This is a genomic window from Xylanibacter ruminicola Ga6B6 (genome assembly GCF_000687715.1).
GTDB classification, from domain to species: domain Bacteria; phylum Bacteroidota; class Bacteroidia; order Bacteroidales; family Bacteroidaceae; genus Prevotella; species Prevotella ruminicola_B.
This window is the reverse complement of sequence record NZ_JHXD01000020.1, coordinates 1-57,671: the sequence shown is the minus strand read 5'-3', so window position 1 is coordinate 57,671 and position 57,671 is coordinate 1. Positions and strand designations below refer to the sequence as shown.

The 57,671-nt window shown below is 49.4% G+C and carries 51 protein-coding genes, 1 tRNA gene and 1 other RNA gene (1 of these 53 running past the window's edge); 28 read left to right on the top strand and 25 right to left on the bottom strand.

The window, feature by feature from the left end:
- Nucleotides 1–974: the 3' portion of a phospho-sugar mutase gene (locus T500_RS0111695; protein ID WP_028908263.1), read on the top strand. The gene continues 772 nt to the left of window position 1, outside the view; 974 of the gene's 1,746 nt are visible here — the last part of the coding sequence; the start codon falls outside the window, past its left edge; the stop codon is at nucleotides 972–974.
- A gap of 58 nt (nucleotides 975–1,032) precedes the next feature.
- Here T500_RS0111695 and T500_RS0111690 read toward each other — a convergent pair whose 3' ends face one another.
- Nucleotides 1,033–2,481, bottom strand: coding sequence for an anaerobic C4-dicarboxylate transporter (locus tag T500_RS0111690; RefSeq protein ID WP_036909021.1), 1,449 nt, complete (start codon nucleotides 2,479–2,481; stop codon nucleotides 1,033–1,035).
- A gap of 204 nt (nucleotides 2,482–2,685) precedes the next feature.
- On the opposite strand from T500_RS0111690, the gene ileS reads away from it, so the two are divergent.
- The 8 genes from ileS to T500_RS15920 all read left to right on the top strand — a co-directional run bounded on the left by ileS (nucleotide 2,686) and on the right by T500_RS15920 (nucleotide 12,144).
- On the top strand, nucleotides 2,686–6,243 hold the full coding sequence (gene ileS / locus T500_RS0111685; RefSeq protein WP_028908261.1) for an isoleucine--tRNA ligase: 3,558 nt from the start codon (nucleotides 2,686–2,688) through the stop codon (nucleotides 6,241–6,243).
- 30 nt (nucleotides 6,244–6,273) lie between these two features.
- A complete protein-coding gene (locus T500_RS0111680) occupies nucleotides 6,274–6,654 on the top strand; it encodes a TraR/DksA family transcriptional regulator (protein WP_013065585.1) in 381 nt (126 codons plus the stop codon).
- A gap of 14 nt (nucleotides 6,655–6,668) precedes the next feature.
- Entirely contained in the window at nucleotides 6,669–7,298 is a 630-nt protein-coding gene (locus tag T500_RS0111675) for a lipoprotein signal peptidase (protein ID WP_036909019.1), read from the top strand.
- Between the two features lie 37 nt (nucleotides 7,299–7,335).
- Nucleotides 7,336–8,217 carry a DUF4296 domain-containing protein gene (locus tag T500_RS0111670; protein ID WP_028908259.1) on the top strand — a complete coding sequence of 294 codons (882 nt, stop codon included), beginning with the start codon at nucleotides 7,336–7,338 and terminating at the stop codon, nucleotides 8,215–8,217.
- A 23-nt stretch (nucleotides 8,218–8,240) separates the two neighbouring features.
- Nucleotides 8,241–9,551, top strand: coding sequence for an MFS transporter (locus T500_RS0111665; protein ID WP_028908258.1), 1,311 nt, complete (start codon nucleotides 8,241–8,243; stop codon nucleotides 9,549–9,551).
- A gap of 22 nt (nucleotides 9,552–9,573) precedes the next feature.
- The gene (locus tag T500_RS0111660; protein WP_028908257.1) at nucleotides 9,574–10,293 is read left to right on the top strand and encodes a 16S rRNA (uracil(1498)-N(3))-methyltransferase; all 720 of its coding nucleotides are present in this window, start codon (nucleotides 9,574–9,576) and stop codon (nucleotides 10,291–10,293) included.
- Nucleotides 10,294–10,357: 64 nt separating this feature from the next.
- Nucleotides 10,358–11,680: a phenylacetate--CoA ligase family protein gene (locus T500_RS0111655; protein WP_028908256.1), complete on the top strand. Its 1,323-nt coding sequence runs from the start codon at nucleotides 10,358–10,360 to the stop codon at nucleotides 11,678–11,680.
- On the top strand, nucleotides 11,677–12,144 hold the full coding sequence (locus T500_RS15920; RefSeq protein WP_051612048.1) for a DUF3256 family protein: 468 nt from the start codon (nucleotides 11,677–11,679) through the stop codon (nucleotides 12,142–12,144). The genes T500_RS0111655 and T500_RS15920 overlap by 4 nt, the downstream gene beginning before the upstream one ends.
- 255 nt (nucleotides 12,145–12,399) lie before the next feature.
- Here T500_RS15920 and proS read toward each other — a convergent pair whose 3' ends face one another.
- The 5 genes from proS to T500_RS0111630 form a co-directional block, all read right to left on the bottom strand.
- Nucleotides 12,400–13,881 carry a proline--tRNA ligase gene (proS, locus tag T500_RS0111645; protein ID WP_013064667.1) on the bottom strand — a complete coding sequence of 494 codons (1,482 nt, stop codon included), beginning with the start codon at nucleotides 13,879–13,881 and terminating at the stop codon, nucleotides 12,400–12,402.
- A 79-nt stretch (nucleotides 13,882–13,960) separates the two neighbouring features.
- Nucleotides 13,961–14,209, bottom strand: coding sequence for a hypothetical protein (locus T500_RS0111640; protein ID WP_155267528.1), 249 nt, complete (start codon nucleotides 14,207–14,209; stop codon nucleotides 13,961–13,963).
- Between the two features lie 32 nt (nucleotides 14,210–14,241).
- The gene (locus T500_RS16995; protein ID WP_155267527.1) at nucleotides 14,242–14,457 is read right to left on the bottom strand and encodes a hypothetical protein; all 216 of its coding nucleotides are present in this window, start codon (nucleotides 14,455–14,457) and stop codon (nucleotides 14,242–14,244) included.
- A gap of 315 nt (nucleotides 14,458–14,772) precedes the next feature.
- Nucleotides 14,773–15,618, bottom strand: a complete 846-nt coding sequence (locus T500_RS0111635; RefSeq protein WP_028908254.1) for a TIGR02172 family protein — start codon at nucleotides 15,616–15,618, stop codon at nucleotides 14,773–14,775.
- Between the two features lie 26 nt (nucleotides 15,619–15,644).
- The gene (locus T500_RS0111630) at nucleotides 15,645–15,914 is read right to left on the bottom strand and encodes a hypothetical protein (protein ID WP_051612047.1); all 270 of its coding nucleotides are present in this window, start codon (nucleotides 15,912–15,914) and stop codon (nucleotides 15,645–15,647) included.
- A 64-nt stretch (nucleotides 15,915–15,978) separates the two neighbouring features.
- On the opposite strand from T500_RS0111630, the gene T500_RS17165 reads away from it, so the two are divergent.
- Both T500_RS17165 and T500_RS0111625 read left to right on the top strand, forming a co-directional pair.
- Nucleotides 15,979–16,221, top strand: a complete 243-nt coding sequence (locus T500_RS17165) for a hypothetical protein (protein WP_051612046.1) — start codon at nucleotides 15,979–15,981, stop codon at nucleotides 16,219–16,221.
- 29 nt (nucleotides 16,222–16,250) lie between these two features.
- A complete protein-coding gene (locus T500_RS0111625) occupies nucleotides 16,251–17,318 on the top strand; it encodes a linear amide C-N hydrolase (RefSeq protein ID WP_028908252.1) in 1,068 nt (355 codons plus the stop codon).
- On the opposite strand, the gene T500_RS15915 is transcribed toward T500_RS0111625, so the two are convergent.
- Nucleotides 17,293–17,478, bottom strand: a complete 186-nt coding sequence (locus T500_RS15915; protein ID WP_036909017.1) for a hypothetical protein — start codon at nucleotides 17,476–17,478, stop codon at nucleotides 17,293–17,295. The genes T500_RS0111625 and T500_RS15915 overlap by 26 nt on opposite strands.
- The gene (locus tag T500_RS0111615) at nucleotides 17,475–18,896 is read right to left on the bottom strand and encodes a DNA methylase (RefSeq protein WP_028908251.1); all 1,422 of its coding nucleotides are present in this window, start codon (nucleotides 18,894–18,896) and stop codon (nucleotides 17,475–17,477) included. The genes T500_RS15915 and T500_RS0111615 overlap by 4 nt, the downstream gene beginning before the upstream one ends.
- A gap of 153 nt (nucleotides 18,897–19,049) precedes the next feature.
- Here T500_RS0111615 and T500_RS0111610 point away from each other — a divergent pair, with 153 nt between their 5' ends.
- Together T500_RS0111610 and mtgA are read left to right on the top strand one after the other, a co-directional pair.
- Complete coding sequence (locus tag T500_RS0111610) at nucleotides 19,050–19,730, top strand: OmpA family protein (RefSeq protein WP_013065620.1); 681 nt, start codon at nucleotides 19,050–19,052, stop codon at nucleotides 19,728–19,730.
- On the top strand, nucleotides 19,727–20,413 hold the full coding sequence (gene mtgA / locus T500_RS15910; RefSeq protein ID WP_051612045.1) for a monofunctional biosynthetic peptidoglycan transglycosylase: 687 nt from the start codon (nucleotides 19,727–19,729) through the stop codon (nucleotides 20,411–20,413). The genes T500_RS0111610 and mtgA overlap by 4 nt, the downstream gene beginning before the upstream one ends.
- 4 nt (nucleotides 20,414–20,417) lie before the next feature.
- On the opposite strand, the gene T500_RS0111600 is transcribed toward mtgA, so the two are convergent.
- The 3 genes from T500_RS0111600 to T500_RS15905 are packed head-to-tail and all read right to left on the bottom strand — an operon-like array spanning nucleotide 20,418 to nucleotide 22,821.
- The gene (locus T500_RS0111600; protein WP_028908250.1) at nucleotides 20,418–21,224 is read right to left on the bottom strand and encodes a TrmH family RNA methyltransferase; all 807 of its coding nucleotides are present in this window, start codon (nucleotides 21,222–21,224) and stop codon (nucleotides 20,418–20,420) included.
- Nucleotides 21,221–22,453 (bottom strand): M64 family metallopeptidase, encoded by a 1,233-nt coding sequence (locus T500_RS0111595; RefSeq protein ID WP_028908249.1) that lies wholly within the window; start codon nucleotides 22,451–22,453, stop codon nucleotides 21,221–21,223. The genes T500_RS0111600 and T500_RS0111595 overlap by 4 nt, the downstream gene beginning before the upstream one ends.
- Nucleotides 22,450–22,821 carry a 2-amino-4-hydroxy-6-hydroxymethyldihydropteridine diphosphokinase gene (locus T500_RS15905; RefSeq protein ID WP_051612044.1) on the bottom strand — a complete coding sequence of 124 codons (372 nt, stop codon included), beginning with the start codon at nucleotides 22,819–22,821 and terminating at the stop codon, nucleotides 22,450–22,452. The genes T500_RS0111595 and T500_RS15905 overlap by 4 nt, the downstream gene beginning before the upstream one ends.
- A gap of 297 nt (nucleotides 22,822–23,118) precedes the next feature.
- Between T500_RS15905 and serC the strand changes: the two genes are divergently transcribed.
- The 5 genes from serC to T500_RS0111560 all read left to right on the top strand — a co-directional run bounded on the left by serC (nucleotide 23,119) and on the right by T500_RS0111560 (nucleotide 27,173).
- Nucleotides 23,119–24,186, top strand: a complete 1,068-nt coding sequence (gene serC / locus T500_RS0111580) for a 3-phosphoserine/phosphohydroxythreonine transaminase (protein WP_028908247.1) — start codon at nucleotides 23,119–23,121, stop codon at nucleotides 24,184–24,186.
- A gap of 35 nt (nucleotides 24,187–24,221) precedes the next feature.
- Entirely contained in the window at nucleotides 24,222–25,139 is a 918-nt protein-coding gene (locus T500_RS0111575; RefSeq protein ID WP_013065456.1) for an NAD(P)-dependent oxidoreductase, read from the top strand.
- A 79-nt stretch (nucleotides 25,140–25,218) separates the two neighbouring features.
- Nucleotides 25,219–25,644, top strand: coding sequence for an HIT family protein (locus tag T500_RS0111570; protein ID WP_028908246.1), 426 nt, complete (start codon nucleotides 25,219–25,221; stop codon nucleotides 25,642–25,644).
- A 4-nt stretch (nucleotides 25,645–25,648) separates the two neighbouring features.
- The gene (locus T500_RS0111565; RefSeq protein ID WP_028908245.1) at nucleotides 25,649–26,896 is read left to right on the top strand and encodes a DUF1015 domain-containing protein; all 1,248 of its coding nucleotides are present in this window, start codon (nucleotides 25,649–25,651) and stop codon (nucleotides 26,894–26,896) included.
- A gap of 4 nt (nucleotides 26,897–26,900) precedes the next feature.
- Complete coding sequence (locus T500_RS0111560; protein ID WP_013064145.1) at nucleotides 26,901–27,173, top strand: TIGR03905 family TSCPD domain-containing protein; 273 nt, start codon at nucleotides 26,901–26,903, stop codon at nucleotides 27,171–27,173.
- Nucleotides 27,174–27,220: 47 nt separating this feature from the next.
- Here T500_RS0111560 and T500_RS0111555 read toward each other — a convergent pair.
- The 5 genes from T500_RS0111555 to prmA all read right to left on the bottom strand — a co-directional run bounded on the left by T500_RS0111555 (nucleotide 27,221) and on the right by prmA (nucleotide 33,107).
- Nucleotides 27,221–27,308: transfer RNA gene (locus T500_RS0111555), tRNA-Ser, on the bottom strand.
- 142 nt (nucleotides 27,309–27,450) lie between these two features.
- Nucleotides 27,451–28,035, bottom strand: coding sequence for an IMPACT family protein (locus T500_RS0111550; protein WP_028908244.1), 585 nt, complete (start codon nucleotides 28,033–28,035; stop codon nucleotides 27,451–27,453).
- 17 nt (nucleotides 28,036–28,052) lie between these two features.
- The gene (gene carB, locus T500_RS0111545; protein ID WP_028908243.1) at nucleotides 28,053–31,313 is read right to left on the bottom strand and encodes a carbamoyl-phosphate synthase (glutamine-hydrolyzing) large subunit; all 3,261 of its coding nucleotides are present in this window, start codon (nucleotides 31,311–31,313) and stop codon (nucleotides 28,053–28,055) included.
- A gap of 159 nt (nucleotides 31,314–31,472) precedes the next feature.
- Nucleotides 31,473–31,982 (bottom strand): hypothetical protein, encoded by a 510-nt coding sequence (locus T500_RS0111540; RefSeq protein WP_155267526.1) that lies wholly within the window; start codon nucleotides 31,980–31,982, stop codon nucleotides 31,473–31,475.
- Nucleotides 31,983–32,264: 282 nt separating this feature from the next.
- On the bottom strand, nucleotides 32,265–33,107 hold the full coding sequence (gene prmA, locus T500_RS0111535) for a 50S ribosomal protein L11 methyltransferase (protein WP_028908241.1): 843 nt from the start codon (nucleotides 33,105–33,107) through the stop codon (nucleotides 32,265–32,267).
- 129 nt (nucleotides 33,108–33,236) lie between these two features.
- On the opposite strand from prmA, the gene T500_RS16495 reads away from it, so the two are divergent.
- The 5 genes from T500_RS16495 to T500_RS0111510 all read left to right on the top strand — a co-directional run bounded on the left by T500_RS16495 (nucleotide 33,237) and on the right by T500_RS0111510 (nucleotide 39,578).
- Complete coding sequence (locus T500_RS16495; RefSeq protein WP_051612043.1) at nucleotides 33,237–34,238, top strand: hypothetical protein; 1,002 nt, start codon at nucleotides 33,237–33,239, stop codon at nucleotides 34,236–34,238.
- 36 nt (nucleotides 34,239–34,274) lie between these two features.
- A complete protein-coding gene (locus T500_RS0111525) occupies nucleotides 34,275–35,846 on the top strand; it encodes an OmpP1/FadL family transporter (protein WP_028908240.1) in 1,572 nt (523 codons plus the stop codon).
- 212 nt (nucleotides 35,847–36,058) lie between these two features.
- Complete coding sequence (locus T500_RS0111520) at nucleotides 36,059–37,666, top strand: thiamine pyrophosphate-dependent enzyme (protein WP_028908239.1); 1,608 nt, start codon at nucleotides 36,059–36,061, stop codon at nucleotides 37,664–37,666.
- Nucleotides 37,667–37,695: 29 nt separating this feature from the next.
- Complete coding sequence (locus T500_RS0111515) at nucleotides 37,696–38,268, top strand: indolepyruvate oxidoreductase subunit beta (protein ID WP_028908238.1); 573 nt, start codon at nucleotides 37,696–37,698, stop codon at nucleotides 38,266–38,268.
- On the top strand, nucleotides 38,268–39,578 hold the full coding sequence (locus T500_RS0111510) for a pyridoxal phosphate-dependent aminotransferase (RefSeq protein ID WP_028908237.1): 1,311 nt from the start codon (nucleotides 38,268–38,270) through the stop codon (nucleotides 39,576–39,578). Before T500_RS0111515 ends, T500_RS0111510 begins: the two co-directional genes overlap by 1 nt.
- A gap of 36 nt (nucleotides 39,579–39,614) precedes the next feature.
- Here the strand turns inward: T500_RS0111510 and T500_RS0111505 are convergent, their stop codons facing one another.
- The 3 genes from T500_RS0111505 to T500_RS0111495 form a co-directional block, all read right to left on the bottom strand.
- Nucleotides 39,615–40,037: a hypothetical protein gene (locus T500_RS0111505; RefSeq protein ID WP_028908236.1), complete on the bottom strand. Its 423-nt coding sequence runs from the start codon at nucleotides 40,035–40,037 to the stop codon at nucleotides 39,615–39,617.
- Nucleotides 40,037–40,897, bottom strand: coding sequence for an RNA polymerase sigma factor RpoD/SigA (locus T500_RS0111500; protein WP_028908235.1), 861 nt, complete (start codon nucleotides 40,895–40,897; stop codon nucleotides 40,037–40,039). Before T500_RS0111500 ends, T500_RS0111505 begins: the two co-directional genes overlap by 1 nt.
- 110 nt (nucleotides 40,898–41,007) lie before the next feature.
- Entirely contained in the window at nucleotides 41,008–42,519 is a 1,512-nt protein-coding gene (locus T500_RS0111495) for a trypsin-like peptidase domain-containing protein (RefSeq protein ID WP_028908234.1), read from the bottom strand.
- Between the two features lie 299 nt (nucleotides 42,520–42,818).
- Here T500_RS0111495 and rnpB point away from each other — a divergent pair.
- Nucleotides 42,819–43,189: RNase P RNA component class A (gene rnpB / locus T500_RS16505), an RNA gene on the top strand.
- A gap of 13 nt (nucleotides 43,190–43,202) precedes the next feature.
- Entirely contained in the window at nucleotides 43,203–44,126 is a 924-nt protein-coding gene (locus T500_RS15895) for a YihY/virulence factor BrkB family protein (RefSeq protein ID WP_051612042.1), read from the top strand.
- Nucleotides 44,127–44,139: 13 nt separating this feature from the next.
- Here the strand turns inward: T500_RS15895 and thrC are convergent, their stop codons facing one another.
- From thrC to T500_RS0111465, 5 genes are all read right to left on the bottom strand, one after another.
- Nucleotides 44,140–45,444, bottom strand: coding sequence for a threonine synthase (thrC, locus tag T500_RS0111485; RefSeq protein WP_028908233.1), 1,305 nt, complete (start codon nucleotides 45,442–45,444; stop codon nucleotides 44,140–44,142).
- Nucleotides 45,445–45,483: 39 nt separating this feature from the next.
- Nucleotides 45,484–46,722: a cofactor-independent phosphoglycerate mutase gene (locus T500_RS0111480; protein WP_028908232.1), complete on the bottom strand. Its 1,239-nt coding sequence runs from the start codon at nucleotides 46,720–46,722 to the stop codon at nucleotides 45,484–45,486.
- A 15-nt stretch (nucleotides 46,723–46,737) separates the two neighbouring features.
- The gene (gene thrA, locus T500_RS0111475) at nucleotides 46,738–49,170 is read right to left on the bottom strand and encodes a bifunctional aspartate kinase/homoserine dehydrogenase I (protein WP_028908231.1); all 2,433 of its coding nucleotides are present in this window, start codon (nucleotides 49,168–49,170) and stop codon (nucleotides 46,738–46,740) included.
- Nucleotides 49,171–49,299: 129 nt separating this feature from the next.
- Complete coding sequence (gene pgeF, locus T500_RS0111470) at nucleotides 49,300–50,046, bottom strand: peptidoglycan editing factor PgeF (protein WP_028908230.1); 747 nt, start codon at nucleotides 50,044–50,046, stop codon at nucleotides 49,300–49,302.
- A gap of 11 nt (nucleotides 50,047–50,057) precedes the next feature.
- Nucleotides 50,058–51,053, bottom strand: a complete 996-nt coding sequence (locus T500_RS0111465) for a TlpA disulfide reductase family protein (RefSeq protein ID WP_028908229.1) — start codon at nucleotides 51,051–51,053, stop codon at nucleotides 50,058–50,060.
- Nucleotides 51,054–51,383: 330 nt separating this feature from the next.
- On the opposite strand from T500_RS0111465, the gene T500_RS0111460 reads away from it, so the two are divergent.
- The 3 genes from T500_RS0111460 to T500_RS0111450 are packed head-to-tail and all read left to right on the top strand — an operon-like array spanning nucleotide 51,384 to nucleotide 57,437.
- Complete coding sequence (locus T500_RS0111460; RefSeq protein WP_080694877.1) at nucleotides 51,384–53,189, top strand: clostripain-related cysteine peptidase; 1,806 nt, start codon at nucleotides 51,384–51,386, stop codon at nucleotides 53,187–53,189.
- A gap of 11 nt (nucleotides 53,190–53,200) precedes the next feature.
- Nucleotides 53,201–55,870, top strand: coding sequence for a mechanosensitive ion channel family protein (locus T500_RS0111455; protein WP_028908227.1), 2,670 nt, complete (start codon nucleotides 53,201–53,203; stop codon nucleotides 55,868–55,870).
- Nucleotides 55,871–55,892: 22 nt separating this feature from the next.
- A complete protein-coding gene (locus T500_RS0111450) occupies nucleotides 55,893–57,437 on the top strand; it encodes a clostripain-related cysteine peptidase (protein ID WP_196243512.1) in 1,545 nt (514 codons plus the stop codon).
- 70 nt (nucleotides 57,438–57,507) lie between these two features.
- On the opposite strand, the gene T500_RS16990 is transcribed toward T500_RS0111450, so the two are convergent.
- Nucleotides 57,508–57,609 carry a smalltalk protein gene (locus T500_RS16990; protein ID WP_155267491.1) on the bottom strand — a complete coding sequence of 34 codons (102 nt, stop codon included), beginning with the start codon at nucleotides 57,607–57,609 and terminating at the stop codon, nucleotides 57,508–57,510.
- Between the last annotated feature and the right edge of the window lie 62 nt (nucleotides 57,610–57,671).

The following is a 57,671-nucleotide window of genomic DNA, read 5'->3' as shown; positions in this document are numbered from 1 at the left end:
AGAATATCCACGTGGTTCCCGAGCAGATGGTTATCGATGGTAACTTCCCCACTGTAGTTAGTCCTAACCCCGAGAATGCCGAGGCTATGACCCTGGGTATGAAGCTGGGTACACGCCTGAATGCCGACCTGGTGATTGCTTCTGACCCAGATGCCGACCGTTTGGCTATCGTTTGTCGCAACGCTAAGGGCGAGTGGGAAATCCTGAATGGTAACCAGACCTGTATGATGTTCTCATGGTACATCATCGCCAACAAGAAGAAGCTCGGCCAGCTCAAGGGCAACGAGTTCCTGGTAAAGACCATCGTTACTACCGAGGTGATTGCCGAGATTGCCAAGAAGAACGGCGTAGAGTATCGCGACTGCTATACAGGCTTCAAGTGGATTGCCAACGAGATTCGCATCTCTGAGGGCGTTAAGAAGTACATCGGTGGTGGTGAGGAGAGCTTCGGATTCCTGCCATTCGATAAGGTTCGCGATAAGGATTCTCCAGCATCTATCTGCTTGATTTGTGAGATTGCTGCATGGGCTCGCGATAACGGTATGACTCTGTACGACCTGCTGATGAACATCTACAAGGAGTACGGATTCTCTAAGGAGGTAACCATCAATGTGGTTCGTCCTGGTAAGACCGGTGCCGACGAGATTAAGCAGATGATGGCCGACTTCCGTGCTAATCCTCCAAAGGAGCTGGGCGGTAGCAAGGTTTGCTTGTGGAAGGACTATCAGACTCTGGAGGCTAAGAAGGCCGACGGTAGTGTTGAGAAGTTGAATATGCCTGACACCAGCAACGTTCTGCAGTGGTTCTGCGAGGATGGTACAAAGGTATCAGTTCGTCCTTCAGGTACCGAGCCAAAGATTAAGTTCTACACCGAGGTGAAGGATGCCAGCTTTAAGGATGCTGCCGATTACGAGCGCTGCACCAAGGCTGCCGAGGAGAAGATCGAGGCCCTGAAGAAGAGCTTGAATCTCTAAAGCATATACATAAAAAAAGAAGCCCTCGTCACATCGGCGAGGGCTATTTTTATACCTTTTAGTAGAATATCATTGAAAGCAGATAAGCTACTATCGTAGAGGTGAATACGCTAATCAAACCAGGCATCATAAACGAGTGGTTCAGCAGGTATTTACCAATCACCGTAGTTCCCGAACGGTCGAAGTTAACGGTAGCGATATCCGATGGGTAGTTAGGGATAAAGAAGTAACCGTAAACGGCTGGCAGCACACCCAGCAATACGGGACCAGGAATACCAAGCTTATAGGCCAACGGCAGCATGGCTACAACCACCGCACCCTGCGAGTTGATGAGCACCGAAACCAGGAAGAATACGATAGCAATACTCCATGGATATTCCTTGACAATGTCGGCCAGCATCGACTGCATCTCGCTCATGTAGTTCGAGAAGTATGTGTCGGCCAACCAGGCGATACCATAGATGGCAACTACTGCTACCATACCTGATTGCCAAACCGGACCAGCCACAGCCTTCTTGGGTTGAGCCTTACAGAAGATGATCATTAGCGCAGCAGCCGAAATCATGACAATCTGAATCACCAGGTTCATCTTCAGATCCACCATACCTTTCTCGGTAAATCCTTCGGCCACAACACCTGCTTTAGCCAACGACGAAGCCGAGATGGTAACGCCGCTTGCCAGCGTCAGGTCGCCAGCACCCTTAACCGCCTTAACGGTGGGGTAAGAAGGCAGCAGGTCGGGTAGGGCAGCAAACACTACGATAACAGCCAGCGCACCCAGGAAGATAAATACGGCATTCTTAGCCGACTGTGGAATCTGTCTGTCGAGCGTGGTAGCGTTCGAACCGTAGATATACTCGCGCTGAATAGGATCGGCAATCTTCTTCTGGAACTCAGGATCCTTGTCCAGGTCCAGTCCGCGATGGTATGAAGCGGCGGCAGCAGCCATCAGTCCGCAAAGACAAGCAGGAATGCTGATCATGAGTACACGAGGAATGGTGATGTCGAAGTGGTTGGCATTAGAAATGGTGACGAAGGCCACCACAGCCGCAGCAATAGGCGAACACGTGATACCAACCTGCGAGGCAATAGAGGCAACACCACACGGGCGCTCCGGACGGATACCTTTCTTAAGCGCGATGTCGCAGATGATAGGCATCAGCGTGTAAACCACGTGACCTGTTCCTACCAGCACCGTCAGGAAGAATGTGCATAGCGGTGCAAAAAACGTGATGTGGTCAGGATGCTTGCGCAGCAGCTTTTCGGCTATCTGTATCAGCCAGTCCATACCGCCCGAAGCCTGCATGATTCCTGCACACGTTACAGCAGCAATGATGATGTAAATAACATCTGTTGGTGGCGTTCCTGGTTTAAGTCCGAAGCCAAACACCAGAATAGCCAATCCAATTCCCGAAATAGCTCCCAAGGCCAGACTGCCATAACGGGAACCAACCCACAGTGCACCAAGAACGATACAGAGCTGCAGAACCATTGTAAATGTAATCATACGTTAAAATTCGATTGTTTTAAGTTGTTATTATTAGAATTATGACGGCAAATATAGGCAAATTATTTGGATATACGAAATTTTTGCGCATTTTTTCGCGGATAAATCTTAAAATTATTTATTTCTTTGGTCAGGTCAGATAATTTCACTACCTTTGCACGCTAAATAATAAAGGTTAAAAAATAGAAGCTAAAAAAGTAGGATATGGCAAAGAAGTTTGCAGAACATAACGGCTTGAATCTGACCCAGGTTAACAATGATATCCTGGAGATGTGGCGCGAGAAGAACGTATTCTGGCGTTCGGTTAACGAACGTGAGGGATGTCCACAGTTTGTATTCTTCGAGGGTCCTCCCTCGGCTAACGGTCATCCTGGTATTCACCACGTGCTGGCTCGTACCATTAAGGATACCTTCAACCGTTATAAGACCATGAAGGGTTATCAGGTAAAGCGTAAGGCTGGTTGGGATACTCACGGACTGCCTGTAGAGTTGGGCGTTGAGAAAGAGTTGGGCATTACCAAGGCTGATATCGACAACAAAGCATCAGAGAAGTACATCTCAACCGAGGATTATAACAAGAAGTGCCGCGAGAACGTGATGATGTTCACACAGGAGTGGCGCGACCTCACCGAGAAGATGGGTTATTTTGTTGATCTGGATAATCCTTACATTACCTACGACAACAAGTATATCGAGACACTGTGGTGGCTCCTGCAGCAGTTCTACAACAAGGGCCTGCTTTACAAGGGTTACACCATCCAGCCATATTCGCCAGGTGCCGGTACTGGTCTGAGCTCACACGAGCTGAACCAGCCTGGTTGCTATCGCGATGTAAAGGACACTACCGTAACAGCACTGTTCAAGGCCCTCGATCCTAAGGAAGAGTGGACCAAGTGGGGCGAGGCTTACTTCGTAGCCTGGACAACCACTCCTTGGACATTGCCTTCGAACACCGCACTCTGCGTAGGTCCGAAGATTGATTACGTAGCAGTACAGACCTACAACGCCTACAACGGCGAGAAGATGACCATCATTCTGGCCGAGAGCCGACTGAATGCTTATCTCTCACCCGAGGGTAACATCACCGATGGCGACGAGATGCCTGAGTACAACAAGGGCGAGAAGTTTGTACCTTACCGCATCGTAGGCCGTTATACCGGTCAGGAGCTGGTAGGTATGAAGTACCAGCAGTTGATGCCTTGGGTAAAACCATCGGCTAAGCTCGATCAGAATGCTGCAGACTATGTAAAGGAGTATGCCGCAGCACATCCTGAGAAGGTATTCGCCAGCGAGAATGGCAAGGATCAGTTTGTTGAGATGGAGAGCGAGGCCTTCCGCGTTATCCCTGGTGATTACGTAACCACCGAGGATGGTGCAGGTATCGTACATATTGCGCCTACCTTCGGTGCTGATGACGCCAAGGTAGCTAAGGATGCTCACATCCCAAGCCTGTTCCTTATTAATAAGAAAGGTGAAACACGTCCAATGGTCGACCTCCAGGGTAAATACTATGTAATGGACGAACTGGATAATAACTTTGTTGAGAAGTGTGTAGATGTAAAGGCTTACGGTCACCACGCTGGCGACTACGTAAAGAACGCCTATGCACCCGAGTTCAACAAGGATGGTAAGTACGACGAGCAGGCAGCCGCTAAGGCCGAGGACCTGAACATCGTTATCTGTATGGAGATGAAGCAGGAGGGCACCGCACTCAAGATCGAGAAGCACGTGCACAACTATCCTCACTGCTGGCGTACCGATAAGCCCGTACTCTATTATCCATTGGATTCTTGGTTCATCCGCTCAACTGCCAAGAAGGATCGTATGTTCGAACTGAACAAGACTATCAACTGGCAGCCCGAGAGCACAGGTACAGGCCGCTTTGGTAACTGGTTGGAGAACCTGAACGACTGGAACCTCTCTCGTTCACGTTTCTGGGGTACACCACTGCCTATCTGGCGCGACGAGGATGGCAAGGAAATCTGCATCGGTTCGGTTGAGGAGCTCTACAACGAGATCGAGAAGGCTGTTAAGGCCGGCTTCATGACTAGCAACCCATTGAAGGACAATGGCTTTGTTCCTGGCGACATGAGCAAGGAGAACTACGATAAGATCGACCTGCACCGTCCATACGTTGATAACATCATTCTGGTATCAGAGAGCGGTAAGCCCATGAAGCGCGAGACCGACCTGATCGACGTATGGTTCGATTCTGGCTCTATGCCATACGCACAGATCCACTATCCATTCGAGAATAAGGATTTGATTGATAAGGGTATCGCCTTCCCCTGCGACTTCATCAACGAGGGTGTCGACCAGACTCGTGGTTGGTTCTTCACCCTGCACGCTATTGCTACCATGATCTTCGACTCAGTAGCCTTCAAGAATGTAATTTCTTCAGGTCTGGTGCTCGATGCCAAGGGTAACAAGATGTCGAAGCACGTTGGTAATGTAGTAAACCCATTCGATATGATTGGCAAGTACGGTAGCGATGCTGTACGCCTGTATATGATGACCAACTCTGAGCCTTGGGACAACCTGAAGTTCGACCCAGAGGGCGTAGACGAGGTTCGTCGTAAGTTCTTCGGAACACTCTATAACACCTATAGTTTCTTCGCACTCTATGCTAATGTGGATGGTTTCGACCCCGCAACAGCACAGGTAGCATTCGATAAGCGTCCTGAGATCGACCGCTGGATCCTCTCTTGCCTGAACACCCTTATCAAGGGCGTAGAGGCCGAGTTGGAAGGCTACGATCCTACACGTGCCGGCCGTCTGATCGACGCGTTTGTTAACGACGACCTGAGTAACTGGTTCGTACGTTTGAACCGCAAACGTTTCTGGGGTAAGGAGATGAGCGAGGATAAGCTCTCGGCTTATCAGACTCTCTACACCTGCTTGATGACCGTTGCCAAGCTGCTGGCTCCATTCGCACCATTCTATGCCGACCAGCTGTATAAGGACCTGGGTGGTGAGCTCGACTCAGTACACCTGGATAAGTTCCCAGTTGCCGACGAGGCACAGATTGATAAGGATCTCGAGGCTCGCATGCAGATGGCACAGAAGATTACATCGATGGTTCTGGCCCTGCGCCGCAAGGTTAACATCAAGGTGCGCCAGCCACTGCAGGCCATCATGATTCCTGCTGTGGACGAGACTCAGAAGAAGCACATCGAAGCCGTTAAGGACCTGATTATGAACGAGGTTAACGTGAAGGAACTGCGTTTCGTTGAGGGTGCTGGCGTGCTGGTTAAGAAGGTAAAGTGTAACTTCCGTACCATGGGTAAGAAGTTCGGTAAGCTCATGAAGAGTGTAGCTGCCGCAATGGATGCCCTGAGTCAGGAGCAGATTGCCGAACTCGAGAAGAATGGTAAGCTAGTACTAGATACTCTAGATAATCTAGAGGTTCTAGTTGAGGACGTTGAGATTATCAGCGAGGATATTCCAGGCTGGTTGGTAGCTAACGAGGGTAATCTTACTGTAGCACTCGAGGTAGAACTCACCGAGGAGTTGAAGAACGAGGGTATGGCCCGCGAGCTCATCAACCGCATCCAGAACATCCGTAAGGAGAGCGGCTTTGAGATTACCGACCGTATCAGCGTGGTACTGACTCCAAATGCTGAGGTTGAGAAGGCTGTAAGCAGCTTTGCCGACTACATCAAGACTCAGGTTCTGGCCGATGATGTTACTCTACAACCTAATGACGGTCAGGAGGTTGAGTTCGATGACTTCAAGTTGAACATAACAGTTACAAAGAATTAAAAATAATCAATAACTAAACAATTAAGTATTATGGCAGAGAAGACTCGCTATACTGACGAAGAGCTCGAAGAGTTCCGTCAGATTATCAATGAGAAGATGGCTTTGGCCAAGCGTGATTACGAACAGATGATGCGCGTACTGACCAACGAGGACAGCAACGACGTCGACGATACATCACCCACCTACAAGGCATTGGAGGAGGGTAGTGCTACCCAGTCGAAAGAGGAGTTGATCTCGATGGCCGCCCGCCAGCAGAAGTTCATTCAGGGCCTGAAGGCTGCATTGGTTCGCATCGAGAACAAAACCTATGGTATCGACCGTATTACCGGTAAGCTGATACCAAAGGAGCGTCTGCGTGCCGTTCCTCATGCAACACTGAGTGTAGAGTCTAAGCTGAACCAGAAAAAGTGACGCACGGACCTCTAATGACAAAAGGAAGATTGGCGACATTAATCATAGTCGCCATTCTCCTTATTGACCAGGCTATCAAGATCTGGGTGAAAACGTCGATGACGCTGCACGAGAGTATCCGCGTTACCGATTGGTTTTACATCACGTTTATCGAGAACATGGGCATGGCCTTTGGCATGCAGTTAGGCAGCAAGATTGTGCTGTCGTTGTTCCGTGTGGTTGCCATCGGTGTGCTGGGTTATTACATCTGGCAGCAGGTAAAACGTAATGCCCGCACAGGCTATATCGTGTGCCTCTCGTTGGTGCTGGCCGGTGCTGCAGGCAATCTCATCGATTGCATGTTCTACGGCATGATGTTCAACGAGTCGTCGCCCTACTATCTGTCATACTTAGTTGATTTTGGTACGGGTTATGCACCTTTCCTCATGGGTAAGGTGGTAGATATGTTCTACTTCCCGTTGATTGAAACCGAATGGCCCACATGGATGCCTTTTGTGGGCGGCGAGCACTTTGTGTTCTTTAGTCCGGTATTTAATTTTGCCGATGCCAGCATCAGTGTCAGCGTTGTGCTGCTGTTGCTGTTCTATCGTGAAGAAATAAGTAAGATTACACTTAAGAAAGAAACGAATAACGTTGAAGAGTAAGGCTTTACATATTGTTTTGGTGGCCGCAGCTGCATGCATGATTAGCTGTAAGCCATCGGTGCCATCGGAGTATATCCAGCCCGACGATATGGAGGATTTGATTTACGATTATCACGTAGCGCAAGGCATAGCCGCGCAGCAGGAGGGTAATCAGGATTACAACCGCCGTTTGACTTTCGAGTTAGTGCTCAAGAAGCACGGACTCACACAAGCCGAATTCGATTCGTCGCTGGTGTATTATTATACCCGAGCCGACCGATTCCAAGAGATTTACAAGCATGTACAGGACCGCTTGAATAACGAGGCCGAGAAATACGGTGCCGCTGTTGGCGATGTGCAGATTACCACTGCCTCGCTCAGTGGCGATACGGCCGATGTTTGGAAAGGCGATCGTGCACTCTTGCTGTTCAACGACCGTCCGTATCATCTTTATCAGTTTACTCAGAAAGCCGACACCTCGTATCGTGCAGGCGACAGCTTTATGCTGAGTATGAATACCACATGGCTTATGCAGCAAGGCAATCGTCAGGCCTCGGTGTATATGGCCGTTACCTATGCCAACGATAGTACTGTCAAGCAGTATTCTACCGTTTCGTCGACGGGCATCACAAACCTGCGCATACCTTATTGCAAGGAGCGCGTAAAGGAGATCAAGGGCTTTGTGATGTGTGGCATGCGCCCGTCGACCGACCCCACCTACAATCTGTGTCTGCTGTTTGTGAACAACATACAGCTGTTCCGCTTCCATAACAAGCTTACCGATCAGCCCGTTGCGCCACAAAAGCCCGACAGCATCTCTGAACTGCAGCCCGATACGGCTCAGTACGATTCGCTGCGCCGTCCAGGCCGCCATGTAGCCGGACGCCCGTTAACCATTGGCGATATCCAGAAGATGCGCAAGAAAGAAACCAAAAAGTAAAACCAAATATCTAAGTAATAATTATGAATCTGAAATTCCGTTTGTCATTGATGAACTTCCTGGAGTTCGCAGTTTGGGGAGCTTATCTTACATGTATGGGTAATTACCTCGGAGTGGCCGGACTGGGCGACAAGATTTCCTGGTTCTATGCTATTCAGGGTATCGTCAGTATCTTTATGCCCACTTTGATGGGTATTGTAGCCGATAAGTATATTCAGCCACAGCGCTTGCTGGGCTTGTGCCACTTGGCAGCAGGCGGCTTTATGCTGGGTTGCTGGTGGTTAGGCCTCCAGGCAGGCTTCGGCAATGAGTTGGCCGATAAGTCGCTGTTCATCACCCTTTACACCCTGAGTGTGGCATTCTTCATGCCCACCATCGCGCTATCGAATACAGCCGCATTCACCATTCTGAAGAATAACGGACTCGATACCGTCAAGGATTTCCCACCTATCCGTGTGCTGGGCACCGTAGGTTTCATCGTCACCATGTGGTTTGTTAACTGCGCCGTATGGCAGGATGGCAGCTTCAGCATGACGCTGGCCGACAGCGCCTATAAGTTCCAGTACACCTACATGCAGTTCTTTGTATCAGGCATTCTCAGCATTGTGCTCTGCTTCTATTGCTTCACATTGCCCGAGTGTAAGGTGGTGGTGAAGGAGAAGGTTTCGCTCATCGAGAGCCTTGGCCTCAATGCCTTCAAGCTGTTCAAGAACCGCAACATGGCCCTGTTCTTCATTTTCTCAGCCCTGCTGGGTATGTGTCTGCAGGTAACCAATGGCTATGCCGGACCGTTCATTACCAGCTTTAAGGGTAGTGCCGATGCAGCAGTAGCCAGCTCGTTTGCCGCTAACAATGCCACCCTGCTTACCAGTATCTCACAGATTAGCGAGGCCTTGTGTATCCTCATGATCCCATTCTTCCTGAAGCGTTATGGCATCAAGGTTGTAATGCTCATGTCGATGTTCGCCTGGGTGTTCCGTTTCGGATTCTTCGGTGTTGGTAACCCCGCTATGCCAGGTGTTATCATGTTCATTCTCTCTTGCATCGTTTACGGTGTGGCCTTCGACTTCTTCAACGTGTCGGGTGGTATCTTCGTCGATCAGGAGTGCGAACCCAGCATCAAGGCTTCGGCTCAGGGCTTGTTCATGATGATGACCAATGGTGTTGGCGCTACCGTAGGTACGCTGGCAGCCGGCGAGATAGTAAACCATTACTGTTATTGGGAGAATGGATTCCTGCAGGGCGAGTGGGCCACATGCTGGTTTATCTTTGCCGCCTTTGCACTCGCAGTAGGTGTATCGTTCGCCCTTGTTTTCCATCCGGAAAAGAAATAACACAGATTACTCTAAATAGAATATGAAGGAAGCAAGATATTTTTTTGTGCCTGATGCCGAGAACCAGACCGAGCTGCCTACCGACGAGGCCATGCACGCCATGCGTGTGCTGCGCCTGAAGAGTGGCGACGAGCTGTTTCTGATGGATGGAGTAGGTAACTACTTCCGTGCGCAGGTAACCGTTGCAGCTACCCATCACTGCTATTACGAAATCTTGGAGAAGCTGCCTCAGGAGCCCCAGTGGAAGGGCCATCTGCACTTAGGTATTGCGCCCACCAAGATGATGGACCGCATGGAGTGGATGATGGAGAAGGCTACCGAGGTTGGTATCGACGAGGTAACGTTCCTTAACTGTAAGTTCTCTGAGCGCCGACTGGTAAAGCTGGTGCGACTCGATAAGATTGTAACTGCTGCCGTTAAGCAGAGTCACAAAGCCTGGAAGCCCCAGGTAAACGAGATGGTACACTTCAACCATTTCCTCGAGCAGCCCATTCAGGGGCGTAAGTACATCGCCCACTGCTACGAGGAGGTACCCCGTGTAGAGCTGTTCGACGAGCTGCGCAAGCCATCCGACAGCCAGGATGTAACCGTGCTGGTAGGTCCCGAGGGCGATTTCTCGATCGACGAGGTGAAAGCAGCTGTAGCTGCCGGTTGGGTATCAGTAAGCTTAGGTTCAGCACGCTTGCGCACCGAAACGGCCGGTTTAGCCGCCGTGATGATGATGCAGCTGGCACAGAAATAATAAAATAACAATTACATAAAACGATAAACCAAATAAACTATAAGATATGACTGACGAGAAGATTATGGCTACCATCAAGCCCGATGGCGAATACTGGCAGCCCGAACTCGAGACTATGCCAAGAGAGCAGCTCCAGCAGTTGCAAGTTAAGAAACTAAAGGACACGATCAACGTTTGTCTGAAATCGCCTTTCTACAAGAAACGATTAGGCGATGCTGGTATCACGGCCGACTCAATCAACAGTCTGGACGATTTGCGTAAGATTCCTTTCACCACCAAGCAGGACCTGCGCGATAACTACCCCTACGGACTCGTTGGCGGCAATCTCGACGATGCCGTACGTATCCACTCTACCAGTGGTACAACCGGTAATCCATGCGTGGTTGTTTACTCCGAGCACGACATCTGTTCGTGGGCTAATATGATTGCCCGCAACCTGTATATGGTTGGATGCCGCAAGAGCGACGTGTTCCAGAACTCATCGGGTTACGGTATGTTTACCGGCGGACTTGGTTTCCAGTACGGAGCCGAGTGGTTAGGCGCCATGACAGTGCCCGCTGGAGCCGGTAACTCTAAGCGTCAGATCAAGTTCGTAAAGGACTTTGGTACCACCTGTCTGCACGCCATCCCATCTTACGCCATCCGTTTGGCCGAGGTGTTCAAGGAAGAGGGTGTCGACCCCTCAACCACCAAGCTGCGCACCCTTTGCATTGGAGCCGAGCCCCACACCGAGGAGCAGCGCCGCCGCATCGAGCGTATGCTGGGCGTAAAGGCCTACAACTCGTTTGGTATGACCGAGATGAACGGTCCAGGTGTAGCCTTCGAGTGTAAGTATCAGGACGGTATGCACCTGTGGGAGGACAACTATATCGTTGAGATTGTTGATCCCGACACACTCGAACCAGTGCCCGACGGCGAGATGGGCGAGATGGTGCTCACCACACTCGACCGCACCATGATGCCAATCCTGCGTTACCGTACGCGCGACCTCACCCGCATCATCGCCGAACCCTGTAAGTGCGGACGTACCCACCGTCGTATCGACCGTATCAAGGGCCGTACCGACGATATGTTCATCATCAAGGGTGTGAACGTATTCCCCATGCAGGTCGAGAAGATTCTCGTGCAGTATCCTGGTTTGGGTAGCAACTACCTCATCACCCTCGAGACCATCGACGACAACGATGTGATGACCGTTGAGGTAGAGCTCGACAGCCTGGAGACCGAGATCTATCCCGAGATGCAGAAGATGATGAAGGACATCCAGCGTGCACTCAAGGATGAGATTCTGCTCACCCCAGTAGTAAAACTTGTAAAGAAGGGCTCGTTGCCACAAAGCGAGGGCAAGGCCGTTCGTGTAATAGATAAAAGACCCAGTCGCGGATGAAGAAATTCATGATGGCCCTTTTGTTGGCCACAACACTTAATCAGGCATCAGCTCAGAGCGTCACCATACGTGATGTGTTCAGGCAGATGCCTGACTCATTGATGCCTTATCTCTCCAAGAATAATCGTTTGGATTTTATCGACTTTTTGGATTCAGGGATGAAGGCCGAAGTAAAGAATCAGTTAGGCGGCACCAGCGAGATGATTGCGCTGGCCGACGATAGTCTCACTATCCGTATGAACCCGTCGTTAAAAACTGATATGTTGCTGATGGACAGCACTGTAGTGCTCATCGAGACCTTTACGGTTGATTCTATTTACGGGCAGAGTAGGGTACACTACTTTACCACCGCCTGGCAGCCCGTTGCAGCACCTCAGCTTACCGAGGCACAACGCCAAAGAATAAATCGTTTTGAAATGCAAAATATCCTGAAGCGGGATGACGAATTGCTAAACAAACGTTAAATTAAGGCAGTTTATAGCTTCTGAATCATCACTTTCAGAAGAAATGAATTACCTTTGCACATGTGTTTTTCATGGTATTAGATTATTAAGGTTAATTAGAAATGGATTTATCGTGAGGTAAGTGATATTTCGGCCTCCATAAAGTAATGCTTGAGTAATTTTTTAGAGCATTAGTTTATGGTTAAAAAAAGAGGAACCTGAGAAGGTTCCTCTTTTACTTTATATAATTGTCAATTTTCAATTATCAATTGCCAATTAGTACGAGCGAGCGATAATCACGCGAGCCTTAGCAGGCTTGCCGGTTACCATATCCACACCAGGAGTCTGCTCTACGCCGAAAGGCACGCAGCGGATAGTGGCCTGAGTCTCCTCCTTGATCTTAGCCTCTGTCTCGGCAGTACCGTCCCAGTGGCACAGGAAGAATCCACCGTCCTTCACCTTCTCCTTGAACTCCTCGTAGTTCTCGCACTCGTAGATGCGGGCATCACGATAAGCCTTAGCCTTCTCGAAGATATTCTTCTGAATATCCTCCAGCAGCTGCTCAACGTACTCGGTGATACCGTCGATCGAGCGAGTCTCCTTCTCCAGAGTATCGCGGCGCATTACCTCGATAGTACCGTTCTCCAGGTCGCGAGCACCCAGAACCAGACGTACGGGAACACCCTTCAGCTCGTAATCAGCAAACTTAAAGCCAGGACGCTTGTTGTCGGCATCGTCAAACTTCACGGTGATACCCTTAGCACGCAGAGCCTCGATGATAGGTGTCACCTCCTTGTTAACCTGCTCCATCTGCTCGGGCTTGGTAGCGATAGGAATAATAACTACCTGGATAGGAGCCAGACGTGGAGGCAATACCAGTCCGTTATCGTCGCTGTGAGTCATGATGAGCGCACCAATCAGTCGGGTAGAAACACCCCACGATGTAGCCCATACATACTCAGGCTTGTTCTCCTTATTAAGATAGGTTACCTCGAAAGCCTTGGCAAAGTTCTGACCCAGGAAGTGGCTGGTACCGCTCTGCAGTGCCTTACCGTCCTGCATCATAGCCTCGATGGTGTAAGTATCCAGAGCACCGGCAAAACGCTCGGTCTCACTCTTCACACCCTGTACCACAGGCACAGCCATCCACTCCTCAGCAAACTTGGCATATACCTTCAGCATCTTCTGTGCTTCCTCCTCAGCCTCCTCGCGGGTAGCGTGGGCTGTGTGACCCTCCTGCCAGAGGAACTCGCTGGTGCGCAGGAACGGACGTGTACGCATCTCCCAACGCATCACATTACACCACTGGTTGCACATCAGGGGCAGATCGCGCCATGAGTGAATCCAGTTCTTATATGTATTCCAGATAATAGTCTCCGAAGTAGGACGTACAATCAGTTCCTCCTCGAGCTTAGCTGTTGGGTCAACCTCAACACCGCTCTTATCCTCCTTAGCGCGCAGGCGGTAGTGTGTAACCACAGCACACTCCTTAGCAAAACCCTCAACGTGCTCGGCCTCCTTCGAGAGGAACGACTTTGGGATGAGCAGTGGGAAGTATGCGTTCTGAGCACCGGTTTCCTTAAACATCTTGTCGAGCTGCTGCTGCATCTTCTCCCAGATGGCATAACCGTAAGGTTTGATAACCATACAGCCACGTACAGCGCTCTGCTCTGCCAAATCAGCCTTAACTACCAGGTCGTTAAACCACTGACTGTAGTTGTCGGCTCTTTTCGTTAATTCTTTTAATTCTTTTGCCATATTTTTCTTCTATGATTTCTATTTTGCCTGCAAAGGTACTGAAAATCGAGCGAAATACAAAATAAAATAGGTTTTATTTTTATATTTTATCCCATACTATCGTTGTTACATTCATCGTAAACATATAGCGATAGGTGGCCGATCGGGCCCCGAACGATGCCGCATCCATACCGTTGGCCACCGGGTCGTAAGGTCGTCCGCAGTCCTTGATGGTCATCTGGAAACCGTCGTCCAACTCAATAAGCGAGATGTCCAGATATTTTAGCTCACTGCTTCTGCGCTCCACAGCATTGTCGAAGAGTGCATGGATGGTATCGTACATCTTCAAAGCATGTAAACACCCTACGGGCCAGGGCGATATCAATGCTGCCTTGCAGTCCGAAACACCACAGGAACAGCTGCGGCACTGCCACCTTTAGTGCCAGCGCGTTGCCCAGCAGCCAACACAGCAGCGCCACGTTCACATATCATCGTTAGCGCACTTACTGCGTTTACGATAGGCAGCGACACACTCACCAGCGTCAGCCGGTACGTCTTGTCTATCAGATAACTGTTACGAAATTTGCTTATATTCATGTTATTGTCTTAGATTTGTTAGAATGTTTTAGATTATCTTGTGGCAAAGATAAAAATAATTGTTGATATCTACAAGAAAATAGAACTCTTTTCTTTAATTCAATTGCAAAGTAACTAAAGAAATATTGCAGCCTAAGTACTTTGCAATTGAAAACCAGTTAGATTTCAAAAACGTCATGGAGATAGGCTTTATTGTTTGTTCAGACGTCACGAACAAGTTGTTCAGATAATCCCTATAGGGGTATGGAGATTATCTGAACAACTCGTAAAGACGATCTGAACGAGAGATAGAAACTATCTTAATAGCTGATTATATCACAAAAATTTTACAATATCCTGCAAAGCGGCATCGGGCATGGGGCGATTGAATACCATGTCGAATGTGTAGGGCACTTTGGCAGCGTAGTAGGGTAGAAGGCGCTGGGTGGCGTCGTTGACGGCTTGGGGATCGGTAGTGCCGAGATAGGCAGGGAAGAAGATATCCCAGTGGGCCGCCATCGTTTCGTGCGTAATATGAAATATGTGTTCAACACGATCGCCAGGCATATTGTGACACATGGTCCAGAGAAGCGCTAAGTCCCACTCGGGTACACCGTAAGCAAATTCTCCTAAATCAATCCAAAGGTCGCGCTGGCCGTCGGTAATGATGTTGCCGATATGCAGATCGCCATGCAGGCAGCGTGGGGTGTCGGGTACGGTTTCCAGGAACTGCAATACTCGCTGCTTGTAATCCTCGGGTACCATATTCTTTTCGTGATAGAAGCTGGCGATTCTCTGCTTAAAGGACTGAAGGCGCGTGGTGTCGGCCTGCTTGGCATGCAGCTGCTTAGCCATATGTGCAAATTTGAGAGATATCTCCTCTAATCGTTCTGGTTCCTGAGAAATGATACGGGTATATGAGCGTTTGTTTTTGATAAGTTCGTACTCGGCGCCGCTCCGTTCGCCATCGGTAATCAATCGGAAGGGTTCAGGCGACGGGATGCCTAACTCGAACACGGCGCGGGCAGTAAGAAACTCGGCTTTGGCTCTGTCGGCTTTGAATCCAGGATTATAAAGCTTAGCCAGCGAAAGGCCATCCTTATGGGTGTAAGTAAGAGCAGTACCGCCCTCTCCAGTCTGGATATAATCGTCTAAATTAATTCGCTGTATTTCTTCGTTCATAAGCATATATTTATATTTGTATCGGGTTATTCTACAGGTACTTCAACACCTGAAGATAGGATAAATACGCTATACTGGCCGTTTTCTCTACCAAACTTGAGTGCTTCGTCAAGCTGATCCTCTGGAAACAGTCGCGTGCTATCGAAATAGTAAAGTCCGTTATCTGTATTCAACCAACCACCTACATAACAGTCGTGCTTAAGCGCATGCCTTACCACCTTACCAAGTTGATCGCGCGAATGACTGTTCTGTGTGGCAGCATAACTTACCGCTATGCCTTCTGTAGGTTCGGTCATCGTTGTAATGTGTAAAGTAAACCCATCGGGGTGTGATTTTGCAAACTCCCATACCTTATCTGATATGGCAGAAACATTGTCATGTGCCGCTGGCCTATCTTCATTTGAACAAGCAGACAACACTACTGGGCTACAGCCAAAAGCTAACATAAAAGTCAGCAACCAAACTTGTTTTCTAATCATTTCTTTCATCATAGTAATATTTAATTCTTCGCAAATTATAGATTTAGGGTGTAAAATTAAGAATTTCTTCGGAAAAATGCAAATAAGAAGATACTTTTTTGTATCTTTGCCGCATCAAACATAAATTTGAATACTAATTAAAATTATAAACTGATGAAGAAAGCATTAAAAATCGTGCTGTTTAGCATTCTGGGATTGCTAGTACTATTGGTTGTTGCCGTGTGGATGGAGTTTGGTGCGCTGGTTCATGGTGCCAATTCGTGCGTGAAACTCGACGACGGTCTGTATTATATGGAGTACAAGGGCGACGATGGGTTTGACGGACTGATGGCGAAGGGCGGCATAGCAAAAGCCGACCAGTTGGCCGAATATGCCATCGAATTCCTGTCGAAGGGTCATTACAAGCCCGCAATCAACACCTCAAAGCAGGCGTACGGATGCTCGGCACTAACGGTTAACACGCCTGAGGGCGACATTCTGATGGGGCGCAACTTCGATTTCCCGTCGGCCATTGGCGTGGTACTGCATTGCATCCCCGACAAAGGCTACGAAACAATCACCACCTTCAACGTGGAGTTCTATAACTTCGGACAGGATTACAAGCCCGAGGGATTTCAGAATCAGTATATGGCGCTTACAGGCCTGTTTGTGGCGCTGGACGGCATTAACGAGAAGGGACTGGCGATTGCCGACCTGATGGCTGGCGACACCGTACAGACGCACCAGAATACCGGAAAACCCGACCTGACCACCACTGCCGCCATACCCTATATGCTGAAAAATGCAGCTACTGTTGACGAGGCGTTGAAACTGCTGCAGGGGATTGATATGCATTCCGACATTGGTTCGGCCCACCACTATGCGATGGCCGATGCAACGGGCAAAAGGGTAGTAGTGGAGTATGTTGACAATAAGATTGTAGTGGTAGAATCGCCTGCTGTGGCTAATCACTATCTGTGCGAGCAGAAGCTGAACGCGGGTTTGGAGCCTGGCGATAAGCGTTACGACATGCTATGCGAGCGATATGCCGAAAATAACGGTGTGATGAATATGGAACAGCTGACTAACACGATTGCTTCGGTATCGCAACAGCATCGCGACGGGTTTCTGGGCACTGCCTGGACGATGGTGATGGACCTGAAGCATCCATCAGTTACCTATTATTCGCGCCGCCACTTCAACAAGCCCTTCAGCTTCAGTCTTCAGGCGGCTGCTGAGTAAACTGTTTCTCGTTTTCGAGGGCAGATTCTTTGATAGACTCTTCGTAGCCGGTCAGGGCGGCGAAGGGGGCAAACTGGGCGGCACGGCTCCACATCGACATCTTTGGATGGCGCTTTGACACGTGATGTGGCAGGTGGATGATATCGTCGTAGTTACTCATGCATTATGTCCTCCTATCTGATTGTTACGCTCTTTGGCGGTGGCTCCCTCGGAGAAGTTTAGTCCACGAAGGATGGCATTCTTTCCAAAGCGCTGTTTGATTTTAAGCTGTACCTCCTGCATGCGGCGCTCTTTTTCCAATCGGGCCTGCTCTTCCTGCTTCTGCTTTTCCAAAGCCTCGTAGTCGGTAAACAGATCCAACTGCTGTGGCTCTGCAGGTTTGGCTGCTACTACAGCCTCGGGTAGCACATGATTGACGGTGATGTTTAACCGACGGATGAGTAGATCGGGATTTACCAAATGCTGGAAGAGTTCGGCAGCGGCTGTCATCATCAGACTCGACGAGGATGTGGGCGCATCGAAGTTGGATGAACCATGCGCATGCTTGGGAACGGCCTTGCCATAGTAGTTGGTGGTAATCTCGCCGTGATATTTTTCGCGTATCTCGGGACGGGTGAGGCTTTCGGCATCATAACCCACGGTGAGCACCAGCTGGTCGGTCACCATGCGTTTCGACACCAGATTAAGGGCCATCCCCTCGGCCATTTCCTTAATCACCACCAGGGCTTTCTGGAAGTTGTAAGGCTCCTGCAGCACTTGTCCGCTACTGAAGGAGTTAGACTCTGGGCGATAGGCTTTTACATCGGCGATGGTACACGGCTCCCAGCCCCAGGCATGATCGATGAGCAGTTCGGCATTTACACCAAACATCTGATACAGCAGCTCCTCGTTCTGCAGCGACAAGCGGGCCAACTTACCCATGGTGTCGATACCATACATGGCTAACCTGCTGGCAATACCTTTGCCCACGCGCCAGAACTTGGTGATGGGGGTATAGTCCCAGAGCTCGCGTCGGTAGGTCATCTCGTCGAGTTCGGCAATTCGCACGCCATCCTTATCCGCAGGCATCTTCTTAGCCATGATATCCATCGCTACCTTACAGAGATACATGTTGGTGCCGATACCTGCCGTAGCGGTGATGCCGGTTTGTTTGAGCACGTCGCGTATCATGGTCATGGCCAGCTCGTGGGCGCTCATCTTATAAGTGCCGAGATAGGCGGTTACATCCATAAACACCTCGTCGATGCTATATACGTGGATATCTTCGGGCGCTACGTACTTAAGATATACGCTATACACCTTGCTGCTTACCTCGATATAATGGGCCATGCGGGGTGTGGCAATGATGAAATCCACGCCGCGCGCTTTCTGGTACACCTCGAACAGTCGGGCACGTCCACCTATGCCATAGGCTTTCAGGCTTGGCGACACAGCCAGACAGATGGTTTTCTCGGTTCGGCTGGCATCGGCCACAACCAGGTTGGTGGTCAGCGGGTCGAGCCCTCTGTCCACACACTCTACTGAAGCATAAAAGCTCTTCAGGTCGATGGCAACGTATGTACGCTGTGTATCCTGCATGTCTTACTGGAAATGCTTTTGCGGCACAAAATTACAAAAAAGAGTGCTTATTATTGCTAAAAAATCGATTTATTTGTATTTGCTAAGAAAAAATGTACTATCTTTGCAGGCAGAAACAATAGTAAACGATTAATTAACAAATTTAGAACGAGTATGAAAAGTATGAAATCAATCGCCGTAGCACTGTGCGCTTCGATGGTGCTAGCTGGATGTAACATGAGTAACACAGCTAAGGGTACAATGATTGGTGCTGGTGGCGGTGCTGCCCTGGGTGCTATTATTGGTAAGATTGCTGGTAACACAGCTGTTGGTGCCGCTATCGGTGGTGCTGTTGGTGCTGGTACTGGTGCAATCATCGGAAAGAAGATGGACAAGGCTAAGAAGGAGGCTGAGGCCGTTAAGAACGCTCAGGTTGAGACTATCACCGACGCTAACGGACTGGAGGCTGTTAAGGTAACATTTGATTCTGGTATTCTGTTTGCTACTAACAAGGCCGACCTGAATGCCTCGTCAAAGAGCTCGCTGCAGCAGTTTGCTACCGTACTGAAGAATAACAGTGCTTGCGACGTAGCTATCTACGGTCACACCGATAACACTGGTAGCGATGCTATCAACAATCCTCTGTCGGTTAACCGTGCTAAGAGCGTATCAAACTATCTGAAGTCGCTGGGTGTTCCTGCTTCACAGATCAAGTCGGTTGACGGTCAGGGTTCTACCAACCCAGTTGCTGACAACAGCACAGCCGAGGGCCGCAAGCAGAACCGTCGCGTTGAGGTTTACATGTACGCTTCGGAGCAGATGATTAAGGATGCTAACGCTGAGGCAAGCAAGTGAAAATTATTAAGAAAGCAATAAAATGGATAGTGGTGGTATTCTTTGCCTCCACTATTCTTGCTGTTATGGCACTACGTTTCTTGCCGGTTTACTTTACGCCGCTGATGTTTATACGCTGTTCGCAGCAGATTAGTGAGGGTAAGGACCTGAAGCTGAAACACCACTGGGTATCGCTGGATAAGATATCACCATCGTTGCCCATGGCGGTGATGGCCAGCGAGGATGCCAAATTCCTGCAGCATCACGGCTTCGACTTCCAGGCTATCGAGAAGGCTGCCAAACGTAACAGCAAGCATCCCGAGAAACGTAAACTTGGTGCATCTACCATCTCGCAGCAAACGGCTAAGAATGTGTTCCTCTGGCCGGGACGCTCGTGGGTGCGTAAAGGGTTCGAGGTGTATTTTACAGCACTCATCGAACTGATGTGGAGTAAAGAGAGAATTATGGAGGTGTATCTGAACTCGATTGAGATGGGGGATGGTATCTATGGTGCACAGGCCGTTGCCGAGGAGCACTTTAATACCGATGCATTGAACCTGACAAAGGCACAATGCGCCCTGATTGCAGCTACACTGCCTAATCCACGTAAATTCTCGAGCAAGAATCCTTCGGGCTATATGTATAAGCGCCAGGCAAGGATTATGCGCGAGATGAAATACGTAGATAAACTATCTGATAAATAAGTACTTACTTTCTGAGTTCCCAGAAAGCCACTGCCGCTGCCGCTGCCACATTGAGTGAATCAACTTGATGTGACATCGGTATGCGCACGGTGAAATCGGCATTGGTGATAGTCTGCTGGGGCAGACCGTCGCCCTCGGTTCCCATGATGAATGCCAGGCGTTCCTGCTGTTTCAGCACAGGATCGTCGAGCGAGATGGATTTATCGGTTAGTGCCATTGCGGCTGTCTGGTAGCCCAATGAGCGGAGGGTGTCGTAAGAGTCGAGCCACGTCCAGGGAACTAAAAATACAGAACCCATCGACACACGAACAGCGCGGCGATTCAACGGATCGCAGCTGTTACGGGTGAGCAATACGGCATCGATACCCAAAGCGGCAGCACTACGGAAGATGGCACCGATATTGGTGGTATCAACCACGCCATCAATCACCACAATGCGATGCTTCTGACCGCTGGGAATGCTGCCTAGCACCTCTTGAACGCTGAGTTCGGGTTTACGACGCATGGCGCAAAGCACGCCACGGGTGAGGGTATAGCCGGTGAGTTGGGCCAGCAGTTCGCGCTCGCCGGTATAGATAGGTATATCGCCACAGGCGGCAATGATATCGGCAGCATCGCCTGTAATATGCTTACGCTCGCAGAGCAGCGCCTGGGGCTCATAGCCAGCCTGCAGGGCAACACGTATCACTTTCGGACTCTCGGCAATAAACAAGCCGCGTTCGGCATCAAGCTTGTTGCGGAGCTGCGCTTCGGTAAGCGTTCCAAATACCTCAATACCAGGCTGTTGTAAGGAATGTATTTCAGTAATCATTTAGTATAAAAATCAATTAAACGTTGCAGGGCCTGCTGACAAACCAGGCAGAATTCGGGCTCCTCGTTGGTGCGCATGCGACAGTTCTCGTAACCGCGCCAAACGCCCTTGGTAAGGTAACCACCGCCCTCGATAAAACCGGCCTTTTTATCCTTGATCAGGTTCTCCCATTTGCCGTTGAAATCGTGCTTTGTTGTCAAATTGGGCTCCCAAGGCTCAGTATCTGCAAAATACATAGGATCTTCGTCGCCATAAGGATACTCATCACCCAGACCGCCGAACGAATGACCGAACTCGTGAACCACTACGGGACGGAAGTGTTTGCCGTGAGCGTAAGTAAGGTTGTAAGAGTTGTAGATACCACCGCCACCATAGCGCTCGGTGTTTACCAATACGATAATGTGCTCGTAAGGAATGCCTGCCAGCACGTCGTGCAGCTTCTTCAGGTGCAGGGTAGTGAGGTAACGCTCGCTATAGAAGGTGTCGAAATGCGAGCCAAGTGGGGTATTCTTCCAAATGCCCTTATTGGGCTCGCTGGTACCGCTCTCGACTGACGCAGGCATAGCGGCTACGATATTGAATTTCAGCTGGTTCTGCTTAAAGGGCTCGTGCTCAAAGAGCGATTCCATCGCGATACGACAATCGTTCAGGAATACTTCCATCTCCTGCTGCTGATAGCCTTCGGCCACGAAAGCCACACGAATACAACGGGTGGTGTCGACAGCCTGCTGCAGGGTTACATGGGGCGTAATCTGTCGCTCGCCAGCCTTACGAATCAGAATATCCATAGGATCAACCTGGTGGGTAAGACGGCTGATGACGCGATCGTGATAATCAAAGAGCTCTACCTTGATTTCGACGGGCGTTTTGGGGAAGGGCACCAGGAATACGTTCTCGAACGATTTCTGGGTTCGCTTGGCTTCGGCAGTAGCCAGCCACTCCTGGAACAAACTTGAGAACGAGTGGCGATAAATCACCATTCCATCGGTGAGCGAACGAACGGTAATCTGGCCGTTTCCCTTGAGTGGCAACTCGGCCAGGTGCTGCTTACGACCGTACCAGCGGGGCAGACTAACCAACTCATCCACATAGATTTGCTGACGGGTGGCATCGCCTGCAAAAGTATAGTCTAAACGCAGGGTTTTATCCTCGAAATAATCATTGTAGTTCTGTGCTTGTGCGCCAAAAGATGATAAAAGTAACGCACTGATAATAAATATCTTTCTCATAATTCGTTAATTAAATCCTTTACGTAGTTTCTTTCCCAGTCGCGATGGTGATATCGCTCGCCATCGTACTCCAGCAAATCAAGGTCGATGGTTACAATACCGTCCTCGTTATGCGTGCGCCCCAATCGTTTCTCGGTCTCCTTCAGTACCTCGTTCAGCAGGTTAAAGCCCAAGGCTGTAGTGCCTTTGCAAAGCTGATTAAGATAAGGCTCCCGGCGGAGCGTACCTACCGGTTCGGTATAGATGGCGGAGGTGAAATGCACCTCGGTGAGCAGCTGGGTGAGCTGGGTGCGGGCAGCCTCTAAGCTGGCCTCGTGATTGATATTCGAAGCCAGACTGATGATAATATGATGTTCCTTTTGTATCATAACGATTGCAAAGGTACAAATAAGCGTGCAAAAATCCAAATGATTTCAAAAAAAATCTACCTAACCCGCATTGAATACAAAAATAATCATTACCTTTGCAAGGTCAATATATATAATAAGGTGTAGCAAGCTATCAAAAGCGGTAGAAAAATGCCATATTGAGTTGACAAAATGAAAGAAAAAGAGGAAATATTGTGAATTTCTGCTTAAATATTTGGTGGAATGAAATAAAAAGTGTAATTTCGCAGCGTTTTTCAAAGACATAGAATATAAACCATTTAATAAATAAACAATCAAATGAAGAAGTACAACTTTAACGCCGGTCCCTCGATGCTTCCTCGCGAGGTGATTGAGAAGACCGCACAGCAGTGTCTTGATTTCAACGGCTCAGGTCTCTCTCTGATGGAGATCAGCCATCGTGCAAAGGACTTTCAGCCTGTAGTTGACGAGGCTGTAGCTCTCGTAAAGGAACTCCTTAACGTTCCCGAGGGTTACTCCGTGATTTTCCTTGGTGGTGGTGCCAGTCTGGAGTTCTGTATGATTCCTTATAACTTCCTGATTAAGAAGGCTGCTTACCTGAACACCGGTGTTTGGGCTAAGAAGGCTATGAAGGAAGCAAAGCTTTTCGGTGAGGTAGTAGAGGTGGCTTCTTCAGCTGATGCCAACTATACCTTCATCCCTAAGGATTGGACTGTTCCCGCTGATGCCGACTATCTGCACATCACAACAAATAATACTATCTATGGTACTGAGATCCGCAAGGACCTCGACGTTCCCGTTCGTCTGATTGCCGATATGTCATCAGATATCTTCAGCCGTCCTGTCGACGTTGCTAAGTATGATGCCATCTACGCTGGTGCTCAGAAGAACCTGGCTATGGCCGGTGTTACTATCGTGATTGTTAAGGACGACGCGCTGGGTAAGGCTCCACGTGAGATCCCAACCATGCTCGACTACCGTACACACGTAGATAAGGGTTCTATGTTCAATACTCCTCCTGTAGTTCCTATCTACAGCGCTCTCGAGAATCTGCGCTGGATCAAGGCCCAGGGTGGTGTAGAGGCTATGGACAAGCTGGCTCAGCAGCGTGCAGAGATTGTTTACGGCGAGATCGACCGCAACAAGATGTTCGTTGGTACTGCTAAGGCCGAGGATCGTTCGCTGATGAACATCTGCTTCGTAATGGCCGACGAGTACAAGGAGCTGGAGAAGGACTTCCTCGACTTCGCTACTTCAAAGGGTATGGTTGGTGTTAAGGGTCACCGCTCAGTTGGTGGTTTCCGTGCATCTTGCTATAACGCCCAGACCATCGAGGGTTGCAACGCTCTGGTAGCTTGCATGAAGGAATTCGAAGCAAATCATTAATCTAATAGATAATTGACAATTGAAAATTGAAAATTATGAAGGTTCTTGTTGCAACAGAGAAGCCATTTGCAGCAGCTGCTGTTAATGGTATTAAGGCAGAGATTGAGGCAGCCGGCAATGAGCTGGTACTGCTCGAGAAATATACAGAAAAGGCTCAGTTCCTGGCAGCCGTTGCTGATGCCGACGCACTCATTATCCGTAGTGATAAGGTTGATGCTGAGGTATTGGACGCTGCTAAGCAGTTGAAGATTGTGGTTCGTGCCGGTGCTGGTTACGACAACATCGATCTGGCTGCTGCTACTGCTCACAACGTAGTAGCCGAGAACACACCAGGTCAGAACTCTAACGCTGTAGCCGAGTTGGTATTCGGTCTGCTCGTGATGGCCGTTCGTGGTTTCTACAACGGCAAGAGTGGTTCGGAGCTGCTGGGCAAGAAGCTGGGTATCCTGGCTTTCGGTAATGTAGGTCGCAATGTGGCTCGCATCGCCAAGGGCTTCGGTATGGACGTATATGCTTACGATGCTTTCTGCCCTGCAGAGGTGATCGAGGCAGCTGGCGTGCATGCTGTTTGCTGCCAGGAGAAGTTGTTCGAGACTTGTGATGTTGTATCACTCCATATCCCTGCTACTCCTGAGACCAAGCAGAGCATCAACGCTGCTTTGGTTGGCAAGATGAAGAAGGGTGGCGTGCTGGTTAACACAGCCCGTAAGGAGGTTATCAACGAGCCCGAGCTGATTAAGCTGATGGCTGAGCGTGAGGACCTGAAGTTCGTGACCGACATCATGCCCGATGCCAACGATGAGTTCGCCAAGTTCGAGGGTCGTTACTTCTCAACTCCTAAGAAGATGGGTGCTCAGACAGCCGAAGCCAACATCAATGCTGGTATCGCTGCTGCCAAGCAGATCAACGCATTCTTCAAGGATGGCGACACCAAGTTCCAGGTAAATAAGTAATTTACTGATATATAAGGTGCACAGGAGGGTTTAAGCCCTACTTGTGCACTTTTGTATTCTCCTAAAACCTATTTTAATTATGCAAAGTGATCCCAAGCAGTGCTTGTACTGCACGAATAATCAGACGCTTCACGACCTGATGATTGAGTTTGCTCAACTGTCGGTGTCGCGAGCTTTTCTTTTTAAGGAGCAGACCTATCGCGGTCGTTGTCTGGTGGCCTATAAGGACCACGTTAACGACCTGAACGAGTTGAGCGACGAAGATCGCAACGCCTTTATGGCCGATGTGGCTAAGGTGACTCGTGCCATGCAGAAAGCATTCAATCCCGAAAAAATCAACTATGGTGCCTATAGCGACAAGCTGTCGCATCTGCACTTCCATCTGGCTCCCAAATATGTGGATGGCCCCGATTACGGCGGCGTGTTCCAGATGAACCCAGGCAAGGTATATCTTACCGACGCCGAATACAACGAAATGATAAAGAAAATTAAACAATACTTATAATAACATGGCTATTATCAAACCATTCAAGGGTATTCGCCCACCAAAAGAACTTGTAGAGCAAGTTGAGAGCCGTCCTTACGACGTGCTCGACAGTGAAGAGGCGAGGGCAGAGGCTGGCGACAACGAGAAGAGCCTCTATCACATTATCAAACCAGAGATTGATTTCCCAGTTGGCACCTCAGAGTACGACCCACGTGTGTACGAGAAGGCTGCCGAGAACTTCCAGAAGTTCCAGGACAAGGGTTGGTTGGTACAGGATGCCGACGACCACTATTACATCTATGCGCAGACCATGAACGGTAAGACGCAGTACGGACTGGTAGTAGGCGCTTATGTTGACGACTACATGAAGGGCAACATCAAGAAGCACGAGCTGACACGCCGCGATAAGGAAGAGGACCGCATGAAGCATGTCCGTGTGAACAATGCCAACATCGAGCCCGTATTCTTTGCTTATCCTGACAACGCTGTGCTGAACGAGCTGATTATGCGTTATGCCGCTACCGAACCCGAGTACGATTTCGTAGCTCCTATCGACGGTTTCCGTCATCAGTTCTGGGTAATCAGCGACGCTAAGGATATGCAGACCATTACTGAGCAGTTTGCCCAGATGCCATCGCTGTATATCGCCGATGGTCACCACCGTTCGGCTGCTGCCGCTCTGGTTGGTGCCGAGAAGCAGAAGCAGAACCCCGACCACAATGGTACCGAGGAGTATAACTACTTTATGGCAGTTTGCTTCCAGGCATCACAGCTCACTATTCTCGACTACAACCGCGTAGTGAAGGACCTGAACGGCATGTCGAGCGAAGAGTTCCTGGCTGCCCTGCAGGTAAACTTCGAGGTAGAGGATAAGGGTACCGAGATTTACAAGCCACAGCAGCTGCACGAGTTCTCGCTCTATCTGGATGAGCACTGGTTCAGTCTGAAGGCTAAGGAGGGTACTTACGATAATACCGATCCTATCGGCGTGCTGGATGTAGATATCTCGAGCCGTCTGATTCTGGACGAGATTCTGAATATCGGCGACCTGCGTTCTTCGCAGCGCATCGACTTTGTTGGCGGATTGCGCGGACTGAAGGAGCTGAAGCGTCGTGTTGACTCAGGTGAGATGCGCGCTGCACTGGCTCTCTATCCCGTATCGATGCAGCAGATTATGGATATTGCCGATAGCGGTAAGATTATGCCACCAAAGGCTACCTGGTTCGAGCCTAAACTGCGTTCAGGACTGGTTATTCACAAGCTGAGCTAAGCCGATGAAGACTAAGCATATACAGTACGAAACTCAGGGCACATGTTCGAAACTGATCGACGTGACTGCCGATGAGAACAACGTGATACAGCAGGTATTCTTCCTTGGAGGTTGCAACGGCAACCTTCAGGGAATAAGCCAGTTGGTGCGCGGCCAGAAGATCGACGATGTGATACCCAAGATTAACGGCATTCGTTGTGGTGCCAAAGGTACATCGTGCCCCGATCAGTTATGCCGGGCACTTGAGAAACTCAAGGATGCTCCATTAGAGGGATAATAAAGAAATAAGGCTCCGGAATTTCCGAAGCCTTATTCTTTTCTTTGCGGAGAGTGAGGGATTCAAACCCCCGATACCCGAAAGGGGTATACCGGATTTCGAGTCCAGCGCGATCGATCACTCTGCCAACTCTCCGATTAAGCGAAGGCAAACCGAGCTTGCTCGTTTTGCTGAACGAAAGGAGAGTCAAACTTGTTTAACTCTTATTTCGTTTGCGAGTGCAAAGGTAATGCTTTTTTAGGAAACCACCAAACATTTTTTGCGGAAAATGCGATTTTTATTCGAATGACAGCTTCGAGAGTCGGTTGCGTAGTTGTTCGGCTTCCGATTTACGAATGCTAAGCTTGATTTCGCAGGTATTATCATAGGTTTGCGAAACAATACGTGGCTGCATCTCCTTTACAATTCGCATCACATCGTTCATCAGCGGATAGGCGAAAGTGTAGGTCACAATCTCTTCAACCTGTCGGGTTTCAAACTCGGAGTGGACGAGGGCATCGGCGGCTGCTTCGCGATAGGCCACAATCAAACCTGATGTGCCTAAGTTCACACCACCATAATAACGCACCACTACAATCAGAATATCCGTTAACTCGTTGCTGTTAATCTGTCCCAGAATGGGTTTGCCGGCTGTGCTCGATGGTTCGCCATCGTCGTTAGCGCGGAACTCCAAACGTTCGGCACCTAACATATAAGCATAACAAACATGGCGGGCATCGTAGTACTTCTTACGATAACCGGCTAATAATTCCTTGATTTCATCAAGGGTTTCTACATGATGAGCGAAGGCGAGGAACTTGCTACGCTTTTCAGTATAGTAGCCCTCGCCTTCGGTCTTTATAGTCTTGAATTCGTCTATCAATTGTCAATTATCAATTATCAATTATTATACTCCTGCCAACTCTTGATCTTCACATCATCGATGCTCATAGCGGTGAAGGCCTCGATAAATGCCTTGGCCAAACGCACGTTAGTCATCAAAGGAATGTTATGATCGATGGCACCACGACGGATCTTGTAACCATTGGTAAGCTCGCGACTGGTGTGATTCTTTGGGACATTGATAACCAAACCAACCTTGTGCTGACTGATGAGATCCATCACATTATTTTCGCCGGTTTCATCGGGCCAAGCTACAGCTGTTGCCTTTACACCGTTATCGTTGAAGAACTTAGCGGTTCCTGCGGTGGCGTAGATGGTGTAACCCTTCTTGGCCAACTGCTGTGCGGGCTCCAGCAAGCTTACCTTACCCTTGGCGCCACCCGACGAAATCAGAACGGCATCCTTAGGAATAGAGTAACCGGTTGCGATGAGCGAGTTGAGCAGTGCCTCGTTCAGGTCGTCGCCCAAGCAACCAACCTCACCTGTTGAGCTCATGTCGACACCCAGAACTGGGTCGGCATTCTGCAAACGGGCGAACGAGAACTGACTGGCCTTCACACCAATGCGGTCGATGTCGAACTCACTCTTGTCAGGCTTCTGATAAGGAGCGTCGAGCATGATTTTGGTAGCAGTTTCGATGAAATTACGCTTTAAAATCTTTGACACAAATGGGAATGAACGGCTGGCACGCAGGTTACACTCGATAACCTTAACCTCTCGGTTCTTGGCGAGGAACTGTATGTTGAACGGTCCAGAGATGTTCAATTCGGCTGCAATCTTGTGTGCAATTTTCTTTATCTGACGGATGGTAGAGAAATAGATGTTCTGAGCGGGGAAAACCATCGTGGCATCGCCCGAGTGAACACCTGCATACTCCACATGTTCAGAAATAGCGTACTCGATTACCTCGCCCTTGTCGGCTACAGCGTCGAATTCAATCTCCTTGGTCTCTGTCATGAACTTAGATACTACTACAGGGAACTCTTTTGATACCTCGGTAGCCATATTCAGGAAGCGATGCAGCTCCTCTTCGTCGTAACAAACGTTCATAGCGGCACCAGAAAGAACGTACGAAGGACGAACCAGAACGGGGTAGCCCACCTTGGCCACAAAATCCTTCACATCGTCGAAACTGGTAAGTGCTTGCCATGCTGGCTGGTCGATTCCAAGCTTGTCGAGCATAGCCGAGAACTTGTCGCGGTTCTCAGCGCGGTCGATGTCAACTGGTGAGGTTCCAAGCACGGGAACTCCCTGTCTATGTAATTTCATAGCCAGGTTATTAGGTATCTGACCACCCACTGAAACGATGACACCACGAGGTGACTCCAACTCGATCACATCGAGCACGCGCTCCAACGAAAGTTCGTCGAAATACAAGCGGTCGCACATATCATAGTCGGTCGAAACAGTCTCTGGGTTGTAGTTAATCATGATAGATTTGTAACCCAGCTTGCGAGCGGTGTTGATGGCGTTAACCGAACACCAGTCAAACTCTACCGACGAACCGATACGGTATGCACCCGAACCGAGTACAACCACCGATTTCTCATTATTATAATAATTAATATCGTGTGCAGCTACATATTTCTCACCCTCAGGATTTCCAAATGCAGGAACATGGGTGTAGGTGAAGTAGAGGTAGTTGGTAAGCTCGGGATGCTCGGAAGCAACCGTTGGAATGCGCTTAACCGAAGGAACTATGCCACGCTGCTTACGATACTTGCGAACAGCCAGATTCTCCTTCTCCATATTTCCACCCTGTGGTTTGAGAACGAAACGGGCAATCTGGAAGTCGCTGAAACCGCAACGTTTTACCTCCAACAGCAGCTCATCGGGCAGTTCCTCAAGCTGGTTGTACTTCAGCAGCTCGTGCTTCAGGTCAACAATATGCTTCAGGCGCTCCAGGAACCAGACATCAATCTTGGTGAGCTGCTCGATACGCTCTATGGTGTAACCCTCTTCGAGAGCCTGAGCGATAGCAAAGATACGCAGATCGGTTGGGTTAGCCAACTCCTCGTCGAGGTTATCAAACTTGGTGTGGTCGTTGCCCACGAAACCGTGCATGCCCTGACCAATCATACGCAAGCCCTTCTGGATCATCTCCTCGAAGCTGCGACCGATACTCATAATCTCACCAACCGATTTCATCGACGAACCAATCTGACGGCTCACACCTGCAAACTTAGTCAGGTCCCAACGAGGAATCTTACAGATCATATATTCGAGACTTGGTGCTACGTAAGCACTTGATGTAGTGCCCATTTCGCCGATTTGATCAAGTGTATATCCAAGCGCAATCTTGGCAGCAACGAAGGCGAGGGGATAACCTGTGGCCTTTGATGCCAAAGCCGAAGAACGGCTCAAGCGCGCGTTGATTTCGATAATACGATAGTCGTTAGTCTCAGCATTGAATGCGAACTGAATATTGCACTCACCCACAATGCCCAGGTGCTTCACGCACTTAATGGTAATTTCCTGCAGCATTTTTACCTGCTCCTCGCGCAGCGAGCAAGTAGGCGCAACTACGATGGATTCGCCAGTATGGATGCCCAGAGGGTCGAAATTCTCCATCGAGGCAACGGTAAAGCAACGGTCGTTAGCATCGCGAATGCACTCAAACTCGATTTCCTTCCAGCCCTTCAGACTCTCTTCAACCAGAATCTGTGGAGCGAAAGTAAAGGCCGACTCGGCCAACTCGATGAATTTCTTCTCATCGGGACAAATACCTGAACCCAGACCTCCCAGCGCATAAGCCGAACGGATCATGATGGGGAATCCAATCTCGTGAGCTGCCTTCAGGGCATCTTCCATCGACTCTACAGCGTGACTGACGGGAACCTTCAGATCAACCTCGCCCAGTTTCTTGACAAACAGGTCGCGGTCTTCGGTGTTCATAATGGCTTCTACACTTGTACCAAGTACCTCAACGCCATACTCTTTCAGAGTTCCGTTCAAGTAAAGCTCAGTACCGCAGTTCAGTGCGGTCTGTCCACCAAATGCCAAGAGGATGCCATCGGGGCGCTCCTTCTTGATAATCTCAGTTACGAAGTGTGTATTTACCGGCTGGAAATACACCTTGTCGGCGATCCCCTCACTAGTCTGGATGGTTGCGATGTTAGGGTTTACGAGTACACTCTTGATGCCTTCCTCGCGAAGTGCCTTTAGGGCCTGAGAGCCTGAATAGTCAAACTCTCCTGCTTGTCCGATTTTCAAAGCACCTGATCCGAGAACCAGCACCTTTTTCAGTTCTTTTTTCATATTCGTATTGGTTTTTATTTTGAAGATTGCATAAAATCGCTTGCAAAGATACGAAGTTTTATTTAAACTTCCAAAAACAGCGTCTTGTAAAGTGTTAAAAAAAGGGCCCAACTTATGAAAAAGTGAGCCCTTTAGATATAAACTAAATGTTTATGCGTTTTACTCGTAATAAGTAATGGTACGGGTCATTTCCATTTCCTGTCCCATCATGCTCATTTTACGGCTAATCCAGTTACCTTTATCGTCGAACTTATAGTCGGTGAGGGGTACCTCAACATCCTGACCCATCATGTTCATCTTCTGAGCCTTTACCAGTCCGTTCTCGTCGTAAACTAAGACCTGTTTAATCTCCTGCCCCATAACGTTTGTGGTCTGGCTGATAAGCTTGCCATTCTCCCAGGTGAACTTAACCTCAGCCTCCTGGCCCTGCATGCTCATCTTGGCGCTCTGGATGTAGCCATTCTCGTCGTACTTGGCATCGGTCAGACCGTCCTGCTGCATCTTACCGTCCTCGGTAAAGGTTGTGTTACGTGGCATACCCATCACGGTCATGCTGATTGATTTAACGGCGCCCTTAGCCTCATTAGCTTCAACGTCGTGGAACTTGGTTTGTGCCTGCATACTCATAGCCATAGCCAGGGCAGCAATCATCATTGTTAGTTTCTTCATTTCTGAAAAGTTTTAATTGGTTGTACAATAATAGTTGATAAATCAAATTATCGGCGACAAAGATAAGGCAATTTTTGCTAACCGCCAAACGAAATGGCTTTTTTCTGCGATTTTTTTATAAAACAAAAAGAGGCGAGCATTCACTGCTAGCCTCTTTCGTTAAAAAACTAAATTAATCAACCATAAACCTTAACCATTAAAATCGTGTGCAAAGGTACTGATTAAAAATGTAATCACCAAATGTTTCGGTGTATTCTTAACAATATTTATATTATCTGCATATTAATGCTTCAGTACCAGGCAAGCCCAATCATGGTCGGTAGTCTTCGATACCAACTTAAGTCCGATGGAATGGGCTTTTTCTGTCAGAATTTCGCAATCGTCTGAGTAGAAGCCACTTAGGATAAGCAGCGAGCCCTCGTGCATCTTGCTGACGAACATCGGCATGTCGACCAAAAGGATATTTCTGTTGATATTGGCCAGCACAATGTCGAACTTTTCGTCGATATTTTCGAGTATTTTAGCGTCGCCCAAAAGCGAGGTGAATCGATCGTCAACACGATTAATCACAGCGTTATGACGGGCGTTATCTACGCTCCATTCGTCGATATCGTAACCTACAGCCTCGGTTGCACCCAATTTCAGGGCGCAAATAGAGAGGATACCCGTACCTGTACCGCAATCCAGCACGCGACCTTTGGCCAGTTTCAGCAGCTGGTTGCAAATCATACGTGTGGTTTCGTGAGTGCCGGTACCGAAGGCCAGCTTGGCATCGATTTCAATCTGTATCTTACTATCTACCTCGGGCAGATGGCGACCGTCGTGAATCACCAGCTGGTCGGCAATCACGATAGGCTCAAAACCTTCCTGTTCCCATTGCTCATTCCAGTCGCGATCCTCAGCCTCGCGTACATTATATATAATAGAGGTACCCTCGAATGGGAAATCCTCTATACACTCGCGCAGTGCATCCTCGTCGAAGAGCGACTGCTGCACATAACCCTTCAAGCCTGTCTCAGTTTCCTCGAAAGTTTCGAATCCAGCTTCGCCAGCCAGCGAAGCAAACAGGTCGGCTGCATCGGCCGAATAGGGTGAAATGGTGAATTCTACCTCAAAATACTTCATATAATCGTTAATTTTTGAGGCAAAATTACAAAAATTAGGGAAAATCCTATCATAAGTTAGGGTTTTTCCCTATTTTTGCACCGAAATTCGTTGTATTTTTGCAACGTGAATCATTAAAACTTAGAAGAAATGAAGAAACTGTTACTAATTTCAATGCTGATCGGAGCCATGCCTCTCTCGATGATGGCTCAGGACGACGACCTCTACTTCGTACCAAAGAAGAAGAAGGCACAGGTAGAGCATGTGAAGGATATCGCCCCCGTGGTGGCTCCGCAGTCAAAGGCCAAGAGCAGCTACGAGGTGATTGACGGTGATACTACCAAGTTAGATGTAATCGACTTTACCGATGGAAAGGGTGTTTATCCTGCCGACACGCTGGAGGCTGAGGATTTTGCCCTGACCAAGAACATGGTTCGCTTTGATGACTACGACGTGAGCAGCAATGCTGCTTTCTGGGCTGGTTATCGTGCCGGTTCAAGCACTTGGGGTTGGCACTCACCTTGGTACTACAGTCGTTACGGCTGGTACGATCCCTGGTACTACGGTTCATGGTATAGCAGTGTGATGTGGAACAATCCTTACTACATGAGCTGGTGGGATCCTTATTACTACGGCTGGTACGATCCATATTGGAGCTCATGGGGCTGGCCATATTATGGCTATTATAGCTACTACAGCTGGTATTCGCCTTATCGCTACTGGGGTTATCCCTATTACTATGGTGGTGGCGGTGGTGGTCACACACACTACTACGGTCACACAGGAAATGCCGGTTCTATCGATATCAAGGGCAGCACAGGCCGTCGCCCTTCATACCGCAACTCTGTTGCCAACAGCAGTTCGCGTATGGGCAGCCTGAGAGATCGCGCCAGCAGAATGGGTGGAGACCGCGTATATAGCAGTGGTAACACACAGCGCAGCAACTCTGGAAACTTCAGCGGTCGCCGTGGTGGTAACAACTCTAATTCTAATTATAATTACTCGTCACCAACTCGCTCTAACTCTACTTACAGCAGCCCATCACGCTCAAGCAGCGGTAGCTTTGGCAGCAGCAGTAGCAGTGGCAGCTTCGGAGGTTCTCGTAGCTCTGGTGGCGGTGGTGGCGGCAACCGTATGGGAGGACGACGTTGACATTAAAAATTAAACATTAAACATTATATTGCCATTATGAAGAAGATTTTATTGGCAGCGATTGCTATGGGCATAGTTTTGCCAGTAGCTGCACAGGATACATACGAGAGCGCCCGCTTGCTGGGTAGCGATCTTAACGGAACCGCCCGCTATGTGGGTATGGGTGGAGCGATGGAGGCATTGGGCGCCGATATCTCAACCATGGGTACCAACCCTGCTGGTATCGGACTCTTCCGCCATTCAACAGCCAGTTTGAGTTTCGGCGTGGTTTCGCAGGCCGACGCTAAGGAGTTCGACGGACTGAATAAAACCAATATGAGTTTTGATCAGGCTGGATTTGTTTACTCGGCTCGCGTGAGTCCCACCTCTTTTATTAATGTGGGCTTCAACTACCACAAGAGTAAGAACTTCGACCAGATTCTGTCGGCTGCCAACTCGTTGCGCGGTTGCTCACAGAACGGATTGACTTACGAGAAGGCCGCCCGCGGACTCTATGAGCTCGATGAGAACAAACAAGGCGAAGTGATGGGCTGGGAGGGCGACTATCGCTCATACCGCTTTAACCAAGCCGACTATATGAACGCTAACGTGTTCCTGCTAGATCCTGATGATCAGAACTTTTATTGGAGCCAAGCTGGTGCATACAGCTTTGATCGTGCCCATCGCGGTTGGATTGCCGATTACGACTTCAACCTGAGCGGTAACCACAACGACCGTTTCTTCTGGGGATTGACTGTTGGCGTACAGGATGTACACTATAAGGGTTATTCGGAGTATGCTGAGACCATCCTTGATTCGGAGGGTATTAAATGTGGTTCGCTGGCTTATGGCGACGAGCGTAAGATTACCGGTACTGGCATCAACCTGAAGTTTGGTGCTATCTTCCGTCCTGTCGAGGAGTCGCCATTCCGCATCGGTGCTTACATCCACACACCAACCTGGTACGAGCTTACCTCGAGCAACTCAAGCGCTATGGTTAACAACACCCCTTACGGTTCTTGGGATAAGGGTCAGAGTCAGGAGAGCTACGACTTTGCTTACCATACACCTTGGAAGTTTGGTTTGAGCCTTGGAACTACCGTTGGTACCCAGCTTGCCTTGGGTGCAGGTTACGAGTACACCGACTACAGCGCCAGTCAGAACCGCATCATCGATGGTTACGACTATTACGACAATGCCGAGACCTCGAAGGATATCGCCATGAAGGCCAATACCGAGCGTTCGCTCAAGGGTGTTTCAACCCTGAAGTTGGGTGCTGAGTACAAGCCCGTTCCCGATGTAGCATTCCGAGTAGGTTACAACTACATCACCAGCGGTTACAAGATGGATGGTGTTCGCGATATGACTGTCGACAGCCCAGGCACTATGTACGCTTCTACAACCGACTATGTAAACTGGAAAGATACTCATCGTTTTACCTGCGGTGTAGGTTTCAAGGTTGGTAAGATGAACATCGACCTGGCTTACCAGCTGAGCAACACTGATGGTGAGTTCCACCCATTCCAGGACTATCAGAGTTTAGCTTCTTCAACAAGCGTTAGCACTGGTGTTACAAAGGTTAGCAATAAGCGCAGCCAAGGTCTGCTTACCATCGGATACACCTTCTAATAATGTAAAAATGTAACAATTAGAAAATGTAAAAATTGTAAGATTTTAGAATGTAGAAAACAAAAAACTGAAAGTTTTTATGGATAAAAATACGGCTTATGCAAATTAAGCCGTATTTTTTTGGCTGTTTGCGTAAAAATACCTACCTTTGCCCCTGATAGATAATATCACATAATTGAAAATCGTAAAATTGTAAAATATAAATTAGTCAGATGAAAAAGCTTTTATTGGGAGACGAGGCTATTGCTCAGGGCGCTATCGATGCAGGTCTGAGTGGTGTTTATGCCTATCCCGGCACTCCATCAACGGAGATTACTGAGTATATCCAGGAGTCGCCAATTGCCAAAGAGCGCAACATCCACCGTCGTTGGAGCACCAACGAGAAGACGGCAATGGAGGCTGCACTCGGTATGTCGTATATGGGCAAGAGGGCACTGGTGTGTATGAAACATGTAGGTTTGAACGTTTGCGCCGATCCGTTTGTTAACTCGGCTATGACGGGTACCAACGGTGGTGTAGTGGTTCTGGTAGCCGACGACCCATCGATGCACTCATCGCAGGACGAGCAGGACTCACGTTTCTACGCTAAGTTCGCCATGATTCCTACCTTGGAGCCTAGCTCACAGCAGGAGGCTTACGATATGATGCAGGAGGCTTTCGACCTTTCGGAGCAGTTGCATCTGCCCATCCTGATGCGTGTTACCACCCGTATGGCTCACAGTCGTGCTGTAGTTGAGGTGAAGGACGAGGCCCGTCCACAGAACGAGCTTAACTACAATGCTCAGGCCAGTAACTGGGTACTTTTGCCCGCCTTTGCCCGCAAGCGTAATGTAGTAGTAACCGGTCAGCAGCCTTTGCTGGAGCAGATGGCTGTTGAGAGCAAATATAACCAATATATCGATGGCGCCGACCACAAATTGGGTATCATCGCCAGCGGTATTGCTTACAACTACCTGATGGAGTGCTATCCTGAGGGTTGTCCTTTCCCCGTGCTCAAGATTTCGCAGTATCCTATCCCCAAGAAGCTCATCCGTCGTATGACCGACGATTGCGAGCAGGTGCTGATTGCCGAAGAGGGTCAGCCATTCATCGAGGATCAGGTTCGTGGTGTGATGCCCGGCAACGCTGTGATCAAGGGACGCTTAACAGGCGAGCTGCCTCGTACAGGCGAGTTGAATCCCGACTTCCTGAAGAAGGCACTGGGTTTGGAGAGCAGCGAGAGCTATGCACCTTGCGAGGATGTAACCCCACGTCCACCTGCACTGTGTCAGGGTTGCGGTCACCGCGATGTTTACACCGCTCTGAACGAGGTGCTGAAGGAGTATCCCAACGCCCGCGTATTCGGCGATATCGGCTGTTACACACTGGGATTCCTGCCTCCTTATAAGGCTATCCACAGCTGCGTAGATATGGGTGCATCCATCACCATGGCCAAGGGTGCCAGCGATGCTGGTCAGTGGCCTGCTGTAGCTATCATCGGCGACTCAACCTTTACCCACAGCGGTATGACTGGTTTGCTGGATGCTATCAACGAGAATGCTGACATCACTGTGATTATCAGCGATAACCTGACCACCGCTATGACTGGCGGACAGGATTCGGCTGGTACCAATAAGTTCGAGGCTATCTGTAAGGGATTGGGCCTTTCGGAGGATCACCTCAAGGTGGTTAACCCCATCCCCAAGAACATGCCCGAGATTACAGCAGCCATCCGCGAGGAGATTAACTACCACGGTGTGAGTGTGATTATTCCTCGTCGTGAATGCATGCAAACGCTGCAGCGCCATCTCAAGCAGAAAAAGGCAGCTGAGAAAAAGTGAATAGTGAATAACGAATAGTGAAAAGTGAAATGAAAACAGATATTATACTTTGTGGAGTAGGCGGTCAGGGTATCCTCTCGATTGCTACCATCATAGGCGAGGCTGCCATGAAGGAGAACCTCTATATCAAGCAGGCCGAGGTACACGGTATGAGTCAGCGTGGTGGCGACGTACAGTCGAATCTGCGCATCTCGAGCAACCCCATCAGCAGCGATCTGATTCCGCTGGGTGGTGCCGATGTAATTATCTCGATGGAGCCCATGGAGGCCCTGCGTTATCTACCATTCTTGTCAAAAGATGGTTGGATTATCACTTCGAGTGCTCCTTTCGTAAATATTCCCAACTATCCTGATATCGAGAAGATTAAGCAGGATTTGGAAAGCGTAAAGAATGTGATTGTGCTCGACATCGAGCAGGCCGCTAAGGATAATGGTGTGCCCCGTTCGGCCAACGTGATTCTGCTGGGTGCCGCCCAGAAGGCCTTGGGTATCGAGTACGATAAGTTAGAGGATGCCATCCGTCGTGTCTTCGCCCGCAAAGGCGATGCCATCGTAGATGCCAACATCAAAGCATTAGCCATTGGTAAAGCAGCACAGAAGTAATGGAAACTCCAATTAAAAGAGAAATAGTTGACTCGCTGGTAGCCGAGCTTGGCATTGAGGATTTTGCCAAGGCTACCATCCGCGAGGTAAAGCAGGTAGCTGCTAAGGCCGAGAAGGCGAGTGGGGTAGAGTTCATCAAGATGGAGATGGGTATTCCTGGTCTGCCTGCCGCTCAGGTAGGCGTTGATGCCCAGATAAAAGCCCTCGAAGGTGGCATTGCCCATTCGTATCCCGATATTCAGGGTGCACCCGTACTCAAGGAGGCAGCTTCGCAGTTTGTAAAAGCCTTTATCGGCGTAGATATCAAACCCGAAAGCTGCGTGCCAGTAACAGGTTCGATGCAGGGTACTTTCGCTTCGTTCCTCACCTGTTCGCAGTGCGACAAACAGAAGGATACCGTACTGTTTATCGACCCAGGATTCCCTGTGCAGAAGATGCAGCTGCAGGTGATGGGTGTGAAGTACGAGACTTTCGACGTGTATAACTATCGTGGCGATAAGCTGCGTGGCAAGCTCGAGAGCTACATGAGCAATGGTAACATCTGTGCCATCGTATATTCAAATCCCAACAACCCCTCGTGGATTTGTTTGCGCGAGGAGGAGTTGCAGATTATCGGCGAACTGGCTACCAAGTATGATGCTATCGTGATGGAGGATCTGGCTTACTTCGCTATGGACTTCCGTAAGGATCTCTCGAAACCTTTCGAGGCACCTTATCAGGCCACAGTAGCCCGCTATACCGATAATTACATGCTGCTCATCTCAGGTTCAAAGGCATTCAGCTATGCTGGCGAACGTATTGGTGTGGTTTGCATCAACGACAAGCTGTTCCATCGCCATTTTGCCGATCTCGCAGCCCGCTATCAGGGTTTGCCCTTCGGTCCTGTATTCTCAACCCGTATGCTGTATGCGTTGAGTTCGGGTACCAGTCATAGCGCCCAGTATGCGATGGCCGCTATGCTCAAGGCCGCTTACGAAGGAAAGTACGACTTCCGTAAGGAGATCAGCGTATATGGCGAGCGTGCCAAGAAACTGAAAGAGATTTTCTGTCGCCACAATTTCTATGTGGTGTACGATAAGGATTTGGACGAGCCCATTGCCGACGGATTCTACTTTACAATCGGATATCCAGGCATGACTTCTGGCCAGTTGGCTAAGGAGCTGATGTACTATGGTGTGTCGGCTATCTGCTTGATAACCTGCGGTTCCGAACAGGAAGGTTTGCGTGTTTGTACCTCGTTTATCGAGGATCACCAATACGCGCAACTCGAGGAACGCATGAAGGTGTTTGAAATCAATAACCCCAGATAACAAAAAGGCCCCCGCAAAATTGCGAGGGCTTTTTTATTATTCGTTACTCATATCTACGGCGGTGAACTTGAAATCCGATTCGGCAATGTTGCGCACATCGTAGGGTTTCTTGCTCTTAACCAAGTATTTGTTCTTCATCTTGGTGTACTTCTTCTCAACCTTCTTGCGGTCCACGTTGGCCACTACCACACAAGTACGGTTGGGCAGGTTGCGCTGATTGGCAAAAAACTCGCGCAGCTGGTAACTGTAGTTCTGTCGGCCGGCCAGCATCTGCTTTTTCTTGGTAACCCAAACGCTGTCAACCTGCTGAATATTAGTGAAATATACGGTAGAATCGTTGAACGAAGCAACGAATCCGAACATATACGCATGTGGAACCTTTACATTTTGTGCCTGCACGTTAGCGGTGCCGGCAGCCATCAGTACGATGGCAAGTGTAAGCTGTTTAAATAATCTCATTATCCTAAATATGTCTTTAAAAATTTATTCGCTTTGCTGTTTCTTAGCTTGCGGATAGCCTTTTCTTTTATCTGACGTACGCGTTCGCGGGTTAATCCAAACTTGGTACCAATCTCCTCGAGTGTCAACTCGGGCTGGTTAATGCCGTACGATGCCTCTACCACGTTGCGCTCGCGCTCGTTCAGGGCACTCAGGGCGTTTTGTATCTCCGATTTCAGCGACTCTTCAACCAACTGGTTATCGGCCAGTGGCGCATCGCTGTTAGCCATCACGTCGAGCAAGCTGTTATCTTCGCCCTCAACAAACGGTGCATCCACACTAATCTGGTGCCCGTTAATGGCCATCGCCTCGTCAATCTTCTCTTGTGGCAAATCCACTTTCTCGGCTATCTCATCTACCGATGGGCGGCGCTCGTTAAGCTGCTCAAATCGGTTTATCTCACGATTGATCTTGTTTACCGATCCCACCTGGTTCAGGGGCAGTCGTACGATACGACTCTGCTCTGAGATGGCCTGCAGAATACTCTGACGTATCCACCATACGGCATACGAGATGAACTTGAAGCCGCGTGTCTCGTCAAAACGTTCGGCCGCTTTCAGCAATCCTAAGTTGCCTTCGTTAATCAAATCTGGCAGCGACAATCCCTGATTCTGATATTGCTTAGCCACAGATACCACGAAACGAAGGTTAGCCTTCGTTAATCGCTCCAACGCTTTTTGGTCTCCTTTTTTAATGCGTTGTGCCAATTCAACCTCTTCCTCAGCCGAGATCATGGTCTCTTTACTAATCTCTTGTAGATACTTTTCCAGAGCCGCACTCTCACGGTTGGTTATAGATTTAGTGATCTTTAGTTGTCTCATCGTGGTAATAATATGTTTAAGTTGGCCGCAAAAGTAAGACTTTTTCCTGAAACAACCAAAAAAAAGCCACGAATTTTAATCATTCGTGGCTCTTTTTTATCTATTTGTGCTTATTCGTCCTCCAAAGGAACTGCAAAATAGCCTTTTTTGCCTGTTGGATAGATACCCTGAATATAGAGAACTGGCTCCTTAGACTTCGAGGCTGTCTTAACAATCTCCTGCAGGTCGTTGATACTCTTCACGCTCTGATCGTTAACGCGCTGGATGATAAAGCCCTGAGGCACACCAGCCTCCTTCAGTCGTCCGCCGCTGACCTTGAGCACTTGCAGTCCGTAGCCGATGTTGAGCTGCTCCTTCTGTGAGTCGGTGACGGCACGGAACTGTCCGCCAAGCACGTCGATATCAGCATCCTTCACCACCTTCGTGTTGCCCTTCTCGTTCTTCAGGGTCAGTGTGGCAGTCTTCTTAGACTTGTTGCGCAGATAGGTGACGGTAATCTTGTCGCCAGGACGCTTCTGGGCGATGATGCCTGTCAGCTCACCAAACTTGGTCACCTTCTGTCCGTCGATGTGGGTGATCACGTCGCCTTCCTTCAGGCCGGCATCCTCGGCAGCGCCATCTTCTACTACCTTTCCGATATAGATTCCTTCCATGGTGCCCAGATCGACATCCTTGCCTTCCTCTTTCTGAGCGTCAACATAATCTTTCACGTCGCCACCCTGGATACCAATCATACCACGCTGTACGTTTCCATATTTCTTCAAGTCGTCAACAACCTTGTTCATGATCGAGGTAGGAATAGCGAAGCCATAACCGATGTTAGAACCTGTAGGTGAAGCGAGCATGGCGTTGATACCAATCAGTTCGCCACGGGTATTTACCAGTGCACCACCAGAGTTACCCTGGTTGATGGCAGCATCGGTCTGAATCATCGACGACACGAGATTGGCAGTACGCTTGTCGCGTGGGTCGTTCATTGAACGTGCCTTTGCAGAGACGATTCCTGCAGTGACAGTATTGTTCAGTCCGAGTGGGTTACCTACGGCCAGTACCCATTCTCCAACCTTCACGTTGTCGCTATTAGCGATGACAATGGCAGGCAGGTTCTTGGCATCAATCTTGATGAGCGCCAAGTCGGTTGTGGCATCAGCGCCGATGATGCGGGCTGAATATTCTTTATTGTCGTTGAGGGTAACCATCAGTTCGTCGGCACCATCCACCACATGGTTGTTGGTGACGATATAACCATCTGCCGAGATGATCACACCAGAACCTGCTGCTACACGCTTTGGGGTCTGAACCTGGCGCTGGCGACGGCCACCGTTGCCCTGACCACGACCAAAGAAACCGCCGAATGGATCAGAGAAGAAATCCTCAAATGGATCGCTATACTCAACGGTCTCAATCTTTGAGTTCTGGGTGTTCTTGATGTAAACCACCGCTGGCAGCGCTTTCTCGGCTGCATAGGTAAGGTCTACAGGCTGACCAGCTGGTGCTGCTGGAGCCGATGTAACGATAGGAGCTGGAGCAGTAGCTGCGTTAGAGTTAGCGAATGCTACTACTGAAAGAGTCAAAGCAACAGCGCATACGGCGGGAGTTGCTGCATTTACGATCTTTTTCATATTCTCATTCATTTTTTTAATGTTTTAAATTCTACATTCAGGTTTCCTTTCACGTTTTGATGGTGCAAAAATAAGTGCATTATTTTAAATACTGACAATTTGACGCAAAGATTTGTCCCAATTTAACAATTAGGCATAAAAGCTTAACGAGCATTTGCGATTAACACTTAAAATCTTAAATTACTGACAATTTTAAGTATTTATTATGATTTTAGTTGCATATTTTTAATTATGTGTATAATTTTATGTATAATATTCGTGATTTATGAATTTTATTGCTAACTTTGCACGCAGAAAACGCACTGCAACGGTTTGTCGCTGGCGCTTCTGAAAGGTCGCGCGAGAGGAAAGTCCGGGCAGCATAAGGCGCTCCACTTCTGAAAGTAGAAGCTATTGGTGACAGTAGGTGCCGGCAGAAGAGAACGACCGCCTCATTTGAGGTAAGGGTGAGAAGGTGGTGTAAGAGACCACCAGCCAGCGGGTGATCGTTGGGCTGTGTCGACTGGAGGCTGCAAGTTCATGTATACCATCGTCTGAGGGTTGCCTGCCCAACGACGCAAGTCACGATGGAGGGTAGAACGCTTGAGCCATGAGGCGACTCATGGACTAGATAAATGACAAACGCCATGCTTGCATGGTACAGAACCCGGCTTATAGGGGCAGTGCTTTTTTCTTTGATAATTATGACACTCAAAAAGATATACCGTACACTTGTTCTCACCATTCGTTTCTTCACTACGAAACGAGTGATGACGCAGGCGTCGGCTCTTACTTACAGCACCTTGCTGGCCATCGTGCCCATCCTGGCGGTTATCTTTGCCATTGCCCGAGGCTTTGGTTATAATAAGTATATCGAGATATGGTTTCGCGATGCCTTATCGTCGCAGCCGCAGGTGGCCGATATCCTGACCGACTTCGTCAACAGTTACCTGATTCACACGCAGAGTGGTATCTTTCTGGGCGTGGGCTTGCTGTTTATGCTCTACACGGTGCTGATGCTGGTAAACAATGTGGAGGAGACGTTTAACGAGATATGGCAGGTAAGCAATGCGCGCCCCATTATGCGTTCGCTCACCAACTATATGGCTATGTTCTTTGTATTCCCCATCATCATCGTGGTGTCGATGGGTCTTTCCATCTTCATGGCCACCATCGCCAGACATACCGACGGACTGCTTATCTTAGGTCCGGCTGTACGTTATCTGCTCGACTTTTCGCCTTACCTGCTGCTCTCGCTGCTGTTTGTAGGACTTTACGTATATATGCCCAATACCGACGTAAAGATTAAGAGCGCCATCGTACCAGGCATCCTGTCGGGTGTGGCCATGCAGCTGCTGCAGTTGTTCTACATCCACTCGCAGATCTGGGTGACAGGCTACAACGCCATCTACGGATCGTTTGCCGCCCTGCCATTGTTTATGCTGTGGCTGCAGATATCGTGGACCATCTGTTTGTTTGGTGCACAGCTCACGTTCACCAACCAGAATATGGATCGTATTGGTATCAACCTCGACGAGATCAACATGCATCCGCTGGTTGATATGACGGATGACGAAACAGACGAAGCGGCCAGAGAATTATACTCCGACCGCCTCGACTCATTATAAAACCATTTATTACTTATTGCTTCATCAAGTAGGCTTTGAAATCAGCAAAGTCCTTACTCATGGCTACGCTTTGCTTTTCGCCACGCATAAAGGCAGCCAAGCGCTCGGGTATCTCTACGTCGATACCCAGAATCTCATCTACCTTCTCCTTAAACTTAGCAGGGTGAGCTGTTTCGCAGAACACGCCGAACTCGCCAGCCTGCAGTCCGTCGGCCAAAGCCTGATAGCCGCAAGCACCGTGAGGATCAAGGATATAGCCCGAAGCCTTGTAGCATTCGCGCATGGTTTCGCGAATCTGCTCGTCGCTATAGGTAGCACCGCTAATCAGCGCGCTGATCTTCTCGTGACTCTTATCGTACAGGTCGTATATACGGGCAAAGTTCGAAGGATCGCCTACGTCCATCGCGTTAGCCAAAGTCTGCTTCGATGGTTTGGGCTCGTATTTGCCAGTCTGCAGATACTTGTAGAAGATATCGTTAGCGTTGTTAGCTGCAATGAATCGCTTGATGGGCAGTCCCATCTCATGGCCGAACAATGCTGCACAGATATTGCCGAAGTTACCCGATGGCACGCACATCACCAGATTGTCGGCCTTACCCTGTTCCTTCATGCGGGCATACGCATTAAAGTAGTAGAACGCCTGGGGCAGGAAACGGGCCACGTTGATTGAGTTGGCTGATGTCAGTTTCATGTGTTCATTCAACTCGGCATCCATAAAGGCATTTTTTACCAGCGCCTGACAGTCGTCGAACACCCCATCTACCTCAATAGCGGTAATGTTCTTACCCAGTGTAGTAAACTGGCACTCCTGAATAGGACTTACCTTGCCCTTGGGATACAGCACATATACGTGGATACCCTCAACGCCCAGGAATCCGTTGGCCACAGCCGAACCAGTATCGCCGCTGGTAGCAACGAGTACGTTCACCTGCTTATGACCAGACTCTTGCTTGATAAAGTACTGCAGCAAGCGCGCCATAAAACGGGCACCCACATCCTTAAATGCCAGCGTTGGTCCGTGGAACAACTCCAAGGTGTAAATGTTATCTTTAACGTTCACCACAGGACAGTCGAATGCCAGGGTGTCGTACACGATATCATGCAGGGCATCAGGATCTACATCTTCGCCAAAGAAAGCGCTGGCTACGGTGTAGGCAATCTCCTGAAAACTCATTTTCTCGATGTTGTCGAAAAACTCCTGGGGCAGCTTGTTGATACGCTCGGGCATATACAGTCCGCGATCCTCAGCCAGTCCCTTAACTACTGCTTTGTGCAAGTCGGCAATAGGAGCCTTGCCGTTGGTGCTATAGTACTTCATATTTTTTGCATTTTTGCATTTTTTCATTTTTACATTTTTTCATTGAATCTTCATGAATTCATGCATGAATTCTTGAAGTTTCAGCAGGCCGTAACTACCTGATACGCAGCTCAATTCATCGTATTGCTGTACCTCATCGGGGGTGATGCCTTTGTGCCAGATGAGGAAAGGCACGGGCTGCCCCACGTGAATGCGCATCTCAACGGGTGTCAGGTGGTCAGGCAGTACTGCCAGACATACGGGCTCGTTCATCTTAAGGATGTGCTCGTAGATGGGCTTGATGAGTCGCTGGTCCAGATACTCGATGGTTTTCAGCTTCAGCTCCAGGTCGCCATCATGTCCGGCTTCGTCGCTGGCCTCAACGTGTACAAACACAAAGTCGTCGTGCTCCAGCGCCTCGATAGCAGCCTGCGCCTTACCCTCGTAGTTGGTGTCGGCCAGTCCGGTAGCACCTTCCACTTCCACAATCTTCAAGCCAGCATAGTGACCAATGCCGCGAATCAAATCCACAGCCGAAATTACGGTGCCCGATTTGATGTCGGGATACTGCTGCATCAGCGTTTCCATCGACGGACGATAGCCACCGCTCCAAGGCCAGATGCTGTTAGCCTGTCGCTCGCCCTTAGCGGCCTTAGCCTGATTATAAGGGTGCTTAGGCAACAGCTCCTGCGATTTCAGAATCAGGTCGTTCAGCAGGTCGGCTGTTTCCTGAGCCTCAGGAATATCAGCCTTTACCAGCAGTGGGCGCCACTCCTCGTTGGGATGATCATGGGGTGGGGCGCAAGTAATGTACTTGTTGCCGCCCTTGATTACCAGCAGGTGGCGATACTGTATGCCCGTAATAAATTTTACGCGCTCGCAGCCCTCACGCTCGTTGATGGGCTTGGCCAGAGTTTCGTTCAGATAGTCAATCAGCAGTCGAGCATCTTCTGTTTCCAGATTACCGCCGTTATGCGTAATAATCTTACCGTCCTGCAGATTAATGATGTTGCAGCGCAAAGCCAGATCATCGTCGGCCATCTCGTAGCCTATCGAGGCAGCCTCCAGTGGTCCGCGCCCCTCGTACACCTTATTCAGGTCGTAACCCAGAATCGCTGTGTTAGCCACTTCGCTACCAGGAGGAAATCCCTCGGGCACCGTAATCAGTCGCCCGCAACGTCCCTCCTTAGCCAGTTGGTCCATCATCGGCTTCGCCGCATATTGTAGTAATGTCTTCCCGCCCAGTCTTTCAACAGGCAGGTCAGCCATTCCATCTCCCAAAATAACAATGTGTTTCATAATAGTGTATGTTGATTAAATGTTAGCGATTGACATGATGTTGGCGAACACGCCTGCTGCGGTAACTGATGCGCCGGCACCGTAACCTTGTATCAGCATCGGGTACTCCTTATAGCGCTCGGTGGTTAGCAGCACGATGTTGTTCGAGCCCTCCAAGCGATAGAACGGATGGTTGATGTCCACCTCACGCAGCGCCACATTCGTTACGCCATTCTCCATCGTGGCCACAAAACGCCAACGCTTACCCTCGGCCTCCAGCTTCTGGCGGCGAGCCTCAAAGTCGGCATCCAGCGCAGGCAACTTCTTCCAGAAGTCATCCACCGTGCCCTCAAAGTACTCGTTAGGCACAAACAGGTGCTTCTCTACATCGGTCTGCTCCACCTTGTAGCCAGCCTCACGGGTCAGAATCACCAGCTTGCGAATCACGTCGGTACCACTCAGGTCGATACGTGGATCGGGCTCGCTGTAGCCCTGCTCCTTGGCACGTCGTACCGTCTCCGAGAAAGGCACGTCGGCAGCAATCTCGTTGAAGATAAAGTTCAGCGTACCACTCAGCACAGCCTCGATTTTCAGGATCTTATCACCCGAGTTACGCAGGTCGTTAATGGTGCCGATGATAGGCAGTCCGGCACCCACGTTGGTCTCGTAACGGAACCACACGCCACGGTCGCGAGCCGTTTTCTTCAGCTTCATATAGTTGGCGTAATCGCTCGAAGCCGCCAGTTTGTTGGCTGCAATCACGCTGATGTTATGCTCCAGGAACGATTGGTACAGCGCAGCTATATCCTTGCTGGCGGTACAATCCACAAACACGCTATTAAAAATGTTCATACCAATCACCTCGTCACGCAGATTCTTACCCTGCGCCTCGGGTGCCTTCAGCAGCTCACGGTAGTTTTCCAGATCGATGCCATCGCGGTCGTAGACACCAGCCTTCGACGAGGCGATACCCACCACGTTCAGCTTCAAGCCGTTACGCTGCATCAGTGTTTCGTACTGACTGCGAATCTGCTCAATCAGCTTGCCACCCACGGTACCCACACCGCAGATAAACAGGTTAAGCACCTTGTACTCAGAGAGGAAGAACGAGTCGTGCAGCACGTTCAGCGACTTACGCAGGAACTTGCCATCCACTACAAACGAGATGTTCGTTTCCGAAGCACCCTGTGCACAGGCAATCACGCTGATACCGCTACGGCCCAGTGTGCCAAACAGTTTTCCTGCGATACCTGGTGTATGCTTCATGTTCTCGCCCACGATAGCGATGGTGGCCAGTCCACTCTCGGCATGCATGGGGAACATGGCGCCCGTCTCAATCTCCTTGGCAAACTCGTCGTTCAGCACCTCTACAGCATCGTTTGCATCCTCGTCGCGCACACCGATTGAGGTTGAGTTCTCTGATGATGCCTGTGATACCATGAACACACTGATACCCTTGTTGGCCAGCGTGGTGAAAATGCGGCGGTTCACACCAATCACACCCACCATCGAAAGTCCTGTTACGGTAATCAGCGTTGTACCCTTAATGCTGCTGATACCCTTAATAGGCTTCTGGTCGTTCTCAATATGATCCTTAATCAGCGTGCCCGGGTGTTCGGGGTTGAAGGTGTTCTTAACCTTAATGGGAATGTTTTTTACGCAAACGGGGTAAATGGTTGGGGGATAGATTACCTTGGCACCAAAGTTACACAGCTCCATTGCCTCGATGTAGCTCAGCTCGTTAATGGTGTAGGCCGTCTTAATCACACGTGGGTCGGCGGTCATAAAACCATCCACGTCGGTCCATATCTCAAGCACCTCGGCATCCAGTGCTGCAGCAATGATGGCGGCGGTGTAATCGCTACCGCCACGTCCCAGGTTCGTGGTCTCGCTGGTATCCTTATCTCTACTGATAAAGCCAGGCACCACAGCCACCTCGGGCATATCTTTAAACGCCTCGCGAACCAGCTGGTTGGTCAAATCAGCCACCAGACGGTGCTTGCCGTTCTTCTTTTCTGTACGGATAAAGTCGCGACTGTTCATGCGCTTGCCACCCTTAATGAGTGTGGCCACGATGTTCGACGATAAACGCTCGCCGTAACTTACAATCGCATCTTCGGTCTTTTTCGAGAGGTCGTGAATCAGATATACGCCATAATAAATGCTCTTCAACTGGTCGAACAGCTGATCCACTTTGTTGAATAAATCTACGCGCTTTTTGTCATCGGTAATGATGGTGTCGATCATTTGGTGATGTCGTGTCACCATAGCGTCGAATTCCTCGCGCCACTTGTCGTCACCCTTCAGGGCCATCTGCGATGTGGCAATCAACTTATCGGTGATACCGCCCAGCGCACTAACTACTACTACGACAGGTTGCGTCCGAGCCTCTGTCTCAACGATTTTTTTCAAGCTAAGAATGCTTTTTACGGAACCTACGGACGTTCCGCCGAATTTCAATACTTTCATATTCCTATGCAATTTATCTTGCCTTTAGCGGTACCCTTAAACAAGCAGGGCTTCATCCACTGGCGCTGCAAAGGTAAGTGTTTTTAAGCAAATGGCCAAATTTCTGAAAGAATTTTTAGTCATTTACTTTCATTTTATCATAATTCCCGTATAAATTCTTCCACTTTTTATACCCAGGCGCCTGGCCGAGAAAAACTGGTCGTAGTGCTCATAGGTACAAACAGCGGCTGTTTCAATGTGTTTTTCGATTACGCCCATCAGCTGTATATCCAGCGCATTGGCCTGCCAAAGGTCGATGTGCCACTTGCCGTTACGCTTAAAGGCTATGCGGTTCATGTCGAAACCGGCCTGTGCAAAGGCGTCGTACACCTCGTCGCCCACCTCAAAGGCATCAGGACCGATGCTGGGACCTATCACAACCTTCAGGTCTTCGGGTTTCGTGCCGTATCGCTGCTGCATGGCCTCGATGGTTTTGCGGCCGATACGAGCCACAGTGCCTCGCCATCCCGCGTGGGCAGCTGCTATCGCGCGCGTGCGTGCATCATACATAAGTATAGGCACACAGTCGGCTGTTGATACGCCGATGCAGGTGCGGGGCAGGGTAGTGATCAGGGCGTCGATACCCTCAAAGCGGTCGCCCAGGTTCTGGGGCGTTACCTCAGCCACCTTCGTGTCGTGTACCTGACGTGGCAGCACCAGATGCTGGTCGTCAATCTCCAGCATCTGGCACATGTCGCGTCGGCAATCGGCTACGTGCTGCGCATCGTCGTCGGTATACCAGGTAATGTTAAACCCCTGGTAAGGTTCGTCCATATCCACAAAGCCTCGCTCGGTCGAGAAGGCAATGATGTCGTGTTCTTTCTGCAGATGTAGCATGCCGTTGGTTTTTATTCGCCGAAAATCTCCTTCAGTTTGTCCTGCAGGCCCTGTGCGCGCAAGCCGCGAGCCACAATCTTACCCTGTGGGTCGATCAGCAGGTTGTCAGGAATGCTGTTCACCTCGTAGGTACCTGCAGCTACTGTCTTCCAACCTTTCAGGTCCGACAGATGAGTCCAAGGCATCTTCAGGTCGGTGATAGCCTTTACCCAAGGCTCCTTTCTGTTGTCGAACGACAGTCCTACGATATCAAAGCCCTTATCGTGATACTTCTCGTAAGCCTTCACCACGTTAGGCATCTCAGCGCGACAAGGAGCGCACCACGAAGCCCAGAAATCTACCAGCACCCATTTGCCTTTGCCCACGTACTCGCTCAGCTTGTGCATGTTGCCGTCGGCATCAGCCTCCTCCAGGTCGGTAAACTGCTTACCAATGTAGGCAGCCTTCTTAGCTCTGTCGGCCTGCTCAAACTCGTACTCCTTAATAGCGCTCTGCACGGCGGGGTGATTAGCCCAAACAGGCTTGTTAGCCATAATCTTCTGCAGCTTCTCCAGTCCGAATTCCTCCAGATACTGCTCCACAAAAGCCACAGGAATCATGGTGTTCACCTCGTCGGTATAAATCTTCTCCAATCCAGCCTTTACACCCAGTTTGCCGTAGGCCGCATTCATGTCGATATCGTAGCGCACCAGACGCTCGTTCTGGGCCGATCCTGTTACGGTAGTGTCGTTCAGGTTCACGGTGATAGGTGTGCCATCGTTGATAATGGGCATCATCCAGCTAACGCTACTGTTTCTGATTATCAGCAACGCATTCTTCTCGGCTGTACCGCTGATGCTGAACTTGCCGTTCTCAACCGTCGCATTCTCCATCTTACGTGCCTGAGTGTCAATCACTACCACCTTAGCGCCGTTATCCTTACTCACACCATTTACGGTGTAGTTTACCTGTTGGGCCTTAGCCCCTGCAGCCATCATCACAGCAGCTGCCAATAATACCTTTTTCATAACTTATGGTTTGTTAATATTAAAAATCTAATTTTCGCCTGCAAAGATACAAAAAATCGTAATAACATTACACCATTCCAACTTTTTTTACTATTTTTGCACGCAAATTAATTTTATAACCATAATAATCAACCCAGCCACTCCCTATAACTCACCCCAACTCATCCAAAATATCATCACCGCCCTGAAGCGGTGATGTTTTATTTGATGTCAGGCATCAGCTCCTGGCAGCAATATTTTTATCCACAAAAAGTTGGAACTTTACGAATTATTTCTTATATTTGCGGCATGATACTAATAACAACAAGTAAATATTAAAGTAATACCATTATGAAAACAAACCTAAAACAATTGATGCTATTGGCATGTTTCATGCTGAGCTTTGTGGCGTGTACTAACGACAGTAGTGATAACCCTGCAAAAGGTATCGACCGCAGGATTGTGGGCAGCTGGTTCTCGGATGTGTCGGGGATGACCTATGCCAAGTGGAACTATGGTAAGACATGGCAGAACACCGAGTTTAAGGCCGACGGTACGGGCAGCACCCGTATCTACTATACCTTGGAGGATGATGCCATCGGTTGCGAGAAGATTGACTTTACCTACACGGCATCGGCCAGCGGTGTGCTGACGATGACCCCGAACGACCGCGAGGTGATGAACGCCAAATGGCAGTTGGAGGGCGACGAGCTGAGTTTTGGTGATGGCGATGACATCAGTCTGACTTTCAAGAAAACCACCAGCGATATGGCTGCCATGTTCGACACCTGGAGCAACGACGATGAGATGATCGACGTGCCGCAGCCGGCCAAATACACCGTGTTTGTATATGGCAATGCGGGTGGCACCATGGATGAGATTATAGAACAGGGCTTATGGGAGAGGCTACAGCAGTACCTGACCGACCACAACAACGTGCGCGTGGTGTGCATGTATAAATATGGTAAGGACCAGCCGGATAAAGGAAAGGCCTTTACGGGCAAATATGCAGAGCCTGGCGATATCGTGTGGTTTGAGCTGACCGACAAGACCGACCTGAACAAGATTAAGGAAAGTGGCATGCAGGCTATCGGCATGGGCGAGGAAGCTAAGCAGCTGAAGATATGCAACCCTAACACCATGCGTATGTTCTTGGAGTTCAGCAGTCTGCAGTGCCCAGCCGAGGATTACGTGATGGCCATCTGGGGCCACGGTTCGGGCTTTGATGCCCTGTACGATGTGCCAGGCAAATACGAAGTACAGCAGACTCGTGGTACGACCCGTGGTGTGATGGCCGACGAGTGGGTAGATGACGAGTGGATGGACATGTACGAAATGAACGATGCCATGAAGGCTGCGGGTATCGAGAAGTTTAACACGCTGATGTTCCACAACTGCTATATGGGCAATATCGAGACACTGACACAGGCACGTAGTTTTGCCGACTACATTTTTGCTTCAGCCCATATACTGAGTAGCGGAGGCGAACTGATGATGGAATTTATTCGCGGCCTTATAGAAACAGGCGATGCCGAGAAGGCTGGCAACCTGATGTTTGAACGCTGTACACCTGAATGGCAGAACAGTTATGTAGACGAAGCCAATAATGATTACGCTAACGGCGACTACAAGATGATTCGCACCGATAAGTTCGAGCCCATCATCGATGCAGCCAAGCAGCTGTGCGACCGCATTCTGGCACTCTATCCCACACAGAAGGAGGCCATCGATCGCGCCACCAAGGGCGTGTATCGTTTCCAGCCTATCGATGCACAAAAAAACGAGTTCTTTAACCCATTCTTCGACATCGCCAACTATGCCCAGCTGCTGGCTAAGGAAACCGACGATGCTGAGCTGAAGACCATCTCGGCTGCGATGGACAAGGCCTTCGACGAGGCTTTTGTATACTATCGTGATGTGAACAACAGTAAGGAGCATCTGGATCACTATACGCTGAGCATCTGCCTGATGAGTAAACTCTTCTACACCTTCGACTACATGACGAATATTCCGGAGTTAAAAGCCTTGAACAACTACAATGTGGGTTACGAGAAGTGCGACTTCCACAAGCTGACGGGGTGGGGCAACTGGCTCAATACCAACGAGCAGTACCTGGACAGCAATCCACAGAAAGGTGGAGGCGGTAAATTAGAATAATATCTCTGACAATGAAAAAACAACTGTTCACAATCATTCTCGCTCTGTGCGTGTGCTCGCTGCCGCTGATGGCTGTGGTGAGCGGAAGGTCGTTGACCAACACGCTGAAAGACCTTTGTACGGAGTTGCAGGCAACCTTTATGCAGCGCTCGGATGCGCAGAAGCGCTTTAACGAGGATTTTGATCGTCAGCATAAGCGGATGATCAACGTGATTACCGAGTCGAACGAGCTCTCGATCCTGCTCTACACCCAGGAACAGGAGATGACGTTCGATCTGGCCTACGCGCTGAAGAAAGTGACGGCCAACTACAAGGACTTCAGTAAAGACCGACGCCCGTACGACCGGATTGTGAACAGTTTGAACTACGAGATTGACCGCAATGCCCGACTGATTGAGGCCCTGCGACGACTGCCGCCGATGATGAAGGAGATAGAGATGGAGATTCTGCCCGACAGCTTGTTGTACCGTAACGACTCGCTCGATGTGCATCTTTCCGACTCGCTCTCATTGCTGGAAAAAGAGGTTATCAGGATTGCCTTCAAGGATTCGCTATCTGCCCCCTTTGTGCTGGATTCGATAGGCGAGGCATATCGCGACTCGTGTATCTTCTTCGTGTCAGAGATACTGAAGATGAACGCCAGTAACCGTGCTACCATAGTGGCCGACAGTACGCACTATCAGGAGGCATACCTGCGACTGAAGGAGACCTACGACTATGCCGAGCAGCGCTATCAGGCACTGGAACGCTATATCTTTGTGGACGGACAGACGCCGTTTTTGGACATTATGGCCAACCCTGGTTATTATTGGAATAAAACCAATGTTGACTTGCGGGGACAGTACAGCCTGAAGGAACTGAGCGACGGGATGGATGAAAGCGATTTGGATGACGACGACGAGGATGATATCGCGTTCTTACAGCACTTTTCGAGTAAGGCCGAGAATACCATGCTGGTCGTCGTATGTATCGTACAGCTGGTGGGACTGGTATTGTTCTGGGCGTTGGCCCTGCTCGTACTATGGCTGCTCTACCGTTATACAAGACTGAAGCGCTATGTGCCGAAGCGCAAGCTGTCTATCATCTCGATACTGCTAGGCACCTTTATTTACTTCGTGGTGTTCGGATTCTCGCTGTATGGCGACGAATATATCAATCTGGGTGTGGCGCATATCAACACCTTCCTGTGGCTGCTGATTGCCATCACGGGCTCGTTGTTGCTGCGCGTAAGGCCCGAGCAGTTCCGACAGGGCATCATGCTCTATTCGGCTACCTTCCTGGTGGTGCTGATGATTATCTCGTGCCGTATCACCTTTATGCCCGACAAGCTGATGGTGCTGCTGTTTCCACCCATCCTGCTGCTAATTGTTATCTGGCAGTTGTGCTGCTGTATCTGGTTGGGCAGTAAGGCCACATCAATCGACCGCACCTTGGGCTGGTGGGCATTGGCCGTTTATCTGGTGTCCTTTGGGTTCGCGTTTATGGGCTATACCTTTGTGGCATTGCTCATCCTGGTGTGGTGGTATTTCCTGTTGGCAGCCTGGCTCACCGTGGTGTGCATACGCGACCTGATGAACCGCTACAAAGAACGCTGGATCGACAAGCGTGTTGACAGTCTGCGCAATCGCATTACCTATGTTTCGGGCGAAGATCGTGAGCAGCTGTTGTTTGGTGCTACGTGGTTCTACGACCTGATTCGTCAGGTGGCCATTCCCTGCATTGTGCTGCTCTCGTTGCCGTTGTGTGTGCGCCTGTCGTTGGGCATCTTCGACTTCGACGATCTGTTTGTACGCTTCTACGAACGACCGTTTATCCATCTCACCGACATGAACGATGTGGAGACGTTGAGCATATCGGCCCAGAGTATCATCTATCTGCTGATACTCTTCTACGTCTTGCGTTACGTCAGCAGGGCCGTACACGCCATCTGGCAGTATGCCCGTTACGTTACTTTTATGCGTAAGCATAACCGTGATTCCATCCGTCCGAACGAAATCAACCTGTCGTTGGGCAACAGTATCATCAGTGTGTTTATCTGGATGGTGTTTGCTTTGGTGGTTATCACGGAATGGCAGATTCCTACGGGGTCGTTAGGACTGATAGCGGGAGGTCTGTCGGCTGGTGTCGGTCTGGCGCTCAAGGATGTGATCAACAACTTTATTTACGGCATACAGCTGATGGGTGGACGACTGCGTGTAGGCGACTGGATAGAGTGCGATGGTATCCGTGGTAAGGTAACGGCCATCAATTACCAGTGTGTGCAGGCCGAGACTATCGAGGGCACGGAGATGTCGTTCCTCAACTCGTCGCTGTTTGGTAAGAACTTCAACAACCTGACGCGTAACAACTCGTATGAGTTGACGATTATCACCGTGGGTGTGGCTTACGGAACCTCGGTGCAGCATGTGCGTGAGGTGTTGGTTGAGGCGATGCAGAAGATGTGTACCAAGGATAAATACGGACGGGATATTGTGGATCCCAAGTACGGTGTTTATGTGGTTGTGGGAAATATGAGCGACAGTGCTGTTGACATCAATGTGAAACAGTATGTGTTGGTGGCCGAGCAGATTGGTTATCGTGATCGTGCCAAGGAGGTGATCTACGAGGCCCTCAACGCCGCGGGCATCACCATCGCCTTCCCTCAGTGCGATGTACACTTGATTTCAAACGAAGAAAAATAAGTTTAACTAACCTTTTATGATTATGACTAAAAAGTACCTATTAACCCTTGCAGCCGTTCTTTGCTGCGTAATGACTATGACGGTGATGACCGCTTGTGTAAATGATGATAATTCTGCTGGTTCCGACCGTCCATCAGGGCAAACCGAGTATGCCATCCTGTTATATGGTTATGGAGGTCGCAATCTCGACATTGGTATCTTGGGCAACATGATGGATTTCTACAAAGCCAAGTCCGAAAGCTACGGTAAGGTAAAGATAGCCTGCCAGTACAAGTACTCGTCGGCCGAAGATATGCAGAAGTATTGGTTCAACATGCTTGACGAAAAACTGCCCGACGAGACCGTAAAGGCTATTAAGGATATGGAACTGCAGACCGTACGTTTCGTCGTCGACAATACCGTAAATGCCCCCAATGAAAATGTTCTGTTGAACAAGGAGTATATTTATGGCCCCAAGGACAACTACGTGGCCAATGTCGATTCGCTCACCAACTTCATCAACTGGGCCACCAAAGCCTGTCCTGCCAAGCACTACATCCTGATTGTGAGCGACCATGGTGGCGGCTATCAGCCACACGACGACCTCACATTTAATGCGCAGGCACAAACTCGAGGCGTACTCTACGACCAAAACCACAACCCTAACGAACACTTCACCGCATCGTCATTAAAGTATGCCATCGGTCGTGCTAATGCTCACATGGACGTGATTTATCTCGATGCCTGCCTCATGAATACCATCGAGTATCAGTTCGAACTCAAGGAACTTGCCAACTACTTTATCCTGTCATCATTCACAGTGCCTGGAGCAGGTGGCAGCTATTCGGTACTGATCGACGAGTTGGCAAAGAACACTGGCGACATAGAAACAGCCCTGAAGAACTTCAACAAAGCCAGCGTCGATAAGTGGGACAAGGATGCTGCCAAACAAGCTGCACAGGGAAGTACAGAATCCAAGTGGGACTATCACGACATGACCGTTACCCGCACCAGCGCCCTCGATGCCTTTGGTGCAAAGTTCAAGGAGTTTACCGATAAACTCGTGGCCGCTTACGCCGACGAAAGCCATAAGGCAAAGATTGATACCATCACCAAATACGCCTTCAAGGTTAACAACGAGCGTCCGGGCTACGATCTGGTAGATTATGCCAAGAGCATAGCAGATGCACTGCCCGACGTTTACGATGATCATTTCGCTCTCGAGATAGGAACAGCTTTCAACAACTGTCTGGTAAGTCAGTATTGCAGCGATTTCCTGATGAACAAAGGTCTGTCGGTAGATTGCAGCATCATGTTAGGCGTAGAGGGTAGCTACTATTTTTACGACTATGATAGGGAAAAACCTGAGATTCTGAAAGGATACAAAATTTACCATGCCGACGGCAAATTGGCTAAATACACCACTGGCGTAACAGAACCAGAGATAAGCACCTGGCCATCTACACTGCAGGATACCTACGGGCAGTTAGCATTCGACAAGGCAACCGGTTGGAGCCGCTGGATCAAGCTCAACAAACAGCTGCCCTGCAATAATAGTCCCGTAGAGATGCATTATCCCATCGAATAAACATCCTACAGTTATAAACAGACTACAAAAAATACCCTCAGGCTTCGCTTTGAAACCTGAGGGTGATTTCTTAGAGTCCCATACACGAGGTAGCTCCCAGTGCCGTTACAATCGCAGTTGCGATACTCGCAATCATCTGGATGATGAACTTCAGGGTTTCTTTCTTACTCATAACTCACCTCCTTTCGTTAGTTCATGTCTGAGCCGCCACTACCTGGGTTGCTGGGCTGATTG

Excerpts from the sequence above, each read along its gene's own strand:
- T500_RS15920 (WP_051612048.1), top strand. The coding sequence starts at position 11,677 with ATGAAGAAATTCATGATGGCCCTTTTGTTGGCCACAACACTTAATCAG.
- T500_RS0111625 (WP_028908252.1), top strand. The coding sequence starts at position 16,251 with ATGAAGAAAGCATTAAAAATCGTGCTGTTTAGCATTCTGGGATTGCTA.
- T500_RS0111660 (WP_028908257.1), top strand. The coding sequence starts at position 9,574 with ATGAAGGAAGCAAGATATTTTTTTGTGCCTGATGCCGAGAACCAGACC.
- T500_RS0111665 (WP_028908258.1), top strand. The coding sequence starts at position 8,241 with ATGAATCTGAAATTCCGTTTGTCATTGATGAACTTCCTGGAGTTCGCA.
- prmA (WP_028908241.1), bottom strand. The coding sequence starts at position 33,107 with ATGAAGTATTTTGAGGTAGAATTCACCATTTCACCCTATTCGGCCGAT.
- T500_RS0111670 (WP_028908259.1), top strand. The coding sequence starts at position 7,336 with ATGATTAGCTGTAAGCCATCGGTGCCATCGGAGTATATCCAGCCCGAC.
- T500_RS17165 (WP_051612046.1), top strand. The coding sequence starts at position 15,979 with ATGGCAGAAACATTGTCATGTGCCGCTGGCCTATCTTCATTTGAACAA.
- T500_RS0111610 (WP_013065620.1), top strand. The coding sequence starts at position 19,050 with ATGAAAAGTATGAAATCAATCGCCGTAGCACTGTGCGCTTCGATGGTG.
- T500_RS0111565 (WP_028908245.1), top strand. The coding sequence starts at position 25,649 with ATGGCTATTATCAAACCATTCAAGGGTATTCGCCCACCAAAAGAACTT.
- T500_RS16995 (WP_155267527.1), bottom strand. The coding sequence starts at position 14,457 with ATGAATATAAGCAAATTTCGTAACAGTTATCTGATAGACAAGACGTAC.
- thrA (WP_028908231.1), bottom strand. The coding sequence starts at position 49,170 with ATGAAAGTATTGAAATTCGGCGGAACGTCCGTAGGTTCCGTAAAAAGC.
- T500_RS0111690 (WP_036909021.1), bottom strand. The coding sequence starts at position 2,481 with ATGATTACATTTACAATGGTTCTGCAGCTCTGTATCGTTCTTGGTGCA.
- T500_RS16495 (WP_051612043.1), top strand. The coding sequence starts at position 33,237 with ATGAAGAAACTGTTACTAATTTCAATGCTGATCGGAGCCATGCCTCTC.
- serC (WP_028908247.1), top strand. The coding sequence starts at position 23,119 with ATGAAGAAGTACAACTTTAACGCCGGTCCCTCGATGCTTCCTCGCGAG.
- T500_RS0111630 (WP_051612047.1), bottom strand. The coding sequence starts at position 15,914 with ATGACCGAACCTACAGAAGGCATAGCGGTAAGTTATGCTGCCACACAG.
- T500_RS0111455 (WP_028908227.1), top strand. The coding sequence starts at position 53,201 with ATGAAAAAACAACTGTTCACAATCATTCTCGCTCTGTGCGTGTGCTCG.
- T500_RS0111460 (WP_080694877.1), top strand. The coding sequence starts at position 51,384 with ATGAAAACAAACCTAAAACAATTGATGCTATTGGCATGTTTCATGCTG.
- T500_RS0111560 (WP_013064145.1), top strand. The coding sequence starts at position 26,901 with ATGAAGACTAAGCATATACAGTACGAAACTCAGGGCACATGTTCGAAA.
- T500_RS0111680 (WP_013065585.1), top strand. The coding sequence starts at position 6,274 with ATGGCAGAGAAGACTCGCTATACTGACGAAGAGCTCGAAGAGTTCCGT.
- T500_RS15915 (WP_036909017.1), bottom strand. The coding sequence starts at position 17,478 with ATGAGTAACTACGACGATATCATCCACCTGCCACATCACGTGTCAAAG.
- T500_RS0111515 (WP_028908238.1), top strand. The coding sequence starts at position 37,696 with ATGAAAACAGATATTATACTTTGTGGAGTAGGCGGTCAGGGTATCCTC.
- T500_RS0111600 (WP_028908250.1), bottom strand. The coding sequence starts at position 21,224 with ATGATTACTGAAATACATTCCTTACAACAGCCTGGTATTGAGGTATTT.
- T500_RS0111595 (WP_028908249.1), bottom strand. The coding sequence starts at position 22,453 with ATGAGAAAGATATTTATTATCAGTGCGTTACTTTTATCATCTTTTGGC.
- T500_RS0111500 (WP_028908235.1), bottom strand. The coding sequence starts at position 40,897 with ATGAGACAACTAAAGATCACTAAATCTATAACCAACCGTGAGAGTGCG.
- T500_RS16990 (WP_155267491.1), bottom strand. The coding sequence starts at position 57,609 with ATGAGTAAGAAAGAAACCCTGAAGTTCATCATCCAGATGATTGCGAGT.
- thrC (WP_028908233.1), bottom strand. The coding sequence starts at position 45,444 with ATGAAGTACTATAGCACCAACGGCAAGGCTCCTATTGCCGACTTGCAC.
- T500_RS0111525 (WP_028908240.1), top strand. The coding sequence starts at position 34,275 with ATGAAGAAGATTTTATTGGCAGCGATTGCTATGGGCATAGTTTTGCCA.
- T500_RS0111465 (WP_028908229.1), bottom strand. The coding sequence starts at position 51,053 with ATGAAAAAGGTATTATTGGCAGCTGCTGTGATGATGGCTGCAGGGGCT.
- T500_RS15905 (WP_051612044.1), bottom strand. The coding sequence starts at position 22,821 with ATGATACAAAAGGAACATCATATTATCATCAGTCTGGCTTCGAATATC.
- T500_RS0111675 (WP_036909019.1), top strand. The coding sequence starts at position 6,669 with ATGACAAAAGGAAGATTGGCGACATTAATCATAGTCGCCATTCTCCTT.
- T500_RS0111510 (WP_028908237.1), top strand. The coding sequence starts at position 38,268 with ATGGAAACTCCAATTAAAAGAGAAATAGTTGACTCGCTGGTAGCCGAG.
- T500_RS0111635 (WP_028908254.1), bottom strand. The coding sequence starts at position 15,618 with ATGAACGAAGAAATACAGCGAATTAATTTAGACGATTATATCCAGACT.
- T500_RS0111655 (WP_028908256.1), top strand. The coding sequence starts at position 10,358 with ATGGCTACCATCAAGCCCGATGGCGAATACTGGCAGCCCGAACTCGAG.
- T500_RS15895 (WP_051612042.1), top strand. The coding sequence starts at position 43,203 with ATGACACTCAAAAAGATATACCGTACACTTGTTCTCACCATTCGTTTC.
- T500_RS0111505 (WP_028908236.1), bottom strand. The coding sequence starts at position 40,037 with ATGAGATTATTTAAACAGCTTACACTTGCCATCGTACTGATGGCTGCC.
- T500_RS0111450 (WP_196243512.1), top strand. The coding sequence starts at position 55,893 with ATGACTAAAAAGTACCTATTAACCCTTGCAGCCGTTCTTTGCTGCGTA.
- T500_RS0111570 (WP_028908246.1), top strand. The coding sequence starts at position 25,219 with ATGCAAAGTGATCCCAAGCAGTGCTTGTACTGCACGAATAATCAGACG.
- ileS (WP_028908261.1), top strand. The coding sequence starts at position 2,686 with ATGGCAAAGAAGTTTGCAGAACATAACGGCTTGAATCTGACCCAGGTT.
- proS (WP_013064667.1), bottom strand. The coding sequence starts at position 13,881 with ATGGCAAAAGAATTAAAAGAATTAACGAAAAGAGCCGACAACTACAGT.
- T500_RS0111520 (WP_028908239.1), top strand. The coding sequence starts at position 36,059 with ATGAAAAAGCTTTTATTGGGAGACGAGGCTATTGCTCAGGGCGCTATC.
- T500_RS0111540 (WP_155267526.1), bottom strand. The coding sequence starts at position 31,982 with ATGAAGAAACTAACAATGATGATTGCTGCCCTGGCTATGGCTATGAGT.
- T500_RS0111495 (WP_028908234.1), bottom strand. The coding sequence starts at position 42,519 with ATGAAAAAGATCGTAAATGCAGCAACTCCCGCCGTATGCGCTGTTGCT.
- T500_RS0111615 (WP_028908251.1), bottom strand. The coding sequence starts at position 18,896 with ATGCAGGATACACAGCGTACATACGTTGCCATCGACCTGAAGAGCTTT.
- carB (WP_028908243.1), bottom strand. The coding sequence starts at position 31,313 with ATGAAAAAAGAACTGAAAAAGGTGCTGGTTCTCGGATCAGGTGCTTTG.
- pgeF (WP_028908230.1), bottom strand. The coding sequence starts at position 50,046 with ATGCTACATCTGCAGAAAGAACACGACATCATTGCCTTCTCGACCGAG.
- T500_RS0111575 (WP_013065456.1), top strand. The coding sequence starts at position 24,222 with ATGAAGGTTCTTGTTGCAACAGAGAAGCCATTTGCAGCAGCTGCTGTT.
- T500_RS0111480 (WP_028908232.1), bottom strand. The coding sequence starts at position 46,722 with ATGAAACACATTGTTATTTTGGGAGATGGAATGGCTGACCTGCCTGTT.